Annotated in this window: 44 protein-coding genes (1 of these 44 cut by a window edge); 16 read left to right on the plus strand and 28 right to left on the minus strand. The window is 72.2% G+C overall.

The features are described from left to right. The 12 genes from moeZ to ACZ7L0_RS05635 all read right to left on the minus strand — a co-directional run. On the minus strand, positions 1–968 hold the 5' portion of the coding sequence (gene moeZ, locus ACZ7L0_RS05580) for an adenylyltransferase/sulfurtransferase MoeZ (RefSeq protein ID WP_471241125.1). Its footprint begins 211 nt before the window's first position; only the first 968 of its 1,179 coding nucleotides appear in the window; it begins with the start codon at positions 966–968; its stop codon lies beyond the left edge, outside the window. Positions 969–1,031: 63 nt separating this feature from the next. After that, complete coding sequence (locus tag ACZ7L0_RS05585) at positions 1,032–1,781, minus strand: spherulation-specific family 4 protein (protein ID WP_471241126.1); 750 nt, start codon at positions 1,779–1,781, stop codon at positions 1,032–1,034. Next, entirely contained in the window at positions 1,769–2,728 is a 960-nt protein-coding gene (locus ACZ7L0_RS05590; RefSeq protein ID WP_471241127.1) for an NAD-dependent epimerase/dehydratase family protein, read from the minus strand. Before ACZ7L0_RS05590 ends, ACZ7L0_RS05585 begins: the two co-directional genes overlap by 13 nt. A gap of 189 nt (positions 2,729–2,917) precedes the next feature. Further along, positions 2,918–4,273 (minus strand): hypothetical protein, encoded by a 1,356-nt coding sequence (locus ACZ7L0_RS05595; protein WP_471241128.1) that lies wholly within the window; start codon positions 4,271–4,273, stop codon positions 2,918–2,920. Next, positions 4,270–5,949, minus strand: coding sequence for a GT4 family glycosyltransferase PelF (gene pelF, locus ACZ7L0_RS05600; protein ID WP_471241129.1), 1,680 nt, complete (start codon positions 5,947–5,949; stop codon positions 4,270–4,272). The genes ACZ7L0_RS05595 and pelF overlap by 4 nt, the downstream gene beginning before the upstream one ends. Positions 5,950–6,139: 190 nt before the next feature. After that, a complete protein-coding gene (locus tag ACZ7L0_RS05605; RefSeq protein ID WP_471241130.1) occupies positions 6,140–7,756 on the minus strand; it encodes a dipeptide ABC transporter ATP-binding protein in 1,617 nt (538 codons plus the stop codon). Further along, positions 7,753–8,742 carry an ABC transporter permease gene (locus ACZ7L0_RS05610; protein WP_471241131.1) on the minus strand — a complete coding sequence of 330 codons (990 nt, stop codon included), beginning with the start codon at positions 8,740–8,742 and terminating at the stop codon, positions 7,753–7,755. Before ACZ7L0_RS05610 ends, ACZ7L0_RS05605 begins: the two co-directional genes overlap by 4 nt. Beyond that, positions 8,739–9,764: an ABC transporter permease gene (locus ACZ7L0_RS05615; protein WP_471241132.1), complete on the minus strand. Its 1,026-nt coding sequence runs from the start codon at positions 9,762–9,764 to the stop codon at positions 8,739–8,741. Before ACZ7L0_RS05615 ends, ACZ7L0_RS05610 begins: the two co-directional genes overlap by 4 nt. A 4-nt stretch (positions 9,765–9,768) precedes the next feature. Then, positions 9,769–11,487 (minus strand): ABC transporter substrate-binding protein, encoded by a 1,719-nt coding sequence (locus tag ACZ7L0_RS05620; protein ID WP_471241133.1) that lies wholly within the window; start codon positions 11,485–11,487, stop codon positions 9,769–9,771. Between the two features lie 174 nt (positions 11,488–11,661). Then, on the minus strand, positions 11,662–11,757 hold the full coding sequence (locus tag ACZ7L0_RS05625) for an Ms4533A family Cys-rich leader peptide (protein ID WP_338058722.1): 96 nt from the start codon (positions 11,755–11,757) through the stop codon (positions 11,662–11,664). A 56-nt stretch (positions 11,758–11,813) separates the two neighbouring features. After that, positions 11,814–13,517, minus strand: coding sequence for a DUF3152 domain-containing protein (locus tag ACZ7L0_RS05630; RefSeq protein WP_471241134.1), 1,704 nt, complete (start codon positions 13,515–13,517; stop codon positions 11,814–11,816). An 8-nt stretch (positions 13,518–13,525) separates the two neighbouring features. Further along, entirely contained in the window at positions 13,526–14,587 is a 1,062-nt protein-coding gene (locus ACZ7L0_RS05635; RefSeq protein WP_471241135.1) for an alpha/beta fold hydrolase, read from the minus strand. A 210-nt stretch (positions 14,588–14,797) separates the two neighbouring features. Here ACZ7L0_RS05635 and ACZ7L0_RS05640 point away from each other — a divergent pair, with 210 nt between their 5' ends. The 4 genes from ACZ7L0_RS05640 to ACZ7L0_RS05655 all read left to right on the plus strand — a co-directional run bounded on the left by ACZ7L0_RS05640 (position 14,798) and on the right by ACZ7L0_RS05655 (position 16,694). Next, positions 14,798–15,022, plus strand: a complete 225-nt coding sequence (locus ACZ7L0_RS05640) for a hypothetical protein (protein ID WP_471241136.1) — start codon at positions 14,798–14,800, stop codon at positions 15,020–15,022. Positions 15,023–15,201: 179 nt separating this feature from the next. Further along, complete coding sequence (locus ACZ7L0_RS05645; protein WP_471241137.1) at positions 15,202–15,843, plus strand: TetR/AcrR family transcriptional regulator; 642 nt, start codon at positions 15,202–15,204, stop codon at positions 15,841–15,843. A gap of 132 nt (positions 15,844–15,975) precedes the next feature. Then, a complete protein-coding gene (locus ACZ7L0_RS05650) occupies positions 15,976–16,203 on the plus strand; it encodes a DUF3107 domain-containing protein (protein WP_471241138.1) in 228 nt (75 codons plus the stop codon). A 221-nt stretch (positions 16,204–16,424) separates the two neighbouring features. After that, positions 16,425–16,694, plus strand: a complete 270-nt coding sequence (locus ACZ7L0_RS05655) for a hypothetical protein (RefSeq protein ID WP_471241139.1) — start codon at positions 16,425–16,427, stop codon at positions 16,692–16,694. A gap of 36 nt (positions 16,695–16,730) precedes the next feature. On the opposite strand, the gene ACZ7L0_RS05660 is transcribed toward ACZ7L0_RS05655, so the two are convergent. Beyond that, on the minus strand, positions 16,731–17,468 hold the full coding sequence (locus tag ACZ7L0_RS05660) for a ferritin-like domain-containing protein (protein ID WP_471241140.1): 738 nt from the start codon (positions 17,466–17,468) through the stop codon (positions 16,731–16,733). Between the two features lie 487 nt (positions 17,469–17,955). On the opposite strand from ACZ7L0_RS05660, the gene ACZ7L0_RS05665 reads away from it, so the two are divergent. Further along, complete coding sequence (locus tag ACZ7L0_RS05665) at positions 17,956–20,499, plus strand: DEAD/DEAH box helicase (protein ID WP_471241141.1); 2,544 nt, start codon at positions 17,956–17,958, stop codon at positions 20,497–20,499. 106 nt (positions 20,500–20,605) lie between these two features. Further along, a complete protein-coding gene (locus tag ACZ7L0_RS05670) occupies positions 20,606–21,475 on the plus strand; it encodes an alpha/beta fold hydrolase (RefSeq protein ID WP_471241142.1) in 870 nt (289 codons plus the stop codon). Here the strand turns inward: ACZ7L0_RS05670 and ACZ7L0_RS05675 are convergent. Further along, positions 21,472–22,377: an NYN domain-containing protein gene (locus ACZ7L0_RS05675; RefSeq protein WP_471241592.1), complete on the minus strand. Its 906-nt coding sequence runs from the start codon at positions 22,375–22,377 to the stop codon at positions 21,472–21,474. The genes ACZ7L0_RS05670 and ACZ7L0_RS05675 overlap by 4 nt on opposite strands. Before the next feature lie 194 nt (positions 22,378–22,571). On the opposite strand from ACZ7L0_RS05675, the gene ACZ7L0_RS05680 reads away from it, so the two are divergent. Further along, on the plus strand, positions 22,572–22,724 hold the full coding sequence (locus ACZ7L0_RS05680) for a hypothetical protein (RefSeq protein WP_471241143.1): 153 nt from the start codon (positions 22,572–22,574) through the stop codon (positions 22,722–22,724). A gap of 34 nt (positions 22,725–22,758) precedes the next feature. Here ACZ7L0_RS05680 and ACZ7L0_RS05685 read toward each other — a convergent pair whose 3' ends face one another. The 3 genes from ACZ7L0_RS05685 to ACZ7L0_RS05695 form a co-directional block, all read right to left on the minus strand. Continuing rightward, entirely contained in the window at positions 22,759–23,364 is a 606-nt protein-coding gene (locus ACZ7L0_RS05685; RefSeq protein ID WP_067005960.1) for a MarC family protein, read from the minus strand. 58 nt (positions 23,365–23,422) lie between these two features. After that, a complete protein-coding gene (locus ACZ7L0_RS05690) occupies positions 23,423–24,280 on the minus strand; it encodes a PHP domain-containing protein (RefSeq protein WP_471241144.1) in 858 nt (285 codons plus the stop codon). Positions 24,281–24,389: 109 nt separating this feature from the next. Continuing rightward, entirely contained in the window at positions 24,390–25,031 is a 642-nt protein-coding gene (locus tag ACZ7L0_RS05695; protein ID WP_471241145.1) for a DUF6758 family protein, read from the minus strand. Between the two features lie 169 nt (positions 25,032–25,200). Between ACZ7L0_RS05695 and ACZ7L0_RS05700 the strand changes: the two genes are divergently transcribed. Next, on the plus strand, positions 25,201–26,460 hold the full coding sequence (locus ACZ7L0_RS05700; RefSeq protein ID WP_471241146.1) for an MFS transporter: 1,260 nt from the start codon (positions 25,201–25,203) through the stop codon (positions 26,458–26,460). Between the two features lie 41 nt (positions 26,461–26,501). On the opposite strand, the gene ACZ7L0_RS05705 is transcribed toward ACZ7L0_RS05700, so the two are convergent. After that, the gene (locus ACZ7L0_RS05705; protein WP_471241147.1) at positions 26,502–27,098 is read right to left on the minus strand and encodes a suppressor of fused domain protein; all 597 of its coding nucleotides are present in this window, start codon (positions 27,096–27,098) and stop codon (positions 26,502–26,504) included. A gap of 494 nt (positions 27,099–27,592) precedes the next feature. On the opposite strand from ACZ7L0_RS05705, the gene ACZ7L0_RS05710 reads away from it, so the two are divergent. Both ACZ7L0_RS05710 and ACZ7L0_RS05715 read left to right on the plus strand, forming a co-directional pair. Continuing rightward, on the plus strand, positions 27,593–28,711 hold the full coding sequence (locus ACZ7L0_RS05710) for a magnesium and cobalt transport protein CorA (RefSeq protein WP_471241148.1): 1,119 nt from the start codon (positions 27,593–27,595) through the stop codon (positions 28,709–28,711). Between the two features lie 22 nt (positions 28,712–28,733). Continuing rightward, positions 28,734–29,252 (plus strand): hypothetical protein, encoded by a 519-nt coding sequence (locus ACZ7L0_RS05715; protein WP_471241149.1) that lies wholly within the window; start codon positions 28,734–28,736, stop codon positions 29,250–29,252. Between the two features lie 16 nt (positions 29,253–29,268). Here ACZ7L0_RS05715 and ACZ7L0_RS05720 read toward each other — a convergent pair whose 3' ends face one another. Beyond that, on the minus strand, positions 29,269–30,015 hold the full coding sequence (locus ACZ7L0_RS05720) for a hypothetical protein (RefSeq protein WP_471241150.1): 747 nt from the start codon (positions 30,013–30,015) through the stop codon (positions 29,269–29,271). Between the two features lie 210 nt (positions 30,016–30,225). Here ACZ7L0_RS05720 and ACZ7L0_RS05725 point away from each other — a divergent pair, with 210 nt between their 5' ends. Genes ACZ7L0_RS05725 through ACZ7L0_RS05735 form a run of 3 tightly spaced genes read left to right on the plus strand, consistent with a single transcriptional unit; the run spans position 30,226 to position 33,303 of the window. Continuing rightward, the gene (locus tag ACZ7L0_RS05725; RefSeq protein ID WP_471241151.1) at positions 30,226–31,545 is read left to right on the plus strand and encodes a magnesium transporter MgtE N-terminal domain-containing protein; all 1,320 of its coding nucleotides are present in this window, start codon (positions 30,226–30,228) and stop codon (positions 31,543–31,545) included. Next, positions 31,535–32,125 (plus strand): DUF1003 domain-containing protein, encoded by a 591-nt coding sequence (locus ACZ7L0_RS05730; RefSeq protein WP_471241152.1) that lies wholly within the window; start codon positions 31,535–31,537, stop codon positions 32,123–32,125. The genes ACZ7L0_RS05725 and ACZ7L0_RS05730 overlap by 11 nt, the downstream gene beginning before the upstream one ends. A 44-nt stretch (positions 32,126–32,169) precedes the next feature. After that, positions 32,170–33,303 (plus strand): Mrp/NBP35 family ATP-binding protein, encoded by a 1,134-nt coding sequence (locus tag ACZ7L0_RS05735; RefSeq protein WP_471241153.1) that lies wholly within the window; start codon positions 32,170–32,172, stop codon positions 33,301–33,303. 72 nt (positions 33,304–33,375) lie between these two features. On the opposite strand, the gene ACZ7L0_RS05740 is transcribed toward ACZ7L0_RS05735, so the two are convergent. The 5 genes from ACZ7L0_RS05740 to sigE all read right to left on the minus strand — a co-directional run bounded on the left by ACZ7L0_RS05740 (position 33,376) and on the right by sigE (position 38,234). After that, complete coding sequence (locus tag ACZ7L0_RS05740) at positions 33,376–34,047, minus strand: hypothetical protein (RefSeq protein WP_471241154.1); 672 nt, start codon at positions 34,045–34,047, stop codon at positions 33,376–33,378. A gap of 135 nt (positions 34,048–34,182) precedes the next feature. Then, the gene (locus tag ACZ7L0_RS05745) at positions 34,183–34,626 is read right to left on the minus strand and encodes a sec-independent translocase (RefSeq protein ID WP_471241155.1); all 444 of its coding nucleotides are present in this window, start codon (positions 34,624–34,626) and stop codon (positions 34,183–34,185) included. Between the two features lie 172 nt (positions 34,627–34,798). Next, on the minus strand, positions 34,799–36,436 hold the full coding sequence (locus ACZ7L0_RS05750) for a S1C family serine protease (RefSeq protein WP_471241156.1): 1,638 nt from the start codon (positions 36,434–36,436) through the stop codon (positions 34,799–34,801). A gap of 134 nt (positions 36,437–36,570) precedes the next feature. Continuing rightward, entirely contained in the window at positions 36,571–37,536 is a 966-nt protein-coding gene (locus ACZ7L0_RS05755; protein WP_471241157.1) for an anti-sigma factor family protein, read from the minus strand. Continuing rightward, entirely contained in the window at positions 37,533–38,234 is a 702-nt protein-coding gene (sigE, locus tag ACZ7L0_RS05760; protein WP_471241593.1) for an RNA polymerase sigma factor SigE, read from the minus strand. The genes ACZ7L0_RS05755 and sigE overlap by 4 nt, the downstream gene beginning before the upstream one ends. A gap of 312 nt (positions 38,235–38,546) precedes the next feature. Between sigE and ACZ7L0_RS05765 the strand changes: the two genes are divergently transcribed. Continuing rightward, a complete protein-coding gene (locus ACZ7L0_RS05765; protein ID WP_471241594.1) occupies positions 38,547–39,164 on the plus strand; it encodes an O-methyltransferase in 618 nt (205 codons plus the stop codon). Between the two features lie 168 nt (positions 39,165–39,332). Here the strand turns inward: ACZ7L0_RS05765 and ACZ7L0_RS05770 are convergent, their stop codons facing one another. Both ACZ7L0_RS05770 and ACZ7L0_RS05775 read right to left on the minus strand, forming a co-directional pair. Continuing rightward, positions 39,333–39,500, minus strand: coding sequence for a DUF3117 domain-containing protein (locus ACZ7L0_RS05770; RefSeq protein ID WP_018544333.1), 168 nt, complete (start codon positions 39,498–39,500; stop codon positions 39,333–39,335). Between the two features lie 146 nt (positions 39,501–39,646). Then, positions 39,647–39,811, minus strand: coding sequence for a hypothetical protein (locus tag ACZ7L0_RS05775; RefSeq protein WP_471241158.1), 165 nt, complete (start codon positions 39,809–39,811; stop codon positions 39,647–39,649). Between the two features lie 64 nt (positions 39,812–39,875). Here ACZ7L0_RS05775 and chcB point away from each other — a divergent pair, with 64 nt between their 5' ends. Next, entirely contained in the window at positions 39,876–40,679 is an 804-nt protein-coding gene (gene chcB, locus ACZ7L0_RS05780) for a 2-cyclohexenylcarbonyl CoA isomerase (RefSeq protein WP_471241159.1), read from the plus strand. Positions 40,680–40,715: 36 nt separating this feature from the next. Here chcB and ACZ7L0_RS05785 read toward each other — a convergent pair whose 3' ends face one another. Next, positions 40,716–41,300: a DNA-3-methyladenine glycosylase I gene (locus tag ACZ7L0_RS05785; protein WP_471241160.1), complete on the minus strand. Its 585-nt coding sequence runs from the start codon at positions 41,298–41,300 to the stop codon at positions 40,716–40,718. Next, positions 41,297–41,647 (minus strand): DivIVA domain-containing protein, encoded by a 351-nt coding sequence (locus ACZ7L0_RS05790; RefSeq protein WP_471241161.1) that lies wholly within the window; start codon positions 41,645–41,647, stop codon positions 41,297–41,299. The genes ACZ7L0_RS05785 and ACZ7L0_RS05790 overlap by 4 nt, the downstream gene beginning before the upstream one ends. A gap of 138 nt (positions 41,648–41,785) precedes the next feature. Here ACZ7L0_RS05790 and folP point away from each other — a divergent pair, with 138 nt between their 5' ends. Further along, positions 41,786–42,646: a dihydropteroate synthase gene (folP, locus tag ACZ7L0_RS05795; RefSeq protein ID WP_471241162.1), complete on the plus strand. Its 861-nt coding sequence runs from the start codon at positions 41,786–41,788 to the stop codon at positions 42,644–42,646. Positions 42,647–42,862: the final 216 nt, after the last annotated feature.

Raw genomic sequence — 42,862 nt, forward strand, 5'->3', positions numbered from 1 at the left:
GCGCCCGGGATGGAGACGATCTCGTACTCGTTGATCTCGCGGACGTCGATGATCTCGATGTTCTCGCCGTCGTCGATCCACTCCTTGAGCTGCTTGGGAGTGATCGTGGAGCCGGCCGCCGCCTCCTGGGCCTCCTCGGACACGACGCCGCAGAAGGCCTCGTAGTCGATGAGCTCGGTGACGGTCGGGTTCTCGCCGCAGACCGCGCAGTTCGGGTCCTTGCGGACCTTGACCTGGCGGTACTGCATCTCCAGGGCGTCGTAGATCATCAGGCGGCCGACCAGCGGCTCACCGGTGCCGGTGAGGACCTTGATCGCCTCGGTGACCTGGATGGAGCCGATGGACGCGCACAGCACGCCCAGGACGCCGCCCTCGGCGCAGGAGGGGACCATGCCGGGGGGCGGGGGCTCCGGGTAGAGGCAGCGGTAGCAGGGGCCGTGCTCGGACCAGAAGACCGAGGCCTGGCCGTCGAAGCGGTAGATCGAACCCCACACGTACGGCTTGTTCAGCAGCACGCACGCGTCGTTGACCAGGTAGCGGGTCGCGAAGTTGTCCGTGCCGTCGACGATCAGGTCGTACTGGCTGAAGATGTCCATCACGTTGTCGGCCTCGAGCCGCTCTTCGTGGAGGACCACGTTCACGTACGGGTTGATGCCGAGGACGGAGTCGCGCGCGGACGCGGCCTTGGAGCGGCCGATGTCCGACTGGCTGTGGATGATCTGGCGCTGCAGGTTCGACTCGTCGACCTCGTCGAACTCCACGATGCCGAGCGTGCCGACGCCCGCGGCGGCCAGGTACATCAGCGCCGGCGAGCCCAGGCCGCCGGCGCCCACACAGAGCACCTTGGCGTTCTTCAGCCGCTTCTGCCCGTCCATCCCCACGTCGGGGATGATCAGGTGGCGGGAGTACCTGCGGACCTCGTCTACGGTGAGCTCGGGGGCCGGCTCGACCAGGGGTGGCAGCGACACGGGGACTCCGTTGGTCGGTCAATCACTACAGTTGTTCTCCCCGTAACACTGCCACGGCCTTCTTCATTCCGAGACACCCGTTCCGACCCGCGAGACGATTTCGTCCCAGTAGCCGGGCATGGCCTCCCAGGGATCGGCTCGGCCGCCGCGGTCCGTGCGGTCGGTGAGCCAGATGGTCGCCGCGCCCTGCCAGCGGGCGATGCGTAGCGCCTCGTCGAGATGGCCGCGGGGCACGCCGTGCACGAAGTGGCAGAAGCGGTCGGGCGGGTAGTCGGCGGTCCACTCGGCGACCTGCGACCAGCGGTAGTCGCTCCAGGAGCCGGAGAAGGTCACCAACTGGTCGGCGCTCTCGGCGTAGCCCGGACAGGGGTGGGTGCCGTGGCCGAGGACGATGTGGGCGCCGTCGCGGATCGCGCGGAGGGTGGTGACGGTGCGGCGGACCCCGCCGAGGGCGGTGCGTTCGGCGGGGCAGCGGTCCAGCAGGAAGCCGTCGACCTGGTACCAGTCGAGGAAGCGGTGCGCGTCGGAGAGCAGCTCGCCGAACGGGCGGAGGCCGTGGGCCGCGTCCACGTGACCGAGGACGCGGACGCCCGCGTTGCGCAGCCGGCCGGCCGCCTGCAGACAGTGCGGGTCGGGTCGGGTACCGGGGCCTTCGGCGACGTTCAGGGCGACCCAGTGCAGGGGCGCCCCGGGACGGGTGAGTCCGGCCCACTCGGTCGCGGCGACGAGGGGGTGGGCGAAGCCCGGCACGCCGAAGCCGGTGTGTACGCCGGTACTCGCGGTGCCCGCCTTGGTACTGGTCAGATACGGCATGCCGCCTCCATCCAGATGTCGGCCAGGGACTCCTCGAGGTTGATCCGGGGCCGCCAGCCGAGCCGGTCGCGGGCGGTGCGCACGTCGGCCTGCTGCCAGCTGCCGCAGCCGTCCGGGTACGGATACGCGACCGGGGCCCCGTGGTCGGTGTCGGAGCGGGGGTGGCCGATGGCGGCCCGCAGCGGCCCGGGAGGTCCGTCGAGTTCGTGCAGGGCGCCGCCGTACCCCGCCACACGGGCGAGGACGGTGGCGGCGTCCCTCAGGCGCACGGCGCGGCCCGAGCCGATGTTGATGACGCCCTGTGCTGCGGAGAGGGAGGCGGCGTGCACGGCGCGGGCGACATCGCGTACGTCGACGAAGTCGCGCTGGACGCCGAGCCCGCCGAGCTTTAGCTCGCCGTCGCCGGACTGCATGGCGCGGCGCATCGCCTCGGCGAGGCGGCCGAGCGGGGAGCCGGCCGGGGTGCCGGGGCCGGCGGGCGAGAAGACGCGGAGCACGACGGCGTCGAGGCCTGAGCCGAGGACCAGTTCGGTGCCCGCGAGCTTGCTGACGCCGTACGGGCCGCCGGGCCGGGGTACGGCGTCCTCGGCCGTGGAGGATCCGGGCTGGCTCGGGCCGTACTCGGAGCCGCAGCCGATCTGCACCAGCCGGGCGCCGCAGCCGCTGCGGCGCAGGGCCTCGCAGACGGTGGCGACGGCGACGGTGTTGTGCCGGGTGAGCTCGCGGGCGCCGCCGCGGGTGGTGCCCGCGCAGTTGATGACGACGCCCGGGTGGACCGCGTCGAGGAAGCGGGTCAGGGCGCCGGGGCTGCCGGTCGCCAGGTCGAAGCGGACGTCGGCGTCGTCGCCGCGGCCGAGTGCGGTGAGCTGGACGGCCGGGTCGGCGAGCAGGCGGTCGGCGACGAAGCGGCCGAGGTAGCCGTTGGCTCCGATCAGCAGGACTCTCATCGCGCGGCTCCCGGGGTGGGTGCTCCGGTGGCTCCGGATGCTCCGGGTCGGGAGGTGGTCATCTGGTGTTCTCCTTCAAAGGGGTGGTGCGGTTGCCTCCGGCGAGGGGCCGGGCGCCTGCGGCTGGGTGAAGCTCCGGGGTGGCCTGCGGGGCGGCCTTCGTGGCGGGGGGAGCCGCTCGTTGGTGCGTCACGTCCGGTCTCCCGGCCGGTCTTCCGTCGGCGCGTGGGCGGAGGCCCGGGTCAGGGTGCGGCCGGCGTGGATCAGGAGGGCCAGGGCCGCGGTCGCGCAGGCGAGGGTGGGGACGCTGCCCGGGCCCCAGGTGTCCACGAGCGACCGGACCGGGGTGGCCAGGAAGGCCCATCCGGGCAGGCGGCCCCCGAGGACCAGGGCCAGGGCCGCCGCCTCGCTCGCGCACGCGGCGGCCAGGACGACTGCCGGGGCGTGGCGGTGCTGGTAGACGGTGAGGAGGCGGGCGAGCAGGAGGAGGGCGCCCAGGGTGAGGGCCTGGGGGTAGGCCGCGGGCTCGTGCAGGGCCGCGCCGCACAGGGCGAGCAGGCCCGTGAGGGCGCCGAGGAACAGGGCGACGGCGCCGAACAGCACCGGTTGCGTGGCGGCGGAGAACTCCTCCAGGCCGCGGCTGACCGCCAGTTTGCGGCGGGCCCGGGCGGCGAAGAGATGGGCGCACCAGGCCGCCGGGGCGCAGGCCAGGGTGAGGGCCAGCACGGGCGCGGTGGCCAGGGGCCAGAGGGCGTCACCCGCGGTGACGGTCGGCAGGTCGTCGGGGCCGCCGTCCAGGGTGGCGCGGAGCAGGCCGTCGCCGAGGAGGGCGTAACCGAGCAGCCAGATGGTCCAGGCGCGCGTGCGGGTCGTCCTGCGCCAGGCGCGGGTGCCGTCCGGTGCGCTCAGCGGGCCCCGGCGCAGTGCCGCGCGCAGGGCGAGGGCGACGGCGAGGAGACCGCAGGCGGCGATGAGCAGACGGGGCCGGCCGTGGGTGTGGTGCAGGCCGGTCACGACCGCCGCTCCGAGAGCGCCGGGCAGGAGGGTGAGCAGGGCCCAGCCGAGGCGGCCCCGGGGAGGGGCGGTGGTGTCGGTGGCCGGGAGGGGGGCGCCGTCGCTGGACACGCGCGCGAACATCTCCTCGGCGAGCGAGAAGACGTCGCGGTGGCGGAAGCGTGCGGCGGTCCGGTCGGTGACGCCGTGTGCCTCGAGGCCCGCCGCGATCTCCAAGGGGTCCACGGCGCGCTCGCACAGCTCGCGGTGACGGTGTATCAGCGCCTTCACGGGGTCGACGGCACCTCTGCGCGCGGTGGGTCTGCGGGTGCTGCCGGTTTCCGCGGCGGTGCCGCCGCTCGCCCGCGCCGGCGGCTCGGCGTCGGTGTCGGCGGCTGGGGTGAGCGGACCGCCGAGGGCCTCCGGCTCAGGCCCCTGCCCCGCTCCCTGCTTCCGCCGTTCCCCCGCCTCGTCCGGTAACTTCCCTCGCGTGTCCCACCTGCTGGGGCCGCCGGAGGGTTCGGGGCGGTTCAGTTCGCCGAGGTCGCTCATCGTGCCGCCTCCGTCGCCGCCATCGGGGTGGCCGGTGCCGGTGCGCCGGTCGCCCAGCCGGGGCCGTCCTGCCCGGGGACGCGGGCCCCGGACCCGGTCCAGCCGCCGGGGACGTGGGCCTCGGCCGGGACGGCGAACGGGAGGGGCTCGCCGGTCTCGCCGAGGACGACGCGCCGCACGGGACAGCGCGAGACGATCTCCAGGTAAATGCCGTGAAACGCCGCGATGTTCTGCTCGACGGTGAACAGTTCGAGCGCCCGGGCGCGTGCCGCGGCGCCCAGGCGCGCACGGCGCTCGGGGTCGCGCAGCAGCGCCACGCACGCCTCGGCGAGCGCCCGCGGATTGCGCGGAGGGACGACCAGTCCCGTGCCGCCGACCGCCTCGACCACCGCGCCGACGTCCGTGGACACCGTGGCACGGCCGCAGAACATGGCCTCGACCAGGCTGATCGGGAAGCCCTCGACGACGCTGGACAGGACGACGACGGCGCCCGCCGCGTAGGCGTCGGCGAGGGTCGGGACCTCCGGGTCGCCGATCTCCTCGAAGGAGACCGGGTTCTCGCCGACCGCGTGCACGCCCTCCGCCTCGTCCGGGAAGAGCTGCGCGGCCAGCGCCTTGCAGTGGCCCAGGTACGCCTGGTTCTCGGGGCCGGTCGCCGCGCCCACGATGCGCAGCCGTGCCTTGGGCTCGCTCCTGCGGATCTCGGCGAAGGCGTGCAGCAGCGACATCAGGTCCTTGGCGGGCTCCACCCGGCCGACCCACACCAGCGTGTCCGGGTCGGCGTGGTCCGGGGACTCGCCGATCTCCGTGAAGCGGGACGCCTCCATGCCCGGGTGGACGGTGCGGATCCTGGCGCGGTCCGCGCCGCAGCGTTCCTGCCAGCGGCGGGCGTGCGCGTTGCCGGGGGTGATGATCGCCGCCCCTCGGTAGACCTCGGCGGCGAGGCGGCCGTGGAAGGCGGCGAGCAGGGCCCGTACGGCCGGGGACGCGGTGTCGGGGCCGGAGGCCAGGTAGTGGGAGCGCAGCTGTACGCCGTACTCGGTGACCAGCAGCGGCACTCCGCAGAAGTGACCGGCGAGGAGTCCGGCCAGGGCCGCCGGGCCGCCGCTCGTCGCGTGGCACAGGTCGGCCGAGCCCAGGCTGTCGTCCTCGTACCAGTCGAGGGAGAGGGGGCGCAGAGCGCGTTCGAGGTGTGCGGCGACGGTGAGCAGCTCGGGGACGCGGGCCTCGCGCGCCGCTCGCCGGGCGCCGGGCGCGTGGCAGGCGCGCTCCAGTGCGCGTACGGCGGTTTCGGAGCGCAGCGCGCCGGGCAGCCCGCCCTCGTCGCGCGCCAGTTCAGCGAGTCCGTACAGCGCGTTGCCGAAACGGTCCGCCTGATCGTCCGGTTCCACGCAGACCGCCCGCGCGAGGTCGCCGTAGCACTCGGCGAAGCGCCGACGCGCACGCCGTCCGTGTGGGACCCCGTCGTCCTCGGCGGTCCACAAGGGCGCGGTGCGCACCCGGCTGACCTGCGGCGGAAGCGGGATCCAGCCCTCGTCCTCCTGTTGCCGGGAACGGCTGAGCGCGTAGATGTCGAACTCGTGCTGCCCGAGCCCCCGCACGAGCCGGTCGCACCACAGTCTGGCGTCACCGCTCACATACGGGTAGCCGCCCTCTGTCAGCAGTCCGATGCGCACGTGTGCACCCCCGATCTCCCTTCTGGGGAGCCGCCGTTGTCCAGGCGGCTCGCAGCGGGACGAACGTATGCGGACAAGCCGGTGGCGCGACGGACGGTTGTCCATCGCGCCACCAAAAGGGGTGAACGGTCGTAACTTTCCCGTGCGGGTCGCGTTCTGTCGCGCTAGGAGATCACGCAGACGCGTTCGGTCACGCCACCGCCGGCTCCCGGCGGGCGGCCCGCCGCTCGGCCGCGACCTCGGGATCGAGGGCGGGCACGGCGGCCAGCAGCTGCCGGGTGTACGGGTCCCGCGGGTTGTCGTACACCTCGTCGGCGGGCCCGAACTCCACGATCCGCCCGCGGCGCATCACCGCGACCCGGTCGCTGACCTGCCGTACCACGGCGAGGTCGTGCGCGACGAAGACCAGCGCGATTCCGAGTTCGCGCTGCAACTCGCCGAGCAGGGCGACGACCTGGGCCTGGGTGGTGACGTCGAGGGCGGAGACGGGCTCGTCGCAGACGATGACGCGCGGGTCGGCCGCGAGCGCCCGTGCGATGCCCACGCGCTGGCGCTGTCCGCCGCTGAACTCGTGCGGGTAACGGTCGTAGTGCGCCCCTTCGAGCCCCACGCGCTCCAGCAGTTCCCGTACGCGCTCCCGGATGCGGCCCTCTTCCCGCTCCCCCCGCGCGCGCAGCGGGTCGGCGATGGACTCCCCCACGCTGCGGCGGGGGTTGAGTGAGGAGACGGGGTCCTGGAAGACCATCTGCACGGCCGGGTTCACACCGGTGTGGGCGCGGCCGTCGTGGCGGACCTCTCCGGCCGTCGGCTCCAGCAGGCCAACCAGCATGCGTCCCAGGGTCGTCTTGCCGCTGCCGCTCTCGCCCACGACGCCGAGGGTCTCGCCCCGGCGGACGGTCAGCGACACGTCGTCGACGGCCGCGAACCTCCGCTTGCCGCGTCCGAACTCGCGGCGCAGACCGGTCGCCTCCAGGACGACCTCCTCGGCCGCTCGCGAGGCCCCCCGCGAGTCCGCCCGCGAGACGGCGCGCGGCGCGTCCACGCGCGGGACCGCACCGAGCAGTTCGCGGGTGTACGGCTCGGCGGGCGCCCCCAGGACCGTGGCGACCGGCCCCTGCTCCACCGCCTTGCCGTGCCGCATGACCAGCACCTCGTCGACGCTCTCGGCGGCGACGCCGACGTCGTGGGTGACGAGCAGCAGGCCCATGCCGGTCTCCTCGCGCAGCGTGTGCAGCAGGTCGAGGATCTGGGCCTGCACGGTCACGTCCAGCGCGGTGGTCGGCTCGTCGGCGATGAGCAAGTCCGGCTCGCACGCCAGCGCCATGGCGATCAGGGCGCGCTGGCGCATGCCGCCGCTGAACTCGTGCGGGCGCGCACGGGACCGTCGTACCGCGTCCGCAATTCCCACCCGGTCCAGCACTTCGATGGCACGCGCGCGTGCCGCCCGCCGTGAGGCGCGCGTGTGCACGCGGTACACCTCGGCGATCTGGTCGCCGATCGCGTAGTACGGGTCGAGGGAGGACAGCGGGTCCTGGAAGACCATGGCGGCCTTCGCGCCGCGCAGCCGCCGCAGTTCCTCGTCCGTGGCCCGCTGCACGTCGGTGCCGGCCACCCGGACCGAACCGCCGACCCGGGCTCCCGTGCCCCGGTGCAGGCCCAGCAGGGCGCCGGCGACCGTGGACTTGCCGGAGCCGGACTCGCCGACCAGGGCGAGGGCGGCGCCCGGTTCGAGGCGGAACGACAGCCCGTCCACGGCCCGCAGGGTCCCGAACCCGACGGTCAGGTCCGTCACTTCCACCAGGCTCATACGAGCACCACCCGTCGGTCGGCCACCGCGTACAGCACGTCCGCGACGGCGTTGGCGAGGACCACGAAGAAGCCCATGACCAGGACCATCCCGACGACCACCGGCAGGTCGACGACCTTCACGGCGTGCACCATTTCCTGGCCGATGCCGGGCAGGCCGAACAGGGTCTCGGTGAGGACCGCACCGCCGACGGCGGAGCCGAAGGTGACGGCGTTCAGCGCGATGACGGACGCCACCGCTCCGCGCACCGCGTGCCGCGCGATGACGGAGCGCTCGCCGACGCCGTAGGCCCGGAAGGTGCGGATGTGGTCCTCGGCCAGTGTCTCCAGCATCGACGCCCTGGTCAGGCGGGCGAAGTAGGCCGCCTCGACGAGGGCGAGGGAGAGCCAGGGCAGCAGCAGGTTCCACGCCCACTGCTCGGGGTCGTCGGTGAACTTCACGTACTGCGGGAAGGGCAGCAGTTGCAGTTCGCCGCAGACGACGATCATCAGGATCAGACCAATGACGAAGACGGGCGTGGCCATGCCCGCGAGGGTGATCGCGGTCAGGACGCGCTCGGTGGGCCGGCCGCGCCGCCAGGCGGACAGCACGCCGGTGCCGATGCCGAGCACCAGCCAGATCACCATCGCGCCGAACACCAGCGAGAGGCTGACCGGCAGCTTGGCCAGGATGATCTCGGTGACCTGCTGGTCGCTCTGGTACGACAGACCGAGGCAGGGCGCCGGGCAGTGGTCGACGGCGGTGCCGGTCGAGTAGTCCTGGCCCACGAAGAGGCCTTGCAGGAAGTGCCCGTAGCGCACGTAGATCGGGTCGTCGAGGTGGAGCTGCTGGGCCACCTGCTGCACCTGGGCGGGCGAGCAGCGCGGGCCGCAGGTGATCTGGGCGACGTCGCCGGGTGCGACGTAGAAGACCACGTAGATGATCACCGACAGCGCGAACAACGTGACGACCGCGCCGACGACGCGGCGCAGCACGAAGCCGGTCATGCCGGGTCCTCCTTCCGTGTGGCCGTCTCCGCCTTGGCCTCGCGCTTGCGTCCCGTTCCGACGCGCAGGCGCGAGGCCGCGCGCGGGTCGAGGGCGACGCGCACGCCGTCACCGATGACGGTCAGCGCGAACACGGTCACGAACAGGGCCCCGGCGGGCAGCAACAAGTACTGCGGGGCCGCCTGGTACCAGACGTCGGCGGAGGTGAGCATCTGTCCCCAGGAGGGCGTCGGCGGCTTCACACCGACGCCGAGGAAGGAGAGTGCCGCCTCGACGCTGATGTTCTGCGGCACGAGGAGCGCGGAGTAGGTGATGACGGGCGCGGCGAGTCCGGGCAGGAGTTCGCGGCGGGCGATCCGCCAGGTACCCCAGCCGCTGAGCCGGGCGGCGGCGACGTAGTCGAGCCCCTTGAGGGTGAGCGTCTGGGCGCGCACCATCTTCGCCATCGAGCCCCAGCCGGAGACCAGGCCGACGATGAGCGCGACGAGCACGGGCCGCGGGAAGCTGCCCGGGACGATCGACAGCAGCGCGAGCGCCATGATCATCAGCGGCATGGAGATGAAGACGTCGGTGATCCGGCTGAGGACCAGGTCCACCCAGCGGTTGCCCAGCCCGGCCGCGACGCCCATGAGGACGCCGAGCACGACCTGGATCACCAGGGCGGCGAGGGCCACGCCCAGCGACACCCGCGCCCCGTACACCAGCCGCGCGAACAGGTCGCGCCCGGTCTGCGGTTCGACGCCGAGCCAGTGGTCGGCGCTGATGCCGCCGAACGAGCCGACGGGCACGCCGCCGCGCGCGGAGTCGATGAGGGAGGGGTGGTACGTGGTGGGGTCCTGGCCCTCGATCGCGGTGAGCAGCGGCGCGGCGAGCGCGACCAGGACGAGCAGCGCGACGACGACCGCCGCGACGAGGGCGGCGCGCTGCGCCCGCAGCCGCCGCCAGAACTGACGGGCCCCCGAGGCCGCCGGGACGGAGAGGTCCGTCCCGGCGGCCTGAGAGGCGACAAGTGCCTCGCTCACGGCGCTACTTCACCGCGACCTGCGAGATGTCCAGAACACCGGTCCAGTCGCTGATCACGATGTTCTTGACGTCCTTGCCGTACAGGCGCTTGTAGACGGGGTGGAACAGCGGCACGGTCAGCGCCTGCTCGCCGATCTTCTTGTCCAGCTCGCCCCACCGCTTGGCGGCGGCGTCGAGGTCCGTCAGCTTGTTGATCGCGTCGATCTCGGCATTGACCGACTTGTCGTTCAGCAGGCCGGTGTTGAAGTTCGCGCCGTCCTTGACGATCTGCCGGCCGTCGAAGATCGGGGCGAGGAAGGGGCCGCCGGAGGGCCAGTCGGCACCCCAGTGGGCGAGGAAGAAACCGGGCTCGGTCTTCACCTTGTGGATCTTGTCCCGGTAGTCGTTGTCCTCCAGGCCCTGCAGCTTGACCGTGATGCCGGCCTTCTTGAGGGCGTCCTGGATCGCGGTCGCGATCTCCGGGCTGGTCTCGAAGTCCTTGCTGTTGGAGTGGGTCAGCGTGATGGTGAGCCCGTTCTTGTACCCGGCCTCCTTCAGCAGCTCCTTGGCCTTGGCCGCGTTGCCGGTCTTGCCGGCCGGGAAGTGGTCGTACGGCGTGTAGCCGAAGGACTTCTGGTCGGGCAGATAGGTGGTCGCGGGCTCGGCCAGCGCCGAACCGCCCGCCGCGTTGATCACGGACGACCGGTCGATGGCGTACGAGATCGCCTGCCGCACCTTGATGTCGTTGAACGGCTTGACCGTCGGGTTGAACGCGATGTAGTTCGTGTAGCCGAAGTGGCCGGTGCCCACGCGCGCGGCCAGCTGCTTGTCGCCGCTCACCTTGGCGAGTTCGGCCGGACCGAGGTTGGTGTCGGTGGTGACCGCGGCGGCGTCCGCGCCCTGGGACGCGGAGAGCCGCTGGTTGATCACGGAGGAGTCGAGGCCGGAGCGCACGTCGACCGTGTCCGGGTAGGCCTTGCGCTCGGCGTCGACGGCCGTCGACCAGTACGTGTTGCGCTTCAGGACGACGTGCTCGCCGTCGTTCTCGTTCTTGACGACCTTGTACGGGCCGGACGAGACCGGGTGCTCCTCGTACTTGGTGCCCGTGTCCTTGCCCTTGGGGACGGGCGTGAACTGCGTCTGGGTGGCCAGGTAGGGGAACTCGCCCTCGGGCTTGTTCAGATGGAAGACGATCGTCCGGCTGTCCGGCGTCTCGATGGCCGAGAGGCCCTTCTTGTCCTTGTACGGCCCCTGGTAGTCCGCCGCGCCGACCAGCCAGTCCCTCAGATAGGGCGCCCCGCCGGAGAGTTCGGGGGCGAAGGAGCGCTCGATGCCGTACTTGATGTCGGCCGAGGTGATCGCGGTGCCGTCCTCGTACTTGAGGCCCTTCTTCAGGGTGTACGTCCACACGGTCGCGTCCTTGTTCGGGCGCCCGGTGTCGGTGGCCAGGTCGGGGACGACCTCGGCGCCGGCCGCGCCGTTCTCCCGGTTGCGGGTGGTGAGCGTACGGAAGACGAGGGAGGGGACGTTGCCGCCGCCGGAGGTGTAGAGGCGGGCGGGGTCGAAGTCCTGCTGCGGATCGGTGTTGAGGACCGTGAGGGTGCCGCCCTTGTGCGGCGTGGAGTCACTGCCGGAGGCCTTGGCATCGTTGTCCTTCGGCCCGCAGGCGGCGGCGCCCGCTGCCACGACCAGGCTGACGGATGCCGCGGCCACGCGGCGGGCTCTGACGGACGGTTGACGCATCGGAATGACGACCTCTCGGTTGGCTTCTCCACTGCCTCTCGAATGGCGAGACAGATGGACGAGGAGTGAGACGAAAATGAACAGACGTCTGCCCCGGCGCCGGGTCGTCGAAAAACCGTGAACGAATCACGGAGAAGGTGGTGCCAAGTCGCGACGCGAACGCCAGGGGCGGCGTCAGCGACAGTGGATGTCGGCCACGCAGAGCGCGGTCACACCGATGAGCGCCAGCTCGATGGCGGCGCTGCTGTCGACGGCATGACTAGACCACATGCGCAGAAATATGAACGAACATTCGGCGCGTGTCAATGTGACGTGAGCGCCACCCGTCAACTCCCGGGGTACGGCCAGGCGTTGGGCAGGCAGTGGATCCCGTCGTGGTCGAGGAACTTGGTCTGCTGCTGCATCACCGGGGCGAGCTCGCCGTCCTTGTCGCAGGTGACATGGCCGTAGCCGAGACGGTGGCCCACCTCGTGGTTGATGAGCATCTGACGGTAGGCGTGGATCTTGTCCCCGTAGGTCTTCGAGCCCTGCGCCCAGCGATAGGCGTTGATCATCACGCGTTCGGTGGCGGCCGAGTCGCAGGACACGTTGTCCTCGGTGGTGTCCAGGCCGGACTTGGCGCACCACTCGGCGGTGGTACCGGGGCTGGCCAGCGTGATCACGAAGTCGGGCTTGCCGGAGTAGACGCGCTCGAAGGTACGGGCGCCGTTGTGGGCCCAGCTGCGGTCGTCGTTCAGCGTCTTCTGCACGGCCTCGGCGAAGAGCTCGCCGTCCAGGCCGAGTCCCTGCTCCACGTCCACGCGGTAGGTGTACTTCCGCCCCTTGCCGGGCGCCTTGTCCAGACCAGGGACCGCGTCGAACTTCCCCGAGCCCTTGAGCGTGGCGCTGAGCGGGTATTTCACGCCCATCTTCTGCTGGTACGTCAGCGTCGCCACGCTCGGGGACCCGGAGGGAGCCGACCGGTCGCCCCCGCGCGAGGCGGAGTCGCGGGCGTCACGGGCGCCGTCGGCGGCGGACTGGGACTGTACGGCGCCGCCGTCGTGGTCGTCGGCGACCTGCCCGGCCACGATCACCGCGAGCACGGTGGTGACGGCGGCGGCCGCGATACCGGTGAACGCCCGCCCCTTGCCCCCCTTGGCCTGCGCGGTCTCGCCCGCCGGGGGTGCGTCGTCGTCCGCGCCGGCGGTCTCGGGTGCCTGTCCGGGCGCGGGAACGGACGACTGCGCGCGCTGCGCGCCGGGCCCGGGCCGGGGGGCGAAGACGTCCGCGTCCTCGCCGAAGGCGTCCAGGTACTCCCGCCGCGGCCCAGCGGGACCCCCCTGCCGCTGCCGCGGCACGACGGTCCCGGGCCCCGCCGCACCCGCGCCGGTCCGGCCGCCTTCACCCCGCCCCGCGAACTCGCCCCAGCCGCCACCGGCTTCCCGCTGCTCGGGGTGGCCGCCTCGGGCTCGGGGAACGCCGTGGGCCGGGGTGCCGTCGGCGGTGCGGGGCACACCACCGGCCGGAGCGCCACCGGCCCTACGCGGCGCACCCTGTGCGGGCGGGCCGTCGGCCATGCGTGGCACACCGTGGGCGGGTGTTCCCTCGGACGAACGCGGGACCCCATGAGCCGGGGTCCCGTCAGTGAAGCGCGGCATACCGGGAACGGGTGTCCCCTCAGGGAGGCGCGAAACGCCCCTGGCAGGCGTGCCGTCCGGCCGACGCACGCCCCCTTGCGCCGGAGCCGCACCTTGAAAGCGCGGCACACCGTGAGCAGGCGTGCCGTCAGGAAAACGTGGCATCCCACGAACCGGCGCCCCGTCAGGAAAGCCCTGTGCCGCGCGAGTCGGGCCGCTCTCCGGCCCCCGCGGCATCCCGTACCCCGGTCCGCCGCCCATCGGTGGCCGGCGCTGCCCGGGCACCGGTGCGGGAGCGGGCTCCTGCCGGTCCTGTGCGGGCCTGGGTCCGTCGGAGGTCTGTGATCCGCGTCCGGCGGACGCGTCCGCGGAGTCGCCCTTGCGGGCCGGTCCGCGGCGGCTGTGGCGTCCCACGTCGCGCCTCAGCCTCCCGCACTCATGGTGGCGGAGTCGCCCTCGCCCACCCCACCGGAAGCCGAAACCCCCGAGCCCGAAGCGGCGCCGGCGGCGCCACCTCTCACCAGTCCCAACTCCCCGGCCTCGGCGAGAAGTTCCCGGAACGCCCCGGCCACCGTCTCCGGATACTCCATCATCGCCACGTGCCCGGCGTCCGGCAGGGACAGCAGACGGGAGTCGCGGAAGGAACGGGCCGCCTTCTGGGCCATGCGGTAGCCGACCAGCTGGTCACGGCCGCCGTAGATCAGGAGTGTCGGGGCGAGGACGCGCTCGGCCTGGCGCCAGAGGCTGTGCTGGCCGCCGAGTGTGTAGGCATTGACGATCCCGCGCGCGGAACGCGTCATGGCGTCCCAGAAGTACGGCAGCCGCAGCCGCCGCTCCAGTTCCTCCACGGCGTGCCCGAAGGCCTCGGCCGACACCCGCCCGGGGTCTCCGTAGCACAGGGCCGTGACGCCCCGGACGCGCTGCTCGGCCGTCCACTCCTTGGTGAACCGGGTGAAGAGCGCGGCCACGCCGGGCACACCCAGCAGCGCCGTCGGCACCGCCGACCGCTGCACGCGCAGCTCGGGCAGCGCGGGCGAGACCAGGGTGAGCGTCCTTACGAGATCGGGCCGCACGGCGGACACGCGGGTGGCGACGGCGCCGCCCAGGGAGTTCCCGAAGAGGTGCACCGGGCCGCGCCCGGCCGCGTCGAGATAACGGATCACCGCGCGCGCGTGCCCGGTGACGGAGTAGTCGCCGTCGTCCGGCGGCGGGGAGTCCCCGAAGCCCGGCAGGTCGACCGCCTCGCTGTCGACCACGCCCTCGAGCTCCCGCATCAGCGCCGACCAGTTCTGCGAGGAACCGCCGAGCCCGTGGACGTACAGCGCGGGCGGCAGCCCCTCGCGCGCGGGTGGTCTCGTCCGGACCGTCAGCGTGGCCCCCGGCAGCGCCACCGACCTCAGCCGCTCACCCTCCGCGACCCTGACGGGCGACACCCTCGGAAGGACGCTCGCGGCCGAAACGGACGGCAACTCGGTCGAAGACATGCGGCAATGTTACGAGACGATCACGCAGTGGCTCATGTGTTCGCCGTCACAGGGCGCGGCCGTTCCCCACCGCTGAGCCCGTGGTGAACCGTGCGGCGATCGGGGGCACACGGCATAGCGTCCACATCGGGTGTCTCCTAGGCTCGTACAGAGGGCACCCGCATGTGGCCCCTGCTTCTCCCAGGGACGTTCGTAGGAAGGGAGCCCACCATGGCCTATGACCCCACCGATCCCGAAGCGTTCGAGGAACTCGAAGACGACGACGTCACGGAGATCGACGTCGAGGCCCCCGAGGGCGACGCCGCCGAGCAGCACGCGGACGTCACCCCGGACCGCGACGACCCCCTCACCGAGCTGGACCCGGACCGCGCGAACGAGGCGGACCTCGTCGAACAGGCGCGCGTCGTCTCCCTGGACGAGGACGACTACCGCTGACCGCGCGGCGGCCACCCCCGGCCGGGGCGCGACGCCCTGCCTTGATTTGCGCTTGTCCTGCGGCTTTCGTCCCCGTCCGGTACGTGAAATTCTGCGCTCGCACCGCGCACAGCACGGTTACCGAAAAGTACGATGGCCGCGCGGCGCACACCGCATGTGGACGTGATTTTGGAGGCGGCGTGACAGCCATCGAGCAGACAGAGGCGGCACGCCCGCGGGGCACTCGCCTGCCGCGCCGTGCCCGCCGGAACCAGCTCCTGGGCGCCGCCCAGGAAGTCTTCGTGGCCCAGGGGTACCACGCGGCCGCCATGGACGACATCGCCGAGCGCGCCGGGGTCAGCAAGCCGGTGCTCTACCAGCACTTCCCGGGCAAGCTCGACCTCTACCTCGCCCTGCTGGACCAGCACTGCGAGTCGCTGATCCAGGCGGTACGGCACGCGCTGGCCTCGACGAACGACAACAAGCAGCGCGTCCGGGCGACGATGGACGCGTACTTCGCGTACGTGGAGGACGACGGCGGCGCCTTCCGCCTGGTCTTCGAGTCCGACCTGACGAACGAGCCCGCGGTGCGCGAGCGCGTCGACAAGGTCACGACCGAGTGCGCCGAGGCGATCTGCGACGTGATCGCCGAGGACACGGGCCTGTCGCGGGCCGAGTCGATGCTGCTGGCCTCCGGCCTCGGCGGCCTCGCCCAGGTCGTCGCGCGCTCCTGGCTGCACAGCGACCGCAGCGTCCCGCGCGACCAGGCGGTGCAGCTGCTGACCTCGCTGGCCTGGCGGGGCATCGCGGGCTTCCCGCTGCACGGCACCGAGCACCACTGATCGCGCCGTGCGCCCCCGGCTGTTCGCTCCTGGCGTTCTCCGGCGGAACGTGTACGTCGCCTCACCGGGCTAATGTGTGCTGGGTACGGCGCGGAAGGCCGCGCACTCACTGACCGTCGGAGGGACATAGCCGTGGAGGTCAAGATCGGCGTGCAGCACGCGCCCCGCGAGATCGTTCTGGAGAGCGGTCAGAGCGCGGAGGAGGTCGAGCGCGTGGTGGCCGAGGCACTGGCCGGGAAGTCGCAGCTGCTGAGCCTGGAGGACGAGAAGGGCCGCAAGGTCCTGGTCCCGGCGGACCGCCTGGCATACGTCGAGCTCGGCGAGCCCGCGGTCCGCAAGGTGGGTTTCGGCCCGCTGTAGTCCGTACGCGGGAGACGTCGCACGCACAGCGAAGGGGCCCGGTGGCGATACAGCCGCCGGGCCCCTTCGCCGTCACCGGCCGGACCCCTTCACCACATGCGCGGACGGCCTCCACACGGGGAACACAAGCGACCCACAGGGAGGATTGCATTCCGCAGGTCACGGGTATGACGGGCTACGACCGTGAAGCGCCGGCCGGCCATGTGGGAGGGAACCCCGTCATGATCCTGGAAGCACTCGGCTCCGCCCTGCTCGGTCTGATGCTGGCCTGGGCCGCGGTGCACCGGCTGGAACACCGGCTGCCCACCCGCGCCCTGGTGTTCTGCACGGGCGTCGCCGGAGCCCTCTTCGGTGACTTCGTCACGCACAGCGCGCTGGGCCCCGGCTCCGTCCTGCCGAGCCTGCTCGGCGCGGCCGTCGTCTCCGCCGCCTCGCTCTCCCTGCTGCTGCGCCCGGCGGGCCGCCTGCGCCGACGATCGGCGACGGCGTAGCCGTCACCGACAGCCGGAAACCACCCGCACGCGGCGCTACGCCGCCAGGCCCAGCGCGGCCATCCGCTTGGTGTGGGCCTCGGTGATGCGGGAGAACATCTTGCCGACCTCGGCGAGGTCGAAGCCGTCCGCGACGCCGCCGACGAGCATCGTGGACAGCGCGTCCCGGTCGGCGACGACCCGCTGGGACTGCGACAGGGCCTCGCCCATCAGACGCCGCGCCCACAGAGCGAGCCTGCCGCCCACACGCGGGTCCGCGTCGATGGCGGCGCGCACCTTCTCGACGGCGAAACCGGCGTGCCCGGTGTCGTCGAGGACGGCCAGCACGAGCTCGCGGGTGTCGGAGTCGAGGCGGGCCGCGACCTCCCGGTAGAAGTCGCTGGCGATCGAGTCGCCGACGTACGCCTTGACCAGGCCCTCCAGCCAGTCCGAGGGCGCGGTCTGCTTGTGGAAGCCGTCGAGTGCCGCGACGAACGGCTCCATCGCCGGGGTCGGCTCCGCGCCGATCTCGGTGAGCCGGTCCCGCAGCCGCTCGAAGTGGTGGAACTCCGCCGACGCCATCTTCGCCAGCTCCGCCTTGTCCTCCAGCGTGGGCGCCAGTTTGGCGTCCTCCGCGAGCCGCTCGAACGCCGCGAGCTCCCCGTAGGCGAGCGCGCCGAGCAGGTCCACGACCGCGGCACGGTACTGCGGGTCGGTGGACGCCTTGGCCCAGTCCTGGGCGGCGACGCCGGTGTGTTCGGCGGTGGCGTTGTGAGGCTTGTCAGAGCTCGTCATGCAGCGCACAATAACCCGCTCTCCGCCCGGAGGAAGCCCCTGGTCAACCACTGTGATGACGACGACGTGACCAAATCGGCCATCACATATGCACGATTCCGGGGTATGGTGGTAATGCGCCTGCTGGTACGCCGACGTAATTCGACGTGCCTCGACAGGCCGCACGCATGAGGATGCCCGGTCGGTGGCCCGATCGGCTCCGACCCGACAGCCCTCCCGGCCGTACAGCAATACGCGTACGACAACCGGAGGGACACCTCAGCGGCAAGAGCGCTAGAGCGTTGGCAGAGGTCCCGTGCCATACGGCCCGCCCGTACGGCGGCCGACGTCCCCGGCACGGTCCGACACGACCCCCGCGCTCGCCTCGCGCCGCATACACAGAAGAGGCAGCACCCTGACTACGACGTTTCGAGAACTCGGAATCTTTCCCGAGACCGCCGAGGCCCTGGAGGCCGTCGGCATCATCACTCCCTTCCCCATCCAGGAGATGACGCTTCCCGTGGCCCTCTCGGGCACGGACGTCATCGGCCAGGCCAAGACCGGCACCGGCAAGACGCTGGGCTTCGGCCTCCCGCTCCTCGAGCGCGTGACCGTCCCCGCCGACGTCGAGGCGGGCCGCGCTCGGCCCGAGGCCCTCACCGACGCCCCGCAGGCGCTCGTCGTCGTCCCCACGCGCGAGCTGTGCACGCAGGTCACCAACGACCTGCTGACCGCGGGCAAGGTGCGCAACGTGCGCGTCACCGCGATCTACGGCGGCCGGGCCTACGAGCCCCAGGTCGAGGCCCTGAAGAAGGGCGTCGACGTGGTCGTCGGCACCCCGGGCCGCCTGCTGGACCTGGCCGGCCAGAAGAAGCTGGACCTGAAGCACATCAAGAGCCTGGTCCTCGACGAGGCCGACGAGATGCTCGACCTGGGCTTCCTGCCCGACGTCGAGAAGATCATCAACATGCTTCCGGCCAAGCGCCAGACGATGCTGTTCTCGGCCACCATGCCCGGCGCGGTCATCGGTCTCGCGCGCCGGTACATGTCCCAGCCCACCCACATCCGCGCCACCGCGCCGGACGACGAGGGCGCGACGGTCGCGAACATCAAGCAGTTCATCTACCGCGCGCACTCCATGGACAAGCCGGAGATGATCGCCCGCATCCTGCAGGCCGACGGCCGCGGGCTGGCGATGATCTTCTGCCGTACCAAGCGCACGGCGGCCGACATCGCCGAGCAGCTGCAGCGCCGCGGGTTCGCCTCCGGCGCGGTCCACGGCGACCTCGGCCAGGGCGCCCGCGAGCAGGCGCTGCGCGCCTTCCGCAACGGCAAGGTGGACGTCCTCGTCTGCACCGACGTCGCCGCGCGCGGCATCGACGTCGAGGGCGTCACCCACGTCATCAACTACCAGTCGCCCGAGGACGAGAAGACGTACCTGCACCGCGTCGGCCGGACGGGCCGCGCGGGCGCCAAGGGTACGGCGATCACGTTCGTCGACTGGGACGACATCCCGCGCTGGCAGCTGATCAACAAGGCGCTGGAGCTGGACTTCAACGATCCGGTGGAGACGTACTCGAGCTCTCCGCACCTGTTCTCGGACCTCGGCATCCCCGAGGGCACCAAGGGCACCCTGCCGCGCTCGGAGCGTACGCGCGCCGGGCTGGCCGCGGAGGAGCTGGAGGACCTGGGCGAGACCGGTGGCCGCGGTGCGCGCGGTCGCGGTGGCCGGGGCGGTCGCGGTGACTCCCGTGGCGCCGAGGCCCGGACCACCGAGCGCGAGCGCCCGGAGCGTACGCCGCGCCGTCGCCGTCGTATGCGTGGCGGGAACCCGCTGGAATCCGCGCCCGGCGCGGCGCCGGTCGAGTCCGCGTCGCCGGCCGCCGAGGCCGTCGCGGCGGAGGAGACCGCCGCACCCCGCACGCTGCGCCGCCGTCGCCGTACGCGCGGCGGGGCACCGGCGGAGGCGGTGGCGGCCGTCGAGCCCACGGTGACCGAGGCCGCACCGGCCGCGGAGACCGCCGTGGCGACGGCGGAGGGCGAGGCCACGGCCGACGCCACCGAGAAGCCGCGCCGCCGCCGCACCCGCAAGTCGGCGGAGCCCGCCGCGGCACCGGCGGAGGCCGCGCCCACGGCCGAGGCCGAGGTGGCTGCCGCCCCGGAGGCCCCGGAAGAGAAGCCGCGCCGCCGCACCCGCAAGACGGCGGCTGCCGCCGAGACGGCGGTCGACACGGCCGAGGCCGCCGAGGCCAAGCCGCGCCGCACCCGCAAGACCGCGGCCCCCGCCGAGGCGGCGGTCGACACGGCCGAGGCCGCCGAGGCCAAGCCCCGCCGCACCCGCAAGACCGCCGCAGCGGCCCCCGCCGAGGCAGCGGTCGACACCGCCGAGGCCACGGAAGCCAAGCCCAGGGTCCGCCGCACCCGCAAGACCGCGGCGGCCGTCACCGAGGCACCGGCCACGGAGTCCACGGAGGCGGAAGCCGAGGCCAAGCCGAAGGCTCGTCGCACCCGCAAGACGGCGGCCGCCGCCGAGACGGCGGTCGACACGGCCGAGGCCACCGAGGCCAAGCCCCGCCGCACCCGCAAGACCGCGGCCACCGCGGACGCGCCGGAGTCGGTCGACGCCGAGGTCAAGCCCAGGGCGCGCCGCACCCGCAAGGTCGCCGAGGCTGCGGTCGACACCGCCGAAGCCGCCGAGGCCAAGCCGCGCCGCACCCGCAAGACCGCGGCCACGGCCCCCGCCGAGGCGGCGGTCGACACGGCCGAGGCCGCCGAGGCCAAGCCCCGCCGCACCCGCAAGCCCGCCGCAGCGGCCCCCGCCGAGGCAGCGGTCGACACCGCCGAGGCCACCGAGGCCAAGCCCAGGGTCCGCCGCACCCGCAAGGCCGTCGCCGAAATTCCGGCGCAGGCCAGCGAGGAGCCGGAGGTCAAGCCCAGGGCGCGCCGGACGCGCAAGGCGGCCGAGGCGCCGGTCGACACGGCCCAGGCCGCGGAGACCAAGCCCCGCCGCACCCGCAAGGCGGCGGCGGCCGTGGAGGCCACGGAGGCCTGATCCGGCACCCGGAGCGACCGCTCACGCGACGCAACACCCCGACGGCCCGGCCCACCTCGTGTGGACCGGGCCGTCGGCGTCCGGCCGCTCCCGATAGCCTCTGCTCATGAGCAGGCCTCCCACCTTCGTCCCGCCCCCCGGCGCCCGCGCCTACGCGTTGCGCACCGCGCGCGGTGAGTTCGCCGTCGTCGACGCGCCCGTGGCCGCCGGTGTCGAGCCCAAGGGGGTCGCGCTGCTGGTGCCCGGATTCACGGGCAGCAAGGAGGACTTCAACCCGCTGCACGTGCCGCTCGCGGAGCGCGGCTACCGGACGGTCGCCGTGGACGGGCGCGGGCAGTACGAGTCGGACGGGCCCGAGGCGGACGAATCGGCCTACGCGCAGGAGGAGTTGGCGCGGGACGTGCTGGCCCAGGCGGAGGCGCTCGGCACGCCGGTGCACCTGCTGGGGCACTCTCTGGGCGGGCAGATCTCCCGCGCGGCCGTGCTCCTCGACCGCTCCCCCTTCCGCTCGCTCACCCTGATGGCCTCGGGACCGGCCCAGATCTCCGTCTCCCAGCAGCAACGCGTGAAGCTGCTGCGGGACGCGCTGGCCGTGATGACGATGGCCGAGGTGTGGGAGGCCATCCAGGCCATGGAGCCGCCCGAGGAGACCTCCACCGGCGAGCTCGACGGCGGCCTCGACGACCGGGAGGACCTGCGGCGCCGCTGGCTGGGCAACAAGCCCGCCCAACTCCTCGCCACCGGCCGCCAGTTGTGCACCGAGCCGGACCGCGTCGCCGAACTGGCCGCCGTTCCGCTGCCCTTCCATGTGCTGTCCGGCGCGCTCGACGACACCTGGCCGCTGCCGCTCCTCGACGAGATGGCGGCCCGGCTGCGGGCCCGCCGCACGGTCATCGAGGGCGCGGAGCACTCCCCCAACACCGACCGGCCACTCGCCACGGCCCGCGCCGTCGCCGACTTCTGGGACAGGTCTTAGTACTGCGTCTGCAAGTGCTCCCAGAACCCGTCCCGCAACGCCCGCCGCAAATCCGCCTGGCCGCGCAGGGAGTACTGGAGCAGGCCCTCGGCCTCGACGAGGAGGTCCTGGTCGACGGAGCCGGGCAGGTAGGGGTGTCCGGGGAGCAACTCCACCAGGGCCTCCCGGCCCCGGGCGGCGAGCCACTTCGCCGCGATCTGGGCGCCGACGAAGCGGACGTCCTCGCGGGCGGGCCGGGCCGCGCCGGTCGCGTCGTAGGGGAGGGCGGTGCGCCGGGAGACGTACGGCTTGAAGAACTCGAGGTCGAAGGTGCGCTGGCTGTCGACCTCCCAGAGCAGCGGTTCGGCCTGGTTGCGTCCCTCGGGGGCCTCGATGCCCCAGAGGTGGACGCGGGCGCCGTACCCCTGCGCCGCCTCCACCGCCGACACCAGGTCCTCGTCGCCGCCGAGGAGGGCCGCGTCGCTGATCGCGCGGTGGCGGGCGAGGGACTCCAGGTCGGAGCGGATGAGTGAGTCGACGCCCTTCTGCTGGTTGTTGGCGTTGAGGTTGCCCAGGCGGACCTTGACGTCGGGGAGTTCGGCGATGGACTGCTGCTCGGCGGTGTGGATGCGGCGCCGGGCGCCGTCGTACCAGTAGACCCGCAGCAGCCTGCTGTCCGCGAAGATGGTGCGGGCGCGGTCGATCAGCGCGTCGATCAGGCCCTCGGCGTCGAGGTCGAAGGCGCGCCGGTCCTCGGTCCCGGCCACCAGCCTGCCCGCGGCCGCGTAGAGGTACCCCGCGTCGACGAAGATCGCATGGGTCGAGGGCGTCTTCGCCACTTCGGCGAGCATGCGCTGAAGCAGCTCGTTCGTGCGGTCGATGCGGGCTTGCAGGGCCGCGAGGTCGTCGTTCATCGACTCCATTGTCCCGGCGGTCACGCTGCGAACACAACTGGTCCCGGTCAGTCTCACAAAGACCTCTTACCGGTCAGTAATTAGTCGTTCGAAAAATTTCTTTAGCGTAGGGAATGTTTGTAACACGCAGCCCGTTGAATACGTATGTCACGACGACACCAGTAGTTCTCCTCAGGAGGATGACCAGACGAAGGGAGAAGCCAGTGCGCTTCGAGATCATGCGACTCGACGAGGTCGACGGCACCACCGTGGACAGCACCGTCGTGGACGCCGCCTCCGTCAACCGGATCGTTCAGCAGGCCGCCGCAATCGGGCAGCGACTGTGGATCCGGCCGGCCGAAGCCCCGGCCTCGTAACACTCAAGCTTTCCGGGGGAGCCGAGACCGCGTCTCAGCTCCCCCGGATCACCTGAGTGACACCGTTGATGATCTGCTGCACCGCGATCGCCGAGAGCATCATGCCCGCGAGCCGCGTCACCAGCACCACACCGCCGTCCTTGATGACCCGGATGATCAGCAGCGAGTAGCGCATCACCAGCCACAGCACGACATGGATCGCGAGGATCGCGGACCACACCGATACCTGCGTGGCGACACTGCCGGCCTTCTGCACGGCCAGGATCACGGACACGATGGCCCCCGGGCCCGCCAGCAGCGGCATGCCCAGCGGTACGAGGGCGACGTTGACGTCCTTGGTCTGCTTGGGCTCGTCCGTCTTGCCGGTGAGCAGATCGAGCGCGATCAGCAGGAGCAGCAGCCCGCCCGCGATCATCAGCGCGGGGACGGAGACGTGCAGGTAGTTCAGGATCTGGTGCCCGAGGACGCCGAACACGGCGATGACGCCGCCGGCGACGCAGACGGCCTGGAACGCCATCCGCTTCTGCACCTTGGCGGGGCGTCCGGCGGTGAGCGCCAGGAAGATCGGGGTGATCCCGGGGGGATCCATGATGACAAAAAGGGTGAGGAACAGGGAGCCGAAGACGGCGACGTCGAACATGGGTGAGTAACAGGCCTTGCTGGAAGAAGTACGAAGGTGAGCGGGTGAGGGGCGGGCCTCAGGCTCCGCCGGTCCCCGGCACCGGGAACGCCCCGGTCGCCCGCCGTGTGATCTCCCCGTACACCTCGGGGTCGGTGACGTACTCGCCGAGGGCCACGGTCTTGCGGCTGCCGTGGTAGTCCGAGGACCCCGTGACCAGCAGCCCCAGTTCCTTCGCCAGCCCGCGCAGACGCGTGCGGGCGTCGGCGTCGTGGTCCATGTGGTCGACCTCGACGCCGTCGAGGCCGGCCGCGGCCAGTTCGGCGATCCGGGACTCCGGCACCGTACGACCCCGCTTGGCGGCGGCCGGGTGTGCGAACACGCAGACCCCGCCCGCGCCCTTGACCAGCCGGATCGCCTCGAAGGGGTCGGTCTCGTGCTTCGCGACGAAGGCCCGGCCGCCGTCGGCCAGCCACTGGTCGGTGAACGCGTCGCTCACGGTCCGGACCACGCCCAGCTCGACCAGCGCGGAGGCGACGTGCGGGCGCCCGACGGAGCCGTCCCCGGCGATCCGCTTCACCTGCTCCCAGGTGACCGGCACGCCCAGCTCGTTCAGCTTGGCGATCATGCCCTTGGCCCGCGGCACCCGGTCGTCGCGCACCAGCTCGCGCTCGGCGAGCAGGGCGGGCTCCTCGGGGTCGAAGAGGTAGGCCAGCATGTGCATGGAGATGCCGTCGACACGGCAGGACAGCTCGGCGCCGGTGACCAGGGTGAGGCCCTCGGGCAGCGCGGCGACGGCCTCGGCGTGTCCGCGGGTGGTGTCGTGGTCGGTCAGCGCGACGACGTCCAGACCGGCCGCGGCGGCGGCCAGCACCAGCTCGGCCGGGGTGTCCGTACCGTCGGAGGCCGTGGAGTGGCAGTGCAGATCGATGCGCACGACACGGGCTCCAGGCGGGGACGGTACGGGAGGGGACACCTAAGGATAGCGGGACCGGAGGGGTGCCCTGTCACACCCGCAGCCGCCTCGCGCCCCCTACAGCCGGCGCTCAGGGTTCCAACAGCCTCGGGGACAGCGCCCCGCACGGCACGAGGTCCAGCTCCGCCCCGGCCTCCCGCAGGTCCGTCAGCACCAGCTCGTCGTACATCAGCAGCCCGGACCGCTCCGGCCACACCACCGCCCACAGCCACATCCCGAGCGCCTCGCCCGCGAAGACGGCGCGGTCGTCGGGGGTGCGGTAGACGTGCCAGAGCGGGGTCGGGCGGCCGGCGGCGAGGACCTTGGCCTCGGGTGGCTTCTCGACGTTCATGTACGGGCCCGGGTCCGGGCCGTCGATGCCGGCGTAGCGGGCGCCGAGGCCGACGCCGAGTTCCTCGGCGACCAGGATCAGCTCCCCCATACCGCCGAGCGGGCCGGGTCCGGAGCAGGCCACGGCGGTGGCGCGGCCCCCGCTGCGGTCGTCACCGGCGTACGTCACCCCGGTGAACAGCCAGCCGACCGGCAGCGGCCACGGCATCCACACGGGCACCTGTGTGCGGTGCACCACCACACCGAGGGCCTCGACGCTGGGCGGGATCACGGGCTGCAGTGGATACACCGCCCCGTGCACATCGCACTGCCAGGAATCGGCGAAGAGGCCGGGAGCCCTGACCCGGCCACCACACTTCGGGCAACTGGGTTCGCCCCTCATAGGGCTCCACGGTCCTACCCCTGCACCGCCACGTCAAGGACGATCACCCGTCCGGACGGAACCGATTGCGGCGGGCCCTCTCGACGTCCAGATGGATGTAGCTTGCATTAATTAGCGTCCCTAACTTACTATGTTGCATATACCAACTACTTCACGGACAGGAGAAAGCATGGACACCCTCGATGCGGGAGCCGGCGGCCTCCTGCGGCAGCCCAAGGCGGTCTGGGCGACGGCCGGCGCGTCCGTCGTCGCCTTCATGGGCATCGGCCTGGTCGACCCGATCCTGCCCTCCATCGCCCAGGGCCTGAACGCCACCGCAGGTCAGGTCTCCCTGCTCTTCACCTCCTACTTCCTGATCACCGCCGTCGCGATGCTGCTCACCGGCTTCGTCTCCAGCCGCGTCGGCGGCCGCAAGACCCTGCTGCTGGGCCTGGCCTTCGTGGTGGTCTTCGCGGGCCTGGCCGGCACATCGGGCTCGGTCGCGCAGCTCGTCGGCTTCCGCGCCGGCTGGGGCCTGGGCAACGCCCTGTTCGTCTCCACCGCCCTCGCGGTCATCGTCGGCGCGGCGGCCGGGGGCAGCGCCGCGGCGATCCTGCTGTACGAGTCCGCCCTCGGCCTCGGCATGGCCTGCGGTCCACTGCTGGGCGCGGTGCTCGGAAACGCCAGCTGGCGCTACCCCTTCTTCGGCACGGCCGTGCTGATGGCCATCGGCTTCCTGTGCATCACCGTGTTCCTGAAGGAGCAGCCGAAGCCCGCCCGCAAGACCTCGGTCCTGGACCCGGTCAAGGCGCTCGGCCACGGCGGTCTGGCCTCGGCGGCGGTCTCGGCGTTCTTCTACAACTACACGTTCTTCACCGTGCTGGCCTTCACCCCGTTCGTACTGAACATGACCCCGTACAAGTCGGGCGCCGTGTTCTTCGCCTGGGGTGTGCTGCTCGCCGTCTTCTCGGTGATCGTGGCGCCGCGTCTGCAGGAGAGGTTCGGCTCGCTGAAGGTGCTCGGCGGCTCGCTGGTCCTGCTCGCCGCCGATGTGCTGGTCCTCGGCTACGGCGGCCACACCGCCGCGATCGTCTGCACGGTCCTGTCCGGCGCGTTCATCGGCGTGAACAACACGGTCTACACCGAGCTGGCCCTGGGCGTCTCGGACGCGCCGCGCCCGGTGGCGAGCGCGGGCTACAACTTCGTGCGGTGGTTCGCGGCCGCGGCGGCGCCCTACTTCGCGCCGAAGATCGAGGAGTGGAGCGACGACCACATGCCGTTCGTGGCGGCGGCGGTCACCGCGGTGCTGGGCGCGGCGGTGGTCGTCGTGAGGCGGAAGGCCCTCACCCTCCCCCACTCTCGGCTTCGCTCGAGCGGGGGGACCCCCACCGCGGAGGAGCTGGAACCCCGGCACGCGGCCGAGGACGGTGTCACCGTCTTCGCCAACTGACCGGCCATGGCCGGACGTTGGTGAGATCGGTCACGTCGGCGTCAGTCGAGCGGGACGGACCTGCGGGCGGGATCCCGCAGGTCCGTCCCGTTCGCCAGCCAGCGCTCCTGGAGGGCCTGGGCGCCGTGGACGCGCTTCCAGGCGGCCTCGTTGGGGGTCATCGGCAGCAGCGGCAGGAACCGTACGGGCTCCATCGGCTCGTCGAGCTCCAGGTCCTCCACCAGCCCACCCGGCTCGGCGACCAGGACCGAGGTGAAGGGGGCGTCGGGCCACAGCGGGCCGCCCACGTCCAGGGAGGCGCCGGGGGCCACCACCACGCCCTCCACCTGCGGGGACGCGGCGAGCACGGCGAGCGGGCGGAGCACCTTGTCGGTGTCGGCGAGCCCGGCGCGAACCGAGAGGACCAGCTCGGCGCGGGGGCCCTTGACCGGGTCGGCGAGCATCGCCGTGGGGTCGGTCATGGGGTGCGCGGACATGCCGAGCGTGGCGTAGCGGACGACGGCACCCTCATGGTCGCTGCCCTGGAATCGGAGCACCTCGATGCGGTCCGTACCCAGGAAGGTGACCGCGGCGCGCGCGTCCGGTTCTCCTAGCGCGGTACTCAACCGCGCCTCGACGAGGGGAAGAACATCAACCATGCGGTGAGCATAGAACTCGTCAGCTCCGGGCAAAGCGGCGCCTTGACACTTCGGGCGGCTGGTACTCTGAGCCGGTGGTTCGGGCAGCACGCAGAAGCGTCGCGATCAAGCCCCGACGCCCGATGGGACTCCCTTACGAGGGACCGGCCGGAGGAGGTGGGGCTGTCATGGATCGAAGTCGACCGTGCAGTACCACTCGCTCTTCCGGCTGCTGACGTAGCTGCTCTGGCTGCGCTGCTCCTGCTGCCTGGCTGGCCGCCACCTCTCACGCTCGTGCCGCGTCATTCGCGTCATCCGGAAGAGCACTCGTTTCGCTTTGCCTGATCCGTCTGATCTGTGTCAGTTCTGAATCAGTAGCGAAGTCGCCACCGCGACGGTGCGGTGCTCCCCGCTTTGTGGACGTGCCAAACATCCGCAGTGAAAACGTCCTCATTCCGGGTAGTTCCACCCGTCGCCGGCGGTCTTTCGTTGCTCGCCCGCGAAGGAGCCTGCCCATGTCGATGATCCGCGATCTGCGCGCCGTCGTCCGCCCCTCCCGAGTCTCGCTGCGCAAGGAGACCAGCGCGTACGACACCACCCGCGACCCCGCCACGCCGTCGGCCGTGGTGGACTGCGCCGTCTACCGCGACGGGGCCCGTGTGGAGTTCGGCAAGGCCCTGACCCCGCAGGAGGCGATGCGCCAGGTGCGGCGCGACGGGGGCTTCGTGTGGATCGGGCTGCACGAGCCGACCGAGGCCGAATTCTCCGGTATCGCCGGTGAGTTCGGGCTGCACCCGCTGGCCGTCGAGGACGCGGTGCAGGCCCACCAGCGGCCCAAGCTGGAGCGCTACGACGACTCCCTCTTCACCGTCTTCAAGACCATCCACTACGTCGAGCACGACCGGCTCACCGGCGACAGCGAGGTCGTGGAGACCGGCGAGGTCATGTGCTTCACCGGCCGGGACTTCTTCATCACCGTCCGGCACGGCGGGCAGGGCTCGCTGCGGGCCCTCAGGCACCGGCTGCAGGACGACCCCGAGCTGCTCGCCAAGGGCCCGTCGGCGGTGCTGCACGCCATCGCCGACCATGTCGTCGACGGGTACATCGCGGTGGCGGACGCGGTGCAGGACGACATCGACGAGGTGGAGACCGAGGTGTTCTCACCCGGCCGCAAGGGCGGGGTGTCGCGCGGTGTGGACTCGGCCCGGATCTACCAACTCAAGCGCGAGGTACTGGAGTTCAAGCGGGCGGTGTCGCCGCTGCTGCGTCCCATGCAGTTGCTGAGCGAGCGGCCGATGCGGCTGATCGACCCGGACATCCAGAAGTACTTCCGGGACGTCGCCGACCACCTCGCCCGGGTCCAGGAGCAGGTGCTGGGCTTCGACGAACTGCTGAACTCCATCCTCCAGGCCAACCTCGCGCAGGCGTCCGTCGCGCAGAACGAGGACATGCGGAAGATCACCGCCTGGGCCGCGATCATCGCCGTGCCGACGATGGTGTGCGGGGTGTACGGCATGAACTTCACGTACATGCCGGAGACCCACTGGAAGTACGGCTACCCGGTGATCATGGGCATCACCATGGCGATCTGCGTGGGCATCCACCGCACGCTGAAGCGCAACGGCTGGCTGTAGGGCTCCTCGATAGGCTGGGCGCATGACATCTACGGAGCTGCTCGGCCAGGCCCTCGTCGAGGAGGCCACCAAGAAGTCCGGCCTCATCTGGGTCAGGGGCGCCGGGGCCCCGGCCGCGCGTGCGCTGTGGCACGTGTGGCACGAGGGAGCGGCGTGCCTGGTCGGCGACGGGCCCGGGGAACAGCCGCTGCCCGGGCTGACCGACGGCGGCTCCGCCGAGATCACCGTCCGCAGCAAGGACAAGGGCGGCCGGCTGGTCACCTGGACCGCCACCGTCTCCGAGCTCGCGCCCGGCTCCGAGGAGTGGGAGGCGGCGGTCGCCGAGCTGAAGGGCAAGCGCCTCAACGCGCCGGACGGCGAGGCGATGACGCGGCGCTGGCTCAGCGAGTGCCGGGTGCTCCGCCTGGTTCCGGCGGGTTCATCGGTGCCGTTGCCCGAGGGCAGCCTCGTCGAGCCGCCGTTGCCGTCTCCGGCGACGACGCGCCGGCCGATCCCGGCGGGGCTGCCGCGGCTCCTCGCCAAGCGGCGGGGCCGGAAGTAGCGGGGGCCGCCGGACGCTACGACGTCGGCAGCTGCTTCCCGTAGTCCACCGTCTCCCCCTTGGCCGGCTTGGAGACGGCGAAGTCCTTCCCCCAGTCCGAGAAGCGGAGCGTCCCCGCCCCGCCGCCCCGGACGAGGCGGAGCGGATACGGCTTGCCCTCCAGGGCGACGTCCAGGCTGCCGCCGGAGCCCTTGTCGCCGGTGATGCGCACGGTGCGGACGCCGGACTGCTCGTAGCGGCCGTCCGTCGCCAGCGTGCCGTGCAGGGTCAGCAGACCGTCGAGGAGGACGTCCTTGTCCGTGAAGCCGCTGAACTTCCTGTACGCGGGATCGCCCTGCGGCACCTTGACGTACTTGCCGTCGAGCTTGCCCGCCGCCGCCGCGTCCCCGCCGCTGCCGTCGGTGTGGTCCCAGAATTCCGCGTCGGCCATCAGATACAGCTGCTCGCCGACCCGCAGCAGCCGGAAAGTCGCCCCCTTCGACGTGACCGACCCGGTGCCGCCGTCGTCCTTCAGCCGCATGTCCAGCGTGTATGTGCGCCCGCTGGTGACCACGGTCCCCGACAGCCGCACGGCCGCCGCCGACCGGGCCTCCGTACGCGTCCGGGACTGGATCTTGGCCGGGGACAGCTTGGCGATCCCGTTGGTGCCCGCGTCCGGATCGTCGCTGCTGCATCCCGCGAGCGCCACCCCTGTCACGACCAGTGCGCACGTCGCGCTCAGCAGAGCGGCTCGGCGGGTACGGCCCTGGGGAATCGCAGTCACAGGTGGGGCTGCCTTTCTGACGGGTCCTGAGCGGCGTACCGCAGCGTACCGGGGCGGCGGACCCGGAGCGGAGCCAGACCGTCCGGACCCCTCACCAGGGCGCCCGCGATCGGGACGGGCTAGCCTGAAGCCCACCCGAGCGGGCAATTCGGATAAGGAACGCACCCAGTGCGACAGCCCGATGCACGCCGTAGAGAAGGAAGCACAGCCATGGCAGCCGGCGCCCCCCGGATCTTCGTCTCGCACCTCGCCGGTGTCCCCGTCTTCGATCCGACCGGCGACCAGGTGGGCCGCGTCCGCGACCTGGTCGTCATGCTGCGCGTCCGACGGCGGCCCCCGCGGCTGCTCGGGCTGGTCGTCGAACTCGCCACCCGCCGCCGTATCTTCCTGCCCATGACCCGGGTGACCGGCATCGAGTCCGGACAGGTCATCACCACCGGCGTGCTCAACGTCCGCCGCTTCGAACAGCGGCCCACCGAGCGCCTCGTCTTCGGGGAACTGCTCGACCGGCGCGTCACGCTCGTCGAGGCCGGCGAGGAGGTCACCGTCCTCGACCTGTCCGTGCAGCAGCTGCCGGCCCGCCGCGACTGGGAGGTCGACCGGGTCTTCGTGCGCCGGGGCAGAAAGGGCGGCGCCTTCCGCCGCGCCAAGGGCGAGACGCTGACCGTGGAGTGGTCCGCGGTCACCGGGTTCTCCCTGGAGGAGCACGGGCAGGGCGCCGAGAGCCTGCTCGCCACCTTCGAGCAGCTGCGCCCCGCGGACCTCGCCAACGTCCTGCACCACCTCTCGGCCAAGCGGCGCGCCGAGGTCGCAGCGGCCCTCGACGACGACCGCCTCGCCGACGTCCTGGAGGAGCTGCCGGAGGACGACCAGATCGAGATCCTCGGCAAGCTGCAGGAGGAGCGCGCGGCGGACGTCCTGGAGGCCATGGACCCCGACGACGCGGCCGACCTGCTCGCCGAGCTGCCCGAGGAGGACAAGGAGCGGCTGCTGAGCCTGATGCAGCCCTCCGACGCCGCCGACATGCGGCGCCTGATGGCGTACGAGGAGCACACCGCGGGAGGTCTGATGACCACCGAGCCGATCGTGCTGCGGCCGGACGCCACCGTCGCCGACGCGCTCGCCCGGGTCCGCAACCCCGACCTGTCCCCGGCCCTCGCCGCCCAGGTGTACGTCTGTCGCCCGCCCGACGAGACCCCGACCGGCAAGTACCTCGGCACGGTCCACTTCCAGCGCCTGCTGCGCGACCCCCCGTACACGTTGGTCAGCTCGCTCGTCGAGGACGACCTCCAGGCCCTCGGCCCCGACGCCGCGCTGCCGATCGTCGCCGGGTTCTTCGCCGCGTACGACATGGTCGCGGCGCCCGTCGTCGACGAGGCCGGGGCGCTGCTGGGCGCGGTGACCGTGGACGACGTACTGGACCACATGCTGCCCGAGGACTGGCGGGAGACGGAGTTCCACCTGGACGAGGAGGCGGCCGGGGAAGCCGCCGGGGAAGTGGCCGAGGGGGTGCGTGGTCATGACTCCTGAGCGCGAATCCGGCTCCCGCGAGCGCACCCTGGCGGGGGCGACGGCCGCCACCCGGCCGCGCACTCCCCGCCTGGACCAGCCGCGCCCGCCGCGGCGCCGGTTCCTGCCCGAGTGGGATCCCGAGGCCTTCGGACGGCTGTCGGAGAAGATCGCCCGCTTCCTGGGCACGGGACGCTTCATCGTCTGGATGACGGTCGTCATCATCATGTGGGTGGTGTGGAACATCGCGGCGCCGCAGGACCTGCGCTTCGACAACTACCCGTTCATCTTCCTGACCCTGATGCTGTCGCTCCAGGCCTCCTACGCGGCCCCGCTGATCCTGCTCGCGCAGAACCGGCAGGACGACCGCGACCGGGTCAACCTCGAACAGGACCGCAAACAGAACGAGCGGTCCATCGCGGACACCGAGTACCTGACCCGTGAGATCGCCGCGCTGCGGATGGGCCTGGGCGAGGTGGCGACCCGCGACTGGATCCGCTCCGAACTGCAGGACATGATCAAGGAGCTGGAGGAGCGAAGGGACGGCCACGTCGTATTCCCGGCGGAACGGTCGCGGGCACGTGACGTAGACGACCGCTGACGGGGCTTTCCGCAGCCCCCGCCGGGCGCCGTACCATCGTGCGTATGGCTACGGATGACGCGGTGCGCGAGGCACTGGCGACGGTGAACGACCCCGAGATCAACCGACCCATCACCGAACTCGGGATGGTCAAATCGGTGGAGATCGGTGCGGACGGGGCGGTCGCGGTCACCGTGTACCTGACGGTATCCGGCTGCCCGATGCGCGAGACGATCACGCAGCGGGTGACCGAGGCGGTCTCCCGCGTCGAGGGTGTCACGCGCGTCGACGTCACGCTGGACGTGATGAGCGACGAGCAGCGCCGCGAGCTGGCCTCCGCGCTGCGCGGAGGCCAGGCCGAGCGCGAGGTCCCCTTCGCCAAGCCCGGCTCGCTCACCCGTGTGTACGCGGTGGCCTCCGGCAAGGGCGGCGTCGGCAAGTCCTCGGTGACGGTGAACCTCGCGGCGGCGATGGCGGCCGACGGGCTGAAGGTCGGTGTCGTCGACGCCGACATCTACGGCCACTCGGTACCGCGCATGCTGGGCGCCGACGGCCGCCCCACCCAGGTCGAGAACATGATCATGCCGCCGTCGGCGAACGGTGTGAAGGTCATCTCCATCGGCATGTTCACCCCGGGCAACGCCCCGGTCGTCTGGCGCGGCCCGATGCTCCACCGCGCGCTCCAGCAGTTCCTGGCCGACGTGTACTGGGGCGACCTCGACGTCCTGCTCCTGGACCTGCCGCCCGGCACCGGCGACATCGCGATCTCCGTGGCCCAGCTGGTCCCGAACGCCGAGATCCTGGTCGTGACGACCCCGCAGCAGGCGGCGGCCGAGGTGGCCGAGCGGGCCGGCTCCATCGCCGTCCAGACCCACCAGAAGATCGTCGGCGTGGTCGAGAACATGTCCGGCCTGCCCTGCCCGCACTGCGGCGAGATGGTCGACGTGTTCGGCACGGGCGGCGGGCAGACGGTCGCCGACGGCCTGACCCGTACGACCGGCGCGTCCGTCCCGGTCCTCGGCAGCATCCCGATCGACGTCCGCCTCCGCGAGGGCGGCGACGAGGGCAAGCCGGTCGTCCTCACCGACCCCGACTCCCCGGCGGGTTCCGCGCTGCGGGCCATCGCGGGGAAGCTGGGGGGACGTCAGCGGGGCCTCTCGGGCCTGTCGCTGGGCATCACGCCCAAGAACAAGTTCTGAGCTTCCGGCCCTGCGACGAGGGGCCTACGACGAAGGGGCGCCGCAAACCCACGGCGCCCCTTCGTCACGTCGTCACGCGTACGCGCCGATGTCCTTGATCACGGCGAAGCCCAGACCGTACGCGCTCATGCCCCTGCCGTACGCCCCCACGTGCACCCCCTCCTGCGTCGACCCGGCGAGCACCCAGCCGAACTCGGACTCCCGGTAGTGGAAGGGCGTCGGCACCCCGTCCACCGGCAGGGAGAGCGTCGACCACTCCGGGCCGGACAGGTCGTCGGCCAGGGCCCAGGCGGTCTCCGTCTGCTGATCCAGCCAGTCGTCCCGCAGGCTGTGGTCCATCTGCCCGGGCCAGGTGAAGGACAGCAGCCCCACCCCGGCCAGCCAGGCCGCCGAGGAGACGGACGTGGCCTCCAGCAGGCCCGTGCCGTCCGGGCTGCGCCGCACGGGGTTCGCGGCGACGGTGACCACGACCGCGAACTTCTCGCGGAGGTCGTTCGCCGACGCGGCGGTGTGCTCGTTGCGTACGGAGGGTTCGTCGCCGTGCCCGATCGACCCGTGCTCGACGGCACCGTCAGCCGCCGTACCGACCTGCATCAGCCAGCGCTGTCCCGTGAAGGCCTCGTCGAGGCCGTACCACGGGAAGGGCGCCAGCAGGTAGTCGCCGACCGTGCGCCGGGCGGAGGGGAGCTGCTGTCCACCCTCCGCGGCCGGCACCTGCGCGACTGACCGACTTGTGGTCTCCATGTGCCCGGACGCCTCCTCGTTCTCGTCGGACCGGGGCGGCCCGCCCCCCTTCGGGCGTACTCGCCCGGTCCGCACAACAACTCGGCAGCATATCCACACCACTCCGAGCCGCAGGGAAGCCGCCCTGCGCGTGGGTCAGGTGGCGTCGGCGTCGAAGGGCGGCCGGTCGTCCTTGCCGGGGTCCTCCGGCTTCTTCGTCATGTCGATCCGGCCGTCGGCGGAACCGGAGGACGAGGAGGTGGAGGAGGCTTCGTTCTCGCGCCCGTGGACCGCGTCCGTGACCTCGGCCATCTCCTTCTTCAGGTCGAAGCCGTTGCGGATCTCCTGCAGCCCCAGTTCGTCGTCGTCCAGCTGCTTGCGGATGAACGTCTTGGGGTTGAGGTCCTCGAACTCGAAGTCCTTGAACTCCGGGCCCAGTTCCTGACGGATGTCCTGCTTGGCGCTCTCGGAGAACTCACGGATCTTCCGGACGGTGCGCATCACGTCCTGTATGACCTTCGGGAGCTTGTCCGGACCGAAGACGAGCACGGCGAGGACAACGAGCGTCACCAGCTCGAGTGGTCCTATGTCATTGAACACCTGAAGCTCCTTGCGATGTCCTCGGTCCGCACCACGGTACCCGGCGCACCTGTCCGACCGGTACCGTCCCGAGGTGTCCGAGTGCGTGTAGAGAGCCGGTTTTCCGGGTTGTTTGCCATGTCAGGCCGCGGGTGGGCCCCGACCTGTGAGGTTTCTGTCAGTTGCGGCCCCGTCAGTTGTCGTCGGAGGACCCCAGTACGAGGGGGACCTCCTTCGTACGGCCGTCGCGCCGGACGGTGAGGCGCAGGTGGTCGCCGGGGCGGTGGGCGCGGGTTTTGATGATCAGCTCCTCGCCGGAGTGGACGGACCTGCCGTCGACCTCGGTGATCACGTCGCCCGCCTCCAGGCCGGCCCGGTCACCGGGGCCGTCCACGACGACCGCGGGTCCGCCACCGCCCTTGGCGCCGATCCGGGCGCCGTCGCCGGTGTAGTCCATGTCGAGGGTGACGCCGATCACCGGGTGGGTCGCCTTCCCTGTGTTGATCAGCTCCTCGGCGACGCGCTTGGCCTGGTTGACCGGGATGGCGAAGCCGAGGCCTATGGAGCCGGCCTGGCCGCCGTCGGAGTCGGAGCCGCTGTCCGCGGAGCGGATGGCCGAGTTGATGCCGACGACCCGGCCCCGGGAGTCCAGCAGGGGCCCGCCGGAGTTGCCGGGGTTGATCGGGGCGTCGGTCTGCAACGCGTCCACGTACGACACGTCGCTGCCGTCCCCGCTCCGGCCGCCCGCCGTGATGGGCCGCTCCTTGGCGCTGATGATGCCGGAGGTGACGGTGTTGGCGAGGTCGAAGGGGGCGCCGATGGCCACGACGGGGTCGCCCACCTGGACGTTGTCGGAGTTGCCGAGGGGCATGGGCGTGAGTCCGTGGACGCCCTTGACCTGGACGACGGCCAGGTCGTAGCCGGTGTCCCGGCCGACGATCCGGGCGTCGGCGGTGTCGCCGCCGCTGAAGGTCACCGTGATGTCGCCGCTGGACGCGGCGGGCTCGACGACATGGTTGTTGGTGAGGATGTGGCCGCGTGTGTCGAGCACGAAGCCGGTGCCGGTGCCCTGCTCGTCACCGCCCTTCACATGCAGGGTGACCACGCTCGGCAGCGCGCGGGCGGCGATCCCCGCCACGCTGTCCGCGGGCCGCCCACTGGGCTCCTTGCCCGCCTGCGGCAGCCGTACGGTCCCCGTCCCGCCCTCGCGTTCCAGATACGCGCCCACGGCACCGCCGACGCCCCCGGAGACCAGCGCGAGCACCAGCGCCCCGCCCACCAGGATCCGCTTGGCCCGTCCGCGCCGCTGCCCCGCCGTGGGCACGGCGGCACCGGCCAGCTGAAGCGGGGCGTGCGCGGGCGGCGCGGCGGCCCAGGGGTCGTAGCGCTGCCAGGGGCCTGCGGGCGGTGCGGCGGCGGGTGCGGCCGGAGGCGGGGCGGTGCCCTCCGGGGCGGCAGGCGGCAGTGCGTCCACCGGGCCGGGGGGCGCGGGAATCGCGGTCGGCCTGGGTTCATCCTGCGGCGCGGCCGGTGCCGGGATCGCCGTGCCGTGGGTGGGCGTCGCCGCCGGGTGCTGGACCGGTGGGGCGGGGGCCCAGGGGCCCGGCCGGCCGTACGGCGGGGTGCTGTACGGGTCGGGGTCGTGCAGGGGTCTGGGGCGCTCGGCGTCCGAGGGGACGACGGGGACGGGCGCGGGGACCTCCGCCGAGGGCGTCACAGGACCGGCCGGCTCGAAGTCGTCCCCGCCCGGATCACCGGGCGCGGTCGCCGGTCGCGCCAGCTCGAAGTCACCCTCGGTCTCCCCCGGCGGGACCGGATTCCCCTCGTTCATGTTCTCCCCACGGCTCGCCGCGGCCCCGCTCGTCGATGCTGGCCGCGGATCGTCGAATCCGTGCCCCGGACTCCGCCGCGGGCACGGCCCACACAGGATTCAACCAGGTGTGCGGGCCGTGGCGCAGAGGCCGGTCAGGGGGCGAGGCGGGAGGAGGCGGACGGGGAGGGGGTGACGGGGTCGGAGGCCGTGTCGGGGACGGGTGCGGCGAGCAGGCCCGGGCCGGTGACCTCGGGGACCGAGGACCATGCGGTGAGGGCGAACGGCGGGTTCGGACCGAGCGGGCGTATCAACGGGGACATGACCGCCGCACCGACCACCACGGGGGTGGTCAGCGTGGTGTCCTGCTCCCGCCCGCTGACGGACGGAATCCCGGGCAGCAGCGGCGCGGACACCGAGGTCGGCACGGCAGGCGTCTGACCGAGCGAGGTGCCCTGCACCGTCAGCGGCCCGGACGAACGGCGGCGCTGCGCCTCGGGCGCCGCCGCTGCTCCCGTGCCCGAGGTGCGGGCCGGGGCCACGCTGCCGCCGCTGCCGGAGCCGCCCCGGGCGTCGGCGGCCGGATCGGCCGGCATGCCGGCGGTCACCCCGCCCAGCGCTACCGCCGCCAGCGACACCGCGCCGGCGGCGACGAACGCGAACCGCCGCCCGCGCGAGGCGGAGCGGTCGGCGTCCGGGCGGCCGACGGGGTGGATGCGGAAGCCGCGGTCGGCGGCGGAGGTGTGCGGACGGACGGGAACGTACCCGAACTCGAACCGCTCGCCCCGGCTCACTCCGAAGACCCCCGCGTCGGAGGCCGGTCCGGAGAACCCCCCGTCCAGCGGCGAGCCACCGCCGTCCGGGTCGCCTCCCCCGGGAAGACCCTGGAGCCGGGCCAGGAAGCTTTCGGAGGGCGGCGGAGGGGCCGCCTCCGCGAACACGTTCTTCAGTCGGCGCTGGGCGTCCGCCTCCGCCTTGCACCTGGCACAGGTGGCCAGGTGGGCCAGGACGCGTTCCCTCGACTCATGACCGAGCTCGCCGTCCACCAGGGCGGAGAGTCGGTCTCCCAGATGCTGCTCTGCCAGGTGTCCCTCGGCAGGTTTGGGCCGTGATCCACTCACGCGGTCGCGCCCCCTCCTCCCAGGACGGGGACACGGGCCACGAAGGAGCGACGCCCGGCCGCCCGGGCCTCCGGAGAGCGGTGCGCGAGCGCCTTGCGGAGCTGGGAGCGGCCACGGTGGATACGGGAGCGCACGGTGCCGAGCTTCACGCCGAGGGTCGCGGCGATCTCCTCGTACGACAGCCCCTCGATGTCGCACAGGACGACCGCGGCACGGAACTCCGGCGCGAGGGTGTCCAGCGCCTGCTGGACGTCCGCGTCGAAGTGCGCGTCGTTGAAGACCTGCTGCGGGGTGGGCTCACGGCTGGGCAGCCGCTCGGCCGCGTCGTCGCCGAGGGCGTCGAAGCGGATGCGCTGCTTGCGCCGGACCATGTCCAGGAAGAGGTTGGTGGTGATGCGGTGCAGCCAGCCCTCGAAGGTGCCCGGCGAGTACGTCGACAGCGAGCGGAAGACGCGGACGAAGACCTCCTGGGTGAGGTCCTCGGCGTCGTGCTGGTTGCCCGTGAGACGGTACGCCAGCCGGTAGACGCGACCGCTGTGCGTGCTGACGATCTCCTCCCAGGTGGGCGGAGTCCACGCCTGCCCGTCCGCGTCGGTGGAGAAGGTCGCGGTCTGGGCTGTGTCGGCGGCGTGGCCGTGGTCAGCGGTGTCGTTCACGGATTTCGGCCTGCCCGCCGATCCGAGGAAGCGCCGCAGCACTCCTCCCCGATCCACAGGTGCAGCCGCACCTCCCCTGTCGGCTCTGGTGGTGTCCAGTGGAGCCCCTACCATAGCCACCTCGCCCGTTAGCTCCGGATAAGCGGTTTTACGAGAAATTGATCTGGGCTGATACGGCTCATACGGCTGCGTCAGCACTTGCTCGGCGCTCTCGTCCATCTCCTACCCCCGTCGGGTCCCCCACCACTCGCTCAACCCTTTAAACGCCCGGTCCCATCTGCGGGTTCCCGGGGCAACGGATACAGTCACGCCCAGGCAACCACGGGACAGGAGAGGGCCATTACCGGCAACCGGCTGACGAGCTGGGCGTTCGCCGACGCCTTTGTCGCCGAGGACGACGCGCTGCGTTGGGCCCGCGACCGGGCCCGGGAGGCCGGGCTGCGCTCGGTGTCGCCCGGCACGGGCTCCGCCCTGCGGTTGCTCGCCGCCACCGTGGACGCCAAGGCGGTGGCGGAGATCGGCACCGGTACCGGCGTCTCCGGGCTCCACCTGCTGCACGGCATGCGTCCGGACGGGGTGCTGACCACCGTGGATCCCGAGCCCGAGCACCAGCAGTTCGCCCGGCAGGCCTTCCGCGCCTGCGGCTTCGCCAGCAACCGCGCGCGTTTCATCCCCGGCCGCGCCCTGGACGTGCTGCCCCGCCTCGCGGACGCCGGCTACGACCTCGTCTTCTGCGACGGTGATCGCCTCGAGTACCTGGAATACCTCGCTGAATCGTTGCGGCTGCTGCGGCCCGGCGGACTGGTGGTCTTCGAGGGCGTCTTCGCGCACGGCCGGACCGTGGACTCGGGACCGCAGCCGACGGAGGTGCTGCGGCTGCGGGAGCTGCTGCGCACCGTGCGGGAGAGCCAGGAACTGATGTCGTCGCTGCTGCCGGTGGGCGACGGGCTGCTGTGCGCGGTCAAGCGCTGACGGCGGTCAAGGTCAAGTGGTGACAGCGGCCGGGTGGTGACGTACGCCCGTCCAGGCATGGAGGGCGTGGGCACGGGTACGCGCGCAACGGGGCAGGTCCGGGAACGCGGCTGCCCCGGCACCGCGATGCGGGGCCGGGGCAGCCGGGAGGACATGGTCGCCGGCGCGTCAGACGACTACCTTCTTGAGGGCGTCGCCCAGCGCCTCGGCCTCGTCAGGGGTCAGCTCGACGACGAGTCGACCGCCGCCTTCGAGCGGAACGCGCATGACGATGCCCCGCCCCTCCTTGGTCACCTCGAGCGGGCCATCACCCGTCCGCGGCTTCATGGCCGCCATGCTCGTTCCCCTTCCTGAAACCCAGCTCATCGTCAGCAGCCGACGGCCCTGGGAGGGCACGCGCGGTCCGACAGGACACGCGACACCGGCATCGAACACATTGCTTCCAGGCCATTATCCCGCATCTCAGGACCCGATGACCAACATCAGTAGGCATCGCTTGCGCAACGCGCGCGAGCAAAACCACTCAATTCGGCGATGTGACTGCGATACTGCGCCGCCGCACACATATCCGCCGACCGGATCCCGGTCGGCATTGTTTGACGCAGGTCACACGTCGGGTCCGGTACGCCGACGGCGATCTCCGCCATGCTGTCCTTCGGACACAGGGCGTACCGACCGGTACGCCCTAGCCGCGAACCGGAGGGATGCGCCATGGCGGACACCGTGCTCTACGAGGTCAGCGACGGGCTCGCGACGATCACGCTGAACCGCCCCGAGGCGATGAACGCGCTGAACATCGCGACCAAGGTCGCCCTCCGGGACGCGGCACGGGCGGCGGCGGCCGACGACTCCGTCCGGGCGGTGCTGCTGACCGCGGCCGGGGACCGGGCGTTCTGCGTGGGGCAGGACCTGAAGGAGCACATCGGGCTGCTGGCCGCCGACCGGGAGACGGGCTCGGGGCAGACGATGAGCACGGTCCGGGAGCATTACAACCCGATCGTGCGGGCCCTGACCGACGCGCCGAAGCCGGTGGTCGCGGCGGTCAACGGGGTCGCGGCGGGGGCCGGGCTCGGCTTCGCGCTCGCGGCCGACTACCGGGTGGTGGCCGACACGGCGTCCTTCAACACGTCCTTCGCGGGCGTGGCCCTGACCGCCGACTCCGGGATCTCCTGGACGCTGCCGCGGGTCGTCGGCCCGGGCCGGGCGGCCGACCTGCTGCTCTTCCCGCGCACCATCACCGCGCAGGAGGCGTACGAGCTCGGGATCGCCAGTCGTCTGGTGCCCGCAGGCGAGTTGCGGGCCGAGGCCGAGAAGGTGGCGCGGGCGCTGGCCGAGGGCCCGACCGTGGCGTACGCGGCGCTCAAGGAGGCCGTGGCGTACGGGCTCACGCACTCCCTGGCGGAGACCCTCGACAAGGAGGACGAGCTCCAGACCCGGGCGGGGCAGTCCGACGACCACGCGATCGCGGTGCAGGCCTTCGTGAACAAGGAGAAGCCGAAGTACCTCGGCCGCTGATCCGGCCCCTCCGGCCCCGCGCGCTCCCGCGCGCGATCAGGCGCGGCGGGCGGTGCAGTCCACGAGGTGGTCGTCCACCAGCCCGCACGCCTGCATCAGCGCGTACGCCGTCGTCGGGCCCACGAAGCGCAGGCCGCGCTTCTTGAGGGCCTTGGACAGGGCCGTCGACTCGGGGGTGACCGCCGGCACGTCGGACAGGCTCTTGGGGGCGGGACGGGCGGCCGGGTCGGGGGCGTGGGACCAGATCAGCTCGTCCAGCTCGCCCGGGGACCAGTCGGCGAGCACGCGCGCGTTGGCGAGGGTCGCGTCGATCTTGGCGCGGTTGCGGATGATGCCCGGGTCGGCGAGGAGGCGTTCGCGGTCCTCGTCGGTGAAGTCGGCCACGGCCGCGATCTTGAAGTCGGCGAACGCGGTACGGAAGCCAGGGCGGCGGCGCAGGATCGTGATCCAGGACAGCCCCGACTGGAAGGCCTCCAGGCTGAGCCGCTCGAAGAGGGCGTCGTCGCCGTGGACCGGGCGGCCCCACTCCTCGTCGTGGTACGTCACGTAGTCCGCGGTGGACAGCGCCCAGGGGCAGCGCAGCGCGCCGTCCGGACCGGCGAGGGCGGTGCCGTCGCTCACTGCTGCCCCTCCTGAGCGGGCTTGTCCTGCGGGGCGTGCGCCGCCGCCCGGGCGCCGGCCAGCGCGGACTCCAGGTCGGCGATACGGGCGTCCCGCTCGGCGAGTTCGGCGGCGAGGCGGCCGAGGGCGTCGTCCACGTCGGCCATGCGGTAGCCGCGGGGGGCGAGCGGGAAGCGGAGGCTCTCCACGTCGGCGCGGCCGACCGGGCGGTCCGGCGGCAGCGGGTCGGCCAGGCGCTCCGGCGTGGCCTCGGGCAGCGGACCGCTCTCGCCGCCGCCCACCACGGCGAGTGTCACCGCGGCGACCACGACGGCGAGCGCGACGACCAGGAACAAGAACATAACCATCGCTGAGGGTCCCCACGCTCGATGTGCTCGGTGTCGAAAGTATCCGGGTCCGATCGTGCCATGCGACGCTGACGGTTAGGGTCGCAGGCGGCCCTGGAACGGGACATACGCAGGTCTTACTGGGAGAGGTCACAGGGGATGCTCAGGCTGGGCAGGCGGGAATTCGAGCCGCACGAGCCGGTGATCATGGCGATCGTGAACCGGACCCCGGACTCCTTCTACGACCAGGGGGCCACCTTCCGCGACGAGCCGGCGCTCGCGCGCGTGGAGCAGGCGGTGGCCGAGGGCGCCGCGATCATCGACATCGGCGGGGTCAAGGCCGGGCCCGGCGAAGAGGTGTCCGCGGCCGAGGAGGCGCGGCGGACGGTCGGGTTCGTCGCCGAGGTGCGGCGGCGGTTCCCGGACGTGATCATCAGCGTGGACACCTGGCGGGCCGAGGTCGGGGCGGCGGTCTGCGAGGCCGGGGCGGATCTGCTGAACGACGCCTGGGGCGGGGTGGATCCTGGACTGGCGGAGGTAGCCGCTCGGTACGGGGTGGGGCTGGTGTGCACCCATGCCGGGGGTGCCGAGCCGCGGACTCGGCCGCACCGGGTGACGTACGACGACGTCATGGCCGACATTCTGCGGGTGACCGTGGGGCTGGCCGAGCGGGCGGTCTCGCTCGGGGTGCCCAGGGAGTCGGTGCTGATCGATCCCGGGCACGACTTCGGGAAGAACACGCGGCACAGTCTTGAGGCGACTCGGCGGCTGGGCGAGATGGTGGCCACCGGGTGGCCGGTGCTGGTCTCGCTGTCCAACAAGGACTTCGTCGGGGAGACTCTGGACCGGCCGGTCAAGGAGCGGGTCGTCGGGACGCTGGCGACGACGGCCGTCTCGGCGTGGCTGGGGGCCCAGGTGTACCGGGTGCACGAGGTCGCGGAGACCCGGCAGGTACTGGACATGGTGGCGTCGATCGCCGGCCACCGCCCACCGGCAGTGGCCCGCCGGGGGCTGGCGTAGGGTTCCTCGCCCCCGCCGACCCTACCCGTCCCATCCCCCAGGGGCTCCGCCCCTTCGCCCCCCACCGGGGCTCCGCCCCAGACCCCCGCCCCAGACCTCCGCCGGGGCTCCGCCCCAGCACCCCGCCAATGCTGCACCCCAGACCCTGGCCAGGGCTCCGCCCTAGACCTCCGCGGGGCTACCGCCCCAGACCCCCGCGGGGCTGCGCCCCAGCCC

The sequence above is a fragment of the Streptomyces sp. NPDC039424 genome, assembly GCF_055639495.1.

Bases quoted from the DNA above. Each gene is read 5' to 3' on its own strand.
- ACZ7L0_RS05675 (WP_471241592.1), bottom strand. From the start codon at position 22,377: ATGGAGTCGATGAACGACGACCTCGCGGCCCTGCAAGCCCGCATCGAC.
- ACZ7L0_RS05655 (WP_471241139.1), top strand. From the start codon at position 16,425: ATGATCCTGGAAGCACTCGGCTCCGCCCTGCTCGGTCTGATGCTGGCC.
- ACZ7L0_RS05710 (WP_471241148.1), top strand. From the start codon at position 27,593: ATGTCGATGATCCGCGATCTGCGCGCCGTCGTCCGCCCCTCCCGAGTC.
- ACZ7L0_RS05620 (WP_471241133.1), bottom strand. From the start codon at position 11,487: ATGCGTCAACCGTCCGTCAGAGCCCGCCGCGTGGCCGCGGCATCCGTC.
- ACZ7L0_RS05685 (WP_067005960.1), bottom strand. From the start codon at position 23,364: ATGTTCGACGTCGCCGTCTTCGGCTCCCTGTTCCTCACCCTTTTTGTC.
- ACZ7L0_RS05740 (WP_471241154.1), bottom strand. From the start codon at position 34,047: ATGGAGACCACAAGTCGGTCAGTCGCGCAGGTGCCGGCCGCGGAGGGT.
- ACZ7L0_RS05605 (WP_471241130.1), bottom strand. From the start codon at position 7,756: ATGAGCCTGGTGGAAGTGACGGACCTGACCGTCGGGTTCGGGACCCTG.
- ACZ7L0_RS05770 (WP_018544333.1), bottom strand. From the start codon at position 39,500: ATGGCGGCCATGAAGCCGCGGACGGGTGATGGCCCGCTCGAGGTGACC.
- ACZ7L0_RS05585 (WP_471241126.1), bottom strand. From the start codon at position 1,781: ATGCCGTATCTGACCAGTACCAAGGCGGGCACCGCGAGTACCGGCGTA.
- ACZ7L0_RS05730 (WP_471241152.1), top strand. From the start codon at position 31,535: ATGACTCCTGAGCGCGAATCCGGCTCCCGCGAGCGCACCCTGGCGGGG.
- ACZ7L0_RS05670 (WP_471241142.1), top strand. From the start codon at position 20,606: ATGAGCAGGCCTCCCACCTTCGTCCCGCCCCCCGGCGCCCGCGCCTAC.
- ACZ7L0_RS05735 (WP_471241153.1), top strand. From the start codon at position 32,170: ATGGCTACGGATGACGCGGTGCGCGAGGCACTGGCGACGGTGAACGAC.
- ACZ7L0_RS05590 (WP_471241127.1), bottom strand. From the start codon at position 2,728: ATGAGAGTCCTGCTGATCGGAGCCAACGGCTACCTCGGCCGCTTCGTC.
- chcB (WP_471241159.1), top strand. From the start codon at position 39,876: ATGGCGGACACCGTGCTCTACGAGGTCAGCGACGGGCTCGCGACGATC.
- ACZ7L0_RS05700 (WP_471241146.1), top strand. From the start codon at position 25,201: ATGGACACCCTCGATGCGGGAGCCGGCGGCCTCCTGCGGCAGCCCAAG.
- ACZ7L0_RS05610 (WP_471241131.1), bottom strand. From the start codon at position 8,742: ATGACCGGCTTCGTGCTGCGCCGCGTCGTCGGCGCGGTCGTCACGTTG.
- ACZ7L0_RS05775 (WP_471241158.1), bottom strand. From the start codon at position 39,811: ATGGCGGAGATCGCCGTCGGCGTACCGGACCCGACGTGTGACCTGCGT.
- ACZ7L0_RS05705 (WP_471241147.1), bottom strand. From the start codon at position 27,098: ATGGTTGATGTTCTTCCCCTCGTCGAGGCGCGGTTGAGTACCGCGCTA.
- ACZ7L0_RS05635 (WP_471241135.1), bottom strand. From the start codon at position 14,587: ATGTCTTCGACCGAGTTGCCGTCCGTTTCGGCCGCGAGCGTCCTTCCG.
- ACZ7L0_RS05715 (WP_471241149.1), top strand. From the start codon at position 28,734: ATGACATCTACGGAGCTGCTCGGCCAGGCCCTCGTCGAGGAGGCCACC.
- ACZ7L0_RS05660 (WP_471241140.1), bottom strand. From the start codon at position 17,468: ATGACGAGCTCTGACAAGCCTCACAACGCCACCGCCGAACACACCGGC.
- ACZ7L0_RS05725 (WP_471241151.1), top strand. From the start codon at position 30,226: ATGGCAGCCGGCGCCCCCCGGATCTTCGTCTCGCACCTCGCCGGTGTC.
- ACZ7L0_RS05790 (WP_471241161.1), bottom strand. From the start codon at position 41,647: ATGGTTATGTTCTTGTTCCTGGTCGTCGCGCTCGCCGTCGTGGTCGCC.
- ACZ7L0_RS05625 (WP_338058722.1), bottom strand. From the start codon at position 11,757: ATGTGGTCTAGTCATGCCGTCGACAGCAGCGCCGCCATCGAGCTGGCG.
- ACZ7L0_RS05665 (WP_471241141.1), top strand. From the start codon at position 17,956: ATGACGCTTCCCGTGGCCCTCTCGGGCACGGACGTCATCGGCCAGGCC.
- ACZ7L0_RS05640 (WP_471241136.1), top strand. From the start codon at position 14,798: ATGGCCTATGACCCCACCGATCCCGAAGCGTTCGAGGAACTCGAAGAC.
- ACZ7L0_RS05595 (WP_471241128.1), bottom strand. From the start codon at position 4,273: ATGAGCGACCTCGGCGAACTGAACCGCCCCGAACCCTCCGGCGGCCCC.
- ACZ7L0_RS05695 (WP_471241145.1), bottom strand. From the start codon at position 25,031: ATGAGGGGCGAACCCAGTTGCCCGAAGTGTGGTGGCCGGGTCAGGGCT.
- ACZ7L0_RS05750 (WP_471241156.1), bottom strand. From the start codon at position 36,436: ATGAACGAGGGGAATCCGGTCCCGCCGGGGGAGACCGAGGGTGACTTC.
- folP (WP_471241162.1), top strand. From the start codon at position 41,786: ATGCTCAGGCTGGGCAGGCGGGAATTCGAGCCGCACGAGCCGGTGATC.